Genomic DNA, 57,671 nt, shown 5'->3' on the forward strand with positions numbered 1-57,671 from the left:
ATTGAGTCATATACCGACCCTGATGGCAACCCTAAAACAGTCTCTTTGGGTAGCGGAGGAAAGGTAGTAAAAACCATAGATGCACCTGCTGGAAATCGTCAGTGGAATGCATTTAGCATCACCCCTGCGGAAATTTATAACCTTTACAAAGATGCGACGGTTAAGTATGACAAAGTAAATGCGGTAAAAGTATTTGATAACCCTGCTCGTCCTCGCCCTGCGGGAGCACGTTTGCAAGGTGCTAAAACTGGTGCTGCTGCCGATGCTTTTGTGGTAACTTGGGAATTGACTACTTCTACTGGTTTGGTATTCAAAACATGGAACGAAGACAGTATCTGCCTTGATCCGACTCCAGTATCACAAGCTAACGCAAACTGCCGCTTAAACTTTATAGTGAGATAAATCTTTTTACTTTACTCAAAATAGCAGACTCTTCGGGGTCTGCTATTTTTGTTTTTGGGCGGGTTTTGTTTTATTTTTGGAAAGTCATTGAACGCAACTAAAGATGGAATTCAAAGAAGAAGTAAGACGGATGAGCCGAAAAGTGGCTACTTTGGAAGATATCCTCTCTGATTTTATTATTATCACAGAGCGAGATAATCGGCAATTGCGTGAAGATTTAAGAGCTATTGGTGATCGCATGGAAGCAGACACAGCTAAATTGAAGGCCGAGATGTCTGAGTTCAAAAATGAAATGTCGGAGTTCAAGAACGAGATGTCGGAGTTCAAAAATGAGATGCGAACCAGTACCAAAGACCTCCATAAGAAAATGGGCGACTTGAGTCGCAAGTTGGGTACGTTTGTGGAAGATTTTGCCGCCCCAAACCTGCCTCGTGTTGCCGCAGAATATTTTAATGAGCCTAGTCTAGTCAACCATTTCGTGCGTTGGACACGCTATAATCCAAGCAACCGTGCTGATTCGTTTGAAGCCGATGCTGTCACTGAAACTGAAAATATGGTGTTCTTTTTAGAGGCTAAGTTTTCGCCACGCAACGACGATATTAAAGAGCTCCCCGCTCGTATTGAGGAGTTCAAACAACGATTCCCAGAATTTAAGGACAAAAACTTAGTAACCGTCTTTGCTTCTTGGTCTATCAGTGAAAACCATTTGAGAATGCTCACAAAAATGGGTGTTTATGCCTTGGTCATGGGGGAAGAAACAATGGAATTGGCCAATTTTGATGCCCTCAACTAATGCGACTGGGGTTAACGCTCTCTTTACTGTTTTTTATTACTAACTCGTGGGCTCAAACGAAAACAACCTTTTACGAGCAGATTGAACCCATCATCGCCAAAAACTGCACGGGTTGCCACCGCCCTGGCGGCATCGGGCCTTTTAGTCTCCAAACCTACCAAGAAGTTGCCAAACGTTCCGAATTTGTGGCCAAAGTCACCCAAATCCGTTACATGCCTCCTTTTCCTGCCGACCGCTCTTTTCAGCATTATGCCAACGAACGCGGACTCACCGAGGACGAAATTGCGTTGATTCAACAATGGGTAGCACAAGGAAGTGTGGAAGGGAGGTCCTTAAACGCTAAGTCAACAGTCAATAGACGACGGTCAACAGATGTGACAACCAGCCATTCGACCATCGACCGTGGACTATCGACCGAAAAGCGCCAACCCGATTTGGTTCTAAAAATGCAAAATCCGTTTACGGTTCCCAATACGGGCGTTGAAGAGTTTAGGTATTTTCACATTCCCACTGGGCTAACCGAAGATGTGATGGTGGAAGCCATTGAGTTTTTACCTGGCAACCGCAAAGTGGTACACCACAGCCGTGTGATGGTAGATACCAGCGGACGCATGGCGGGGCTGGAAGGAATGCAGGGCACTGACCCCAAGTTGGCGGAGTTCCAGAAAATACCCATGGCCGACGAATTTCTTTACGGCTGGGTGCCTGGCAATGACCGCATTCAGTTTCCCGATGGCGTTGCGAAGAAAATCAAGGCACATTCAAACCTGATTTTGTACATGCACTACTCACCCTCGGCCACCTTCCAAACCGATCAATCAGAAATCCGTCTTTACTACACCCGTAAGCCCGTCGAGCGCGAAGTTCAGTCACTTATTCTTCACGAGCAGCACATCACGAATCCACCGTTTCTGATTCGGGCCAACCAAAAGGCGTCATTTTTTATGAGCCTAGGGCCGCTCAAAGAAGATATTTCCGCGATTTCGATTTTGCCCCACATGCACTATTTGGGCAAAACCTTCAAGTCGTTTGGAATCACACCCGACGGCGACTTGGCACCGTTTATTAAAATTGACAATTGGGATTTTAATTGGCAAATGACCTACCAATTTGAAAAGCTCGTGAAAGTACCTCGCGGCACCGTTATATTGGCCGAAGCGGCCTATGACAATACGGAAGAAAACCTCCTCAATCCCTTCAAACCTGCCCGCGACGTAGGCTTTGGCTGGAATACCACCTCTGAAATGATGGAAATGGTGATTTATTACGTTCCCTACCGAACGGGCGACGAAAATCGACTGCAGGTTACTTCTAACAAATAGAATCAGTAAGGCGGGTTGTGAGCAACCCTGTTCACGGATGAGCAACCCGCTTTACCGTGAGTCGGGTTGCTCACAACCGATTCAAAGTAACCCGACAAAATCAATACAAGATAGCTCTATCGACTTTGGCGGGAAGCGGCCCTACGGTGCTGATTTTCAGCGCGGCAATATTGGCTCCCGCTTGGGCACATTCGGCTGGGGTTTTGCCGTCCAGCCACGCCGTCAAAAACCCTGACCAGTACGAATCGCCCGCCCCCGTAGCGTCTTTTACTTCAATCGGACGGCCTTCTATTTCTACGTAATCTTTGCCATAATTAGACGAAACAATGCTTCCTTTTCCTCCCAACGTAAGACACACCAACTGCGCTCCCATTTGGTGGAAAGCCTGAATAATCGCTGCATTTGGACAAACTTCGCCGAAAATTCGCTCGGCGTCGTCTTCACTTAGTTTTACAAAAGCACCGTTTTTACAATAATCCGCAATCACTTTTTGGGCTTGCACACGGTCGGGCCAAATAGGCGGCGCATAATTGGCGTCAAGGCTTACGATACAGCCCGCTGCTTGCGCCCTTGCTGCCGCATCTACAATGGCGCTTTGGGCAGGCTCTTGGCTCAAGGCAAAACAAGTAGTATGAAAAAATGAGGCATTTTTGAGTAACTCGTCCGAAATATGTTCCCGTTGAATCATTCGGTCGGCCGTGCGGTACGCAATAAAATCGGGCGTTCCTTTGGTACGTGACACCAACACAATACTCGTAGGAGCCAAGGCATCTTTGGCGATGTAAGTTGTATCAACGCCCGTTTCAGCCACTTTCTCAATGAGATAATTGCCCACATTGTCGATACCAACGCACGACACCAGCGCGGTCTGGTTGCCCAAGCGCGCCATATTAGCGGCTAAGTTAGCGGGGCTTCCTCCCTGAAAACGTTGGAAGGTGGTAGTGTCAGTTAAGTTTTGGGTAAACTCCGTTCCGATAAGGTCGGCCAGCAGTTCTCCGACCGATACTAAAGCGTATTTTCTGTTCATCATAGGTATATTAGTAATGGTCTGCAAGTTAGAAATGCTTTCGTGATTTGCAAACTAGAAGGTCTTGATAGACAAGGAATTTACTTTAACGCTGCTACCTTCTGAAGCAATGGAGATTTCACCCGCATTTTTGGTGGGAAATACCCAATTAGTCATTACTTTTTCTCCCCCCTGCGCAAACACCTCCACGATTGACTTATCTACCAATACCCTCACATACAGCTTACCTTTTCGGAGCGGTACTTTTACCCGATCAATACCCGAAAAACGGCGGTGAAATTCGGTCAAGCCAGATTTGGTGCGGTCGAGCGAAAGTTCTTGGGTAGCCACATCATAGCGTAACACGGTCGCTTCCTCTCCACTTTGAAGCAAACGAAGCGTAAACCCTTCTGCTTTTTGAGGTTGGATTGCCAGCAGTAAATCGTACGAACTCCCCTGAAAAGGCACTTTCCATACACCACTGATGGCCGTATTTTTAGCCACTAACGCTTTTTTACTCATCACTTTTTGAAACATAGGTACAGGCCGTTGAAAAAGCCGATAACCGTTAGGTGTCATCCGCAACGACATCTCACGTGGCACCGAAAATGCCCCTCGCCAAGTATCGCCCGTAGGAATATCGTTGGCATATTCCCAATCGTTGATCCATCCTATCATGATTGGTTTTTTGTGTTTTGGGGGCAAATTACTAAACGGAATTCCCGCGTAGAAATCTTTTCCTTCGTCCACGTACAAAATTTCATCTTGTTTTTGAGGTGTAAATTGCTTCCCGTCAAAGTCCCCAACAAAGTATTGCATCGCCAAATAACCCTTTTGCCGATGCCCGCTTGAAATCATCAATACCCACTTCGACTGGCTTTTACCTTTCCCTTCTACGGGTATTTTAATCAGCGAAGGACATTCCCAAATCTTGGTCATGTCGCCTTGTTTGCCAAATTCACTCAGCAACGCCCACGTTTTCAAGTCTTTGGACTCATAAAACTGCACGGTGTATTCTAGCGGTTTTACCACGGTCATAATCCAAGCGTTGTGTTCAGGATACCAGATTACGTTGGGGTCACGAAAGTCTTTCATTCCCAAATCCAGCACAGGGTTTTTCTCATACAGTTGCCAAGTACGGCCTTTATCGCTGCTATACGCAATGCTTTGGTGCTGTGCTTTTCCTTCAATGTGCGACGTGTAAATAGCAACCAGTCCTTTATGAAATCCTTCCTCAAAAAAACCTGACGTATTGAGGCTATCGACTACCGCACAACCCGAAAACACCATGGTCGTTGTTCCGTCAGCATTGGGGTATTCAGGTAGCGCAACGGATAACGTTTCCCACGTCACTAAGTCTTTGCTCACGGCATGTCCCCAGCTCATGTGCCCCCATTTGTTCCCAAAAGGATTGTACTGATAAAACAAATGATACTCTCCATCAAGATAGACCAAGCCGTTGGGGTCGTTTACCCAGTTTTTGGGAGGAGTATAATGAAACGTTGGTCGAAAATCCTGCGCCAATCCCGAAAAAAAAGTCATCAAAAGGCAAAAGCTAGCCAATAGCTGTTTCATAAATTCTGTGTTAGTTTAAAAAACGACAGGGAGAAAAATCGAGGGAGCAAGCTACTAAAAAAAGATAACCAAATGGACAATGGTAGTAGTGATTAACTACTACCATTTGCTTTCATTCGTTCCTTAACCTATCAGTATTTTTAGTATAAATATCAATTTCGGAAGAAAGTGGGCAAGTTTAAAAAACTTGTTTCAGATAACTGTGCGGTACTGTACCGCTCAAAGCGAAATTTACAAAAATCTTTCCAAACTATACGTCATTTTTTTTACAAGTGACTACTCAGCCCGTCAGAATAAATAGGCAACAAAAAAGCCAGATTCTACTTTTTTTACAAAAAACGTTTCTCCTATCTTACTGTTTCAAAGGCGGTTGTACAAAGTAAAAGTAAAGAAGCATTCGTTTCATCTTATTTCGTGAAATTTTTATGCCTAACTCGACGTTAAACAAGCATAGTAGAAACCAGTAGTCACCATAACGTACAGTGCCATGAAAGATCGTATTTTAAACATCCTTGAAGAATTTGGCGTACAACGAAGCGCCGTCACAGAAAATGTTCATTTTGTAAAAGATTTAGGGTTTGACAGCCTCGACACTGTTGACTTAATGATGAAGCTTGAGCAAGAGTTTGGCTTGCGCATCCCTGACGAAGATTATCACAAACTCACTACATTGAGTAAACTTATCCAGTACCTTGAAGAAGAACAAAGCGTTGCGATGGCCGCCTAAGGTAAGCAACCTACTCAAACACTTTTAAGAGGATATGGCTTTGAAGGTCATATCCTTTTTTATTTTTGTGACTTACTGTACACAACTATGTACCCTTTATTTTCGGACGAATACTACATGCAACTAGCCCTTTACGAAGCCGAAGCCGCCGCCGAAGCGGGCGAAATCCCCGTGGGAGCGGTGATCGTATGCCAACGTAAAATTATTGCCAAAACCCGCAATCAAACCGAACAATTGACGGATGTCACTGCCCATGCCGAAATTTTGGCCATCACGGCAGCGGCTTCGTATTTGGGCGGAAAATATCTCCGCGATTGTACACTCTACGTAACGCTTGAGCCTTGCGTGATGTGTGCGGGTGCGCTGTATTGGTCGCAGATTGGCAAAGTCGTCTATGGTGCTTCCGACGAAAAACGCGGTTTTTCGCTCGTCAAACAGCCCCTGCTCCACCCCAAAACGTTGGTTCGCCGAGGTGTACTTGAAGAAGAAAATACGCAATTGTTGAAGAATTTTTTCCTCAAGCTGCGAACATAAAACGCGGGCATGATGTTTTGCTCTCGAACATACAATCTTACTTTTAAAATAAACAACCAATCACATGGCTTTTACATTAGATCCGCTTCCATACGCATCTGACGCGTTGGAACCCCATTTCGACCAAACGACAATGGAAATCCACCACGGTCGTCACCATAATACTTACGTTACGAACCTCAACAATGCCGTAGCTGGTACGCCAAACGAAGGCAAAGGCATCGAAGAATTGGTAGCCAATGCGGGCGCTATCTCACCAGCCGTTCGTAACAACGGCGGTGGCCACTGGAACCACACGTTTTTCTGGAATATCCTTTCACCCAACGGTGGAGGTGCTCCAGTAGGTGAATTAGCGGCGGCTATCGACGCTAAATTTGGTTCATTTGATGCGTTCAAGGACGAGTTCAAAAAAGCAGCGTTGGGCCGTTTTGGTTCGGGCTGGGCGTGGCTTATCAAAACTGCCGAAGGCGTAGCCATCACTTCAACTCCCAACCAAGACAACCCGTTGATGGACATTGCCGAAGTAAAAGGCACACCTATCCTCGGCCTTGACGTGTGGGAGCACGCTTACTACTTGAAATACCAAAACAAACGCCCCGATTACGTAGATGCGTTTTGGAACGTCGTAGATTGGAACAAAGCCGAAGCTACTTTCCAAGGAGCGTAAGCGCCAACGAAAACAGCCCAAAAGTTTGATAACCTTTGGGCTGTTTTATACTAAAAGAATAGCATACACTTTATAACGTTTTAGCATATACTTTTGTAATAAAAATACGATTAATAATCTCGAATATACCTTATTTAACATTCTCTTGTCTCCAATTACTCAATTCATGCTGTAATTTTTCGATTTGTGCCAGCTGTTTAGCAATAATTACGTTTTTGGCCTCTATTACTTCTTCTTTGCTCCGTAAAACAAGCCTCATCGCCTCATTTTCGTCCATTTTTTTGGTTAATATAGTACTACTATTCCATTTATTTTCGTTGTTGTCTGGGAAGAGTTCATTTATATTTACCCCAAAAATTACGGCTAACTCAGGTAAATACCTAGCTGAGGGGTATGTATGGCCTGCTTCCCAAGAACCGTAGATGTTGGTTTTGATACCAAGTTGGTCGGCTACAGCCTGTTGGGTCAATTTTGAGGCTGCGCGGTATTGACACAGCTTCGCTGCAATACTACTCATGTGAGACTGTTGTAGGTGAGAGAAAATTTGTACAAAGTAAAAATTATAAAGATAGCTTGTTCAAACAAATAAAAAAGTCGTTTTTTTGATATTTTTTATCAAATTTCCGTAGCAGCTCTAACTAAAATTAATTCTATGTTTGTTGCATCCGAAAGCAGCCACTCGCAATAGTGCGAGCCTAAAACCCTTCGGTAAATGACAATTATGGAAAAATTAACAGAAAGTAAGTTTGGAAAGTTTGAGGGAAAAAAGATTGAAGAACTATCACTAATTAAAGGAGGGGATAAAGTAGTAGCTACTGGTGGAGGTTCAGAAATTTCAAATAGATCTTTCATTGTATAGAACTCAGATTCTACCTATATATTTAGCAATGGGAATCCATCTGTAACTTCAAAAGTTGGTGTTTCGAGCTATCCACTTGTAGACACTGGAGGCAGTAATGGTGGCGGCACAGGAGCTATAGCTTAAGTATTATTACAAGATAGTTTATGATTTAGTAATTAACATAAACTATCTTCTAAAACCAATTAGGATGAAAAAGCAGTTTTGGACACAAATATTATTTGTATGCATCAGAGTTTATAGCTGTTTTGGGCAGAATAGTCTTGAATACTATTCTAAAATTAACGAAGCTGAATTAGCCATTTTAGATTCTAACTACTCTAAAAGTTGTTCTTATTATAGAGATGCTTTTAAAATTAATAATTCAAGTTTTGCAAAAGATTACTATAATGCTGCAATTGTGGCTGCATATGTTAAAGATACGAATTTAATTATTCATTGTTTTTCGCAGCTTGCCCGCAAGGGTGTTTGTTTATCGTATTTAAAAAAACAACACTCATGGTCTTTATTTAAAGAAAATTACGATTTATCTTATTTTGAAAAAATACAATTTCAAAAATTTAGAGAAGATTATTTAAAAAGTACAAATTTTTATTTGAAAAGAAAATTAGACAATATTTACGAGACGAATCAAGATATTTTGTTAAAAAATTACCCTGATAGCCATCAGCGGCATATAAATAATATAAATGAACTTGATAGTCTAATAAGAGTTTTTGGATTCCCAAGTGAAGAGTTGATAGGAGTAGGAGATTCTTTAGAAGTCTCTCCCATGTATTTATATTCCATTTACAATCTTGATACTCAAGGATATAAAAATAATATTTTTTTTGATCTTCTTAAAAAAGCAACCATTCATGGAAAAATCCATCCTGGTGTTTCGTCATTTTATTTAAGCCTACTTAACCCTCTTTTTGAATTAGAAAAAACTGCAGTATATAAAATAGTAACCTCCGACACTTTGATAATGAGTCAAGATGATTATAAAAGTAAAATAAATAAATGGGTATATCCAATCTACCCTGAAAATTATTTACAAAAAATCAATAAGAATAGGCAGGAAATTGGCTGGGAAGATTTTTTAACTTACCAAAGAAAAGTAATATATAACTTAAAAAACAATAATTTTATCTTTTCATTGAACGGAGGACTATCTACATATCAATGTGACACTGAATATGTGGCACAAAAATACCTTAATAATGTCCAGATAATAGAAAACACAAAATGATTGTTATCATTTCACCACTTACTGAAAAAACTATTAATGATGTTATAAATTGGATTTTATTATTTAATATTTCCTTTTTTTCAAAATTACAGAAAACAAAGACCTACTAACATCATGTGCTAATGAAAAAACTAAAAAAATATGGTATAGAAAAGGATTAAATACCTATAAAAAATATAAACAATCATTTCAGATTACTTCGATTTTGAGTTGACAATTTTATCCGACTTTTGCATCAAACAACTGGAACAAAAACCTCACATAGGCAATTATTTTCAGCGAGTCCCCAACAAACTCTGGCATTTAGAAATGGCGCGGCAGGCGGGGTTAGATATACCCGACATGCTCATTACTACTCACAAAGCAGAGGCACAAGACTTTGTCAAAAAGCATCCATCAGTTATCAACAAATCCATCAAAGACTCATTCACTGGCACTTTTGAGGGCGTGTATTACTACAATCATACCGAGCGCGTATCAACGTGGTGGTGGAGTTAGACGAAGAATTTTTTCCTACATTATTTCAAGAAGAAATTCCTAAAGCCTATGAATTGAGGGTGATATTTGTCCATGAAAAAATGTGGGCAGGAGCCATTATGTCGCAAAGCGACCCTAAAACTTCCTTGGATTGGCGTAACTACAACCACGAAAAACCCAACCGAATCGTGCCTTACAAACTACCAAGTGAGGTAGAAGAAAAAATAAGAAAGTTTGCTCAACTGGCCGACCTCAACGCGGGAGCTATTGACATGATAGTGAGTAAAGATAAACGCTATGTTTTCTTGGAGTGTAACCCCAACAGACAAATAAGCATGGTGTCTGAAAAATGTAATTATCCCATCGAAAAATACATCGCTGATTTTTTGGCAAACGCATGAAAGAAAAAGAAATGGGTGAGATTCCCGAACTGAAAGGAGTAAAGGGACTGCCCGTCACTTTCAAACTCTTGACCAAAGTAGCCGTAAACGAAACGCCCAAGAAGAATCTATTTTTTTACGTAACGGCTTATCAGGGCATGGCATTGGCCGAGGCTTTTGAAAAGCCCTATTCAAAAATTATCAACTGACAAGAATAGAATGGCAGAGTCATTTTTTAGATTGTACGCTTGCTGTTTATTGGTTAAAGGAACTAAACGAAGCATGATTTGTGACGTACAACGAGGAAGTTTTCACCTGATACCCAATGGGCTACACGAAATCCTAACAGTGCACAGACAAAACTCTGTCGATGCAATTAAAGCCTTTTATCATTTTCAGTACGATGAAACCATTGAAGAATATTTCGATTTTTTGATCGCCAACGAATTTGGCTTTTACTCCGACCAAGCTGACTTAGCGTTATTCCCTGATATTTCAATGGATTGGGAGGTTCCTTTTGAGGTTACAAACGCCATTATTGATGTAGATGCGCAAAGTCAGCATGATTATGTGCGTATTTTAGACCAATTTGAACAGGTAGGATGTCGTCATTTTCAAATAAGGGTCTATGTTGAAAAGCCGTTGAGTTACTTTGTATCGTTGTTAGATAGTTTAGAAAACAGGCGTATCATTTCGGTAGAATTGCTCATTAAATACGGCGAAGAAACAACCCTTGAAAACTTAAAAACACTGACAGACAACTACCCAAGGATTCACAATTTGATAGTACACGGTGCTTCTTTCAACCGCATCATCCCCGACCCGTCGGGGATGGGTAATGTGGTGTTTGTTGAGCAAGAAATTAGTAATGAAACGCACTGTGGGCTAATCTCGACGGCGTATTTTTCGATTAACCTTGCTACGTTTTTAGAATCCCAAAAACACAACACCTGTCTCAATCGCAAGATTTCAGTAGATGCTTTCATGCAGAAATGTACGCGGGGCAGCACAATTTTGGAAAAGTAAAGCAAGGTCAGGAGGTAATCGTTAAGTTGCCTAGCTATTCTTTTCAAGAATTTGGAACCGTGCGCGGGCAAGTACGTAGTATTTCGGAATTGCCCCAAGATAGTACCTACTTACTCAAAATCAGTTTTCCTGAAGGGTTATTAGTTACCTCTTCAAAACGAACAATCCCATTTCGCAACGGCATGACGGCCACAGGTGAAATCATCACCGAAGACCTACGCCTCATTGAACGACTCTTCTACGATTTTCGCCGAATGTTGAAAAGGTAAGTTTACCTCTAAACTTATTCGCGAATGTGGTTGTTATCATCTACCTTTGCATATTAAAATCATACTTCGCCTATTTTGACACCTTCCATGGCTGCAATTAATTGCTCATTTTGCGGCAGACGCAAGAACGAGGTTCAGCTCCTGCTTTCGGGCATCGATGCCCATATTTGTAACTTCTGTATCGAACAAGGATACGGGGTAGTGCAAGAAGAGTTGTACCCAAAAAAGAAAAAAGAAAAGCCTTCTACGCCGAAGTTTAACCTTGTTAAGCCTCTGGAAATGAAGCGCTACCTCGACCAATATATCATCGGCCAGGACGAGGCTAAACGAACGCTTTCGGTGGCCGTTTATAACCACTACAAGCGCCTCATGCAGCCAAAATCGAACGATGAGGTACAGATTGAGAAATCGAACATCATCATGGTGGGTGAAACAGGAACGGGAAAAACGTATTTGGCGCGTACCATCGCCAAAATGCTCCAAGTTCCTTTCTGCATTGCTGACGCGACCGTCGTGACCGAAGCGGGTTATGTGGGCGAAGACGTCGAAACCATCTTGACGCGTCTCCTCCAAGCGGCCGATTACAACGCCGAAGCTGCCGAGCGTGGGATCGTCTTTATTGATGAAATTGATAAAATTGCGCGCAAGAGCGATAACCCTTCTATCACCCGCGACGTGAGTGGCGAAGGGGTACAGCAAGCGCTTCTTAAATTGTTGGAAGGCTCGGTGGTGAACGTACCGCCGCAAGGAGGGCGTAAGCATCCTGACCAAAAGCTGATTCCGCTCAATACTGAAAACATTTTGTTTATCTGCGGAGGAGCTTTTGATGGTATCGACCGCCACATTGCCAAACGGATTAACTCGCGTCCGATTGGGTTTACGACCGACCGCCGTTTGGGTGAAATTTTCGACAAAGGCAACTTGCTTCGCTACGTAGCCGCCCAAGACTTGAAGTCGTTTGGTCTGATTCCTGAGCTTATCGGGCGTCTTCCTGCGTTGACATACCTCAATCCACTCGACCGCGACGCGCTTCGTCAGATTTTAACGGAGCCCAAAAACGCGTTGACAAAACAGTACAAAAAGCTGTTTGCCATGGAAGGTATTGCCCTCACTTTCGACGATGAAGTGCTCGAATACATCGTTGACCAAGCGTTGGCGTACAAACTCGGTGCCCGTGGTCTTCGCTCCATCTGTGAAGCCATTATGACCGATGCGATGTTTGATTTGCCATCCAACAAAGACGTTAAAGAGTTTACCCTTACGCTCGATTACGCCCGCGAGAAGTTTGAGCGTTCGTCTATACACATCCTTAAATCAGTCGCCTAATGACACCGCTCGTACTTGTTCACGGCCACGGCATTGATAGTTCTATTTGGGAAGGCATCAAAAAATGCCTTCCTGAGTACCCTATTTTTACCCCCGACCTCGCCTCCGAAACTCGCTTTGTGAGCATCGAAGACTACGCCGCAGGGCTTCGGGAGTGGTTGTTGGAGCAAGGCATTGAGCGCTGTGTGTTGGTAGGGCATTCCATGGGAGGCTACATTGCGCTGGCTTTTGCCGAAAAATACCCTGAGTTGTTGGCTGGCTTTGGGCTGTTTCATTCCACGGCTTATGCCGACGACGAGGCCAAGCGCGAGCAGCGGGTCAAAACCCTCCGCTTCATGGAAACCCACGGGGCAGCAGCGTTTATCAAACAAGCTTCTCCCAACATGTATGCTGAAAGCTACCTCGAAAAGAACCCAGAAGCACTTTCAAATCATATTCAAACGTACTCCCAACTTCCTACCGACGCGGTGATAGCAGGCTTCAAAGCCATCATGAATCGCCCCGACCGTACGGCGGTTTTGGCGGCGACGTCTCTTCCTGTTTTATTCATTTTTGGGAAAGACGATAAATTTATTCCTTTTGAAAAAAATATTGGCCTCAACGAACTTCCCCAAAATGCGCAGACGCTCGTACTCGCCGAAGTAGGCCACATGGGCATGTTTGAAGCGCCCGAAGCCTGTGCAAATGCGCTGGCGGAGTTTCTGAAAAATATCGAATAAGGAACTGCTATTCTTGTCTTTCTGAAAGAATCTATGGAACTTTGACCAACAGTTCTCGCTTCTACCCCTAGAACAGAGCCTGCGAAAGCCTCCGTGCGGATGTTTTCAAGCTATTTTACCCACTAAACAAATATGCTCTCGAACGAAACTCTATTTTTTGGAGCGTTTACGATTTTTGTCATTTTCGTAATGCTCATCGACCTTGGTGTGTTTTCCAAGAAAAAAAGCCACATTGTTAGTTTTAAGGAAGCAGGTATCTGGAGTGCCATTTGGGTGGCGTTGTCGGTTGCCTTCTATTTCTTTATCAAGCAATATGGCTACCTCATCCACGATGTGTCAGATATGGCTCATTTACAAGACATTGTAGATAAATACGCCAAACACCTTGTCCTTGTGCCTAATGACTTTGAGGCCAGTCTTCAAATCTTTGAAAACAACATGGCTTTGGAGTACATCACGGGCTATTTGGTAGAATATTCGCTGTCCGCCGATAATATTTTTGTTTTTATTCTAATTTTCAATTCGTTTGGCGTTCACGAAAAATTCTACAAAAAAGTCTTGATTTGGGGAATTTCAGGGGCTGTTTTACTTCGTTTTGTCTTCATTTTTGTAGGCTCGGCCTTGCTCCAGCAATTTGAATGGATTATCTACATCTTTGGTGGCTTCTTGATTTATACTGGCGTGAAAATTTTGTTCGAGAAGGAAGAAGACGAACAAATGAACCCCAACGATCACATTGCGGTGAAGTTTGCTTCAAAGTACTTCAATGTGTATAAACGCAACGTCATCGACCACTTTTTTGTCTATCACAAGCGGTTCAAAAAATGGTACATCACACCTATTTTTGTGGTAGTAATTGTGATTGCCTTCACCGATTTAATTTTCGCAGTGGATTCTATTCCCGCGATTTTCTCCATCACCAAAGACCCGTACATCGTCTTCTTTTCCAACGTATTTGCCATCATGGGGCTACGTTCGATGTTCTTTTTCTTGTCGAGCATTATGGACAAATTCCATTACCTCAAGCCTGGTTTGGGCGTCTTGCTTTCGTTTATCGGAACTAAGATGGTTGCCCACAGCTACTTAGAAAAATGGGGTTTCAAAACAATATACTCTTTGTACATTATTGTGGGGATTTTGGCCGTGGCAGTCATTGCTTCGCTTTTGTTTCCTCCCAAAGAAAAAACGCCAGCTAACGCATGATTTACCACATCGTCCCCTCTACTTATTGGGCAACTTTCGAAGATAAGCCTGCGTATTTTAGCGAAACTTTTGAAGCCGAAACGTTCATCCATTGTAGCCTCCAGGAGCAGGTTGCGGGTGTGTTGGAGCGGTATTACGTAGGCGTCACGGGTTTGGTTTTGCTACACATCGACGAGTCAAAGCTTACCTCAACGCTGCTTTACGAACCTGCCCCGCACAACGGCGAATTATTCCCGCACATTTACGGCGGTATCAATCGCGAAGCGGTGGTGGAAGTAACTCCTCTTTCGTAGATACCTTCCCGAAGGTTTTCAACTTCCCGAAAGTTCAAAACTTTCGGGAAGTTTGGTTTCTACACCTCAAAAACCGTGAATTGGTCAGGAATCTCGATATGTCTAAACCCTTCAGCTTCGAGGCGGTGTTTAAAGGCAATTTGGTTATCGTACTCGCCGTGTACCAAAAACAGTGTCTTCACTTGTGCTGGGTCTTGGCATTTTAAAAACTGAATCAATTCATTGTAATCCGCATGGGCCGAAAACGAATCCATCACTTCTACTCTCGCCTTCACTTGGTACGTTTCTCCAAAGATTCGCACCTCAGAATCACCGCGTTTTAGCGCTCCGCCCAGACTATCAGGAGAACAATAGCCAACCAACATGATTGTGTTATCAGGGTTGAGAATATTGTTTCTGATATGGTGTTTAATGCGTCCCGCTTCGGCCATCCCCGATGCCGAAATAATCACACAAGGCTCTTTGAGGTCGTTGATGGCCTTCGACTCCTGTACATCCGACACGTAGTGCAAGTTGGGGAAGTTAAACGCATCGCCGTCTTTCTCTATATATTCCAAAATATCAGGATTAAAGTATTCATCGTGTTTACGCATGATAGAGGTTGCCTTGATGGCCAACGGACTATCAATAAATACTTTTAGACGGGGCAAAAGTCCCTCGTTGGCCAATTGGTCGAGGGCATAAATAAGTTCTTGCGTACGGTCAATGGCAAAGGCAGGGATAATCAGTTTGCCTCCTCGCGTTACGCAGGTATCGCGCACCACCCGCAGCAAGTGCGCCTTCATATCAGGCTCTGGTTCGTGCTGACGATTTCCGTAAGTGGATTCACAAATGATTACTTGGGCTTGGGGGAATGGCTCGGGGCTGCGCAAGATTTTATCGTCGGGGCGGCCTACATCCCCTGAAAACGTAATTTGCTTGTCAATGCCTTGGTCTTTGATGGTCAAATGCACCGCCGCACTTCCCAAAATATGTCCTGTATCGGTAAATCGTACTTTTATCTCGTCGGTATTGAGCCAAAAATCTTGGTGGTAGTCCACAGTAACGAGCATGTCAAGGGTTTTGCGCACGTCATTTTCATCGTACAACAACTCCAACTCTTCGTCGCCCCGTTTCCGACGGCGTTCGTTGATGCGTTCCAAGTCTTTTTGCTGAATAAAAGCGCTATCAAGCAGCATAATATTACACAAATCGGCCGTTGGAGGTGTACAATAAATGGGGCCATTGAAACCTTTACGAACCAAGCGAGGCAGCAGCCCCGTGTGGTCGATGTGGGCGTGGGAGAGCACCACAAAATCAATTTCATTGGCTTTGAAGCCAAAATTTTGGTTAAGATCTTGGGTGTTAATCCCTTGAAACATCCCACAATCAAGCAAAACTTTTGTTCCTTTTTCGGTCGTAATCAGGTGCTTAGAGCCCGTTACGCGGCGCGCCGCGCCAAAGAATTGTATTTTCATCTGATTTTTTGTTTAAACGTAAAGCCCCGAGTCTCGAATTAAACGTATTTATTCGACATTCTGCACTCTAAACTCGACATTCTGCATTTGACATTCGTCACTACTTTATGGTTTTGTCACTACTTCGTCCAAATTAAGCATGGCATTTGCCGTGACAGTCAGAGCCGCCAGTTCGGGCGTGGCGTTGCCATCGTTGGCCAAAAGCTTCTTCGTTGCACCAGTATCTTTTCGATAGTTTGCCAATGACTTGTTATACAAATTAAGCAAAACTTGTAAACGTTTGGGAGAGATGGATTGGTACGTCAAACGGCGGTAGGCTTCGCGAATTTGCTCCTGCGGACTCGCATACTTCGCCGCAATAGCTTCCGAAAAACAGTGCGCTGCCTCCAAATACACGGGGTCGTTGAGCGTTACCAATGCCTGCAATGGCGTGTTGGTTCGGATGCGCCTTACTTGACAAAACTCCCGACTGGGGGCATCAAACATCACCATCGACGGATAAGGAGCCGTCCGTTTCCAATAAGTATATAACGCTCGACGGTAGCGGTCTTCGCCTGCGCTCAGTTGCCATTTTGCCCCATCGTAGGGCGAAAGCCAAATATTATCGGGCTGCAAGGGCATCACGCTACGTCCGTACATTTTATGCGACAACAAACCACTGGTAGCCAGCAATTGGTCACGAATTTGCTCGGCCGAAAGACGCGCCCGTGGCCCCCGCGACAACCATTTGTTGAAGGGGTCTTGGGCTAATTTTTCGGGAGTGACGGCAGTACTTTGTCGGTAAGTGGCCGAAAGCGTGATTTGTTTGAGCAGTTTTTTGAGGCTCCATTGGTGCGTTTCCATCAACTCCACCGACAGCCAGTCCAGTAATTCTTGGTGGGTGGGGGTAATTCCTTGTGAGCCAAAATCCTCCACCGTTTCCACAATACCTGTCCCAAACAATTGTTCCCAAATCCGATTTACCGCCACGCGTGCTGTAAGCGGATGCTCGCGCGAAGTCATCCATTGGGCCAAATCCAAGCGGTTTTTCATAGAAGCGGTTTTTTCCCCAGATTCTCTAAAGAGATTTGGCACGTCAGGGTTTACTTTCTTGCCCTTGACCGTCCAGTTGCCTCGCTCAAAGACGTGTGTCGTACGCGCCAAATCGCCGTGTCCATCGTACATAATGGGCGTACTTTCCACCCCACCCGTTAGAATTTCGGCGTACAATTTTTCAACATCAGTAAAGCCTGCTTCGTCTTTCCCTGGCAAAGCTTCTTGAAACGCCGCCCACTTTATTTTTACCCATTCTTTGGGGGTTTTGGGGCTATGCAGCGTCCAAAATAGCGAATGTTTCCCTCCATCAGACGCTACAGGCAGCACCATCACGGTATCTCCCACTTTAGATAATTCGAGCGAAAGAATCACTTTTCCTTTGATACTATCTTGGTGAAGTTGCAAAAGCGCATTTTCAGCATTGGTACCGATGTTCAGCAATAACCTATTTTTACCAGTCAGCGTCACATTCGGCCAGCGCGCCGTTCCTTGGTCTTGGATACCGAAGTATTTTGCATCTAGCAACGACGCATTGACGTGTTGGTCAAAATCGTGCGAATTGACCTTCGGCTCCATAATCCGCGCAAAACGCTGAAAATCGGGCAATTTCACCCCTTTTTGCCCTTGATGCGCTTTTATCCACTGCTCAATTTTTACAATCCGCACCGAGTCTTCTTTTCCATAAAAACGCAGCGTCGGCGTATCACTCGTCACGTCTTCGTCGCGGGTATTATTAAAAAACGCCAAGTATTTGTAGTATTCCTCGTGGGTAAACGGGTCATACGGGTGACTGTGACATTGCACACATCCAAACGTCGTTCCCTGAAAAACGTCCCAAGTCGTATTTACTCGGTCGATAACCGCCGCCACCCGAAACTCTTCGTCTTGCGTTCCCCCTTCGTCGTTGTTCATGGTATTGCGGTGAAAACCAGTCGCAATCAACTGAGCATCGGTGGGGTTAGGCAACAAATCACCCGCGAGTTGCTCCACCACAAACTTGTCGTACGGTTTGTCTTCGTTAAACGCCTTGATGAGCCAATCGCGGTAACGCCAAATGCTCCGCCCAGGGTCGCGTTCGTAGCCTTTGGTATCGGCATAACGGGCCAAATCGAGCCACATTCCCGCCCAGCGCTCCCCGTAGCCCGACGAAGCCAAGAGCGAATCCACTAAATTTTCGTAGGCTTTGGGAGAAGTATCTTTCAAAAATCGCTGTACTTGGGCATCCGTCGGTGGCAAGCCCGTCAAGTCCAAGCTCACTCGACGAATGAGCGTGGCGCGGTCGGCTTCGGGAGCAGGTTTGAGCTGCTGTTCGCGCAGTTTTTCCAGCACAAAGTGGTCAATTTCGTTTTTAGCCCAACGCGTTTCATCATCGTCGGTCAAGCCCAATCGCGCCCAAAAACTGCCAACAGAAGGCACACTTGGCCGTTCGACTCGGTTGTACGCCCAATGGTTGCCCCACTTAGCGCCTTGGTCAATCCATTTGGTAAGAATCTCGACTTCTTCGGTTGAAAGTGGAGGACCGTCTTTAGGCATTTTATCTTCGTGGCCTTCGGGAAGCAAAATTCGACGCATCATTTCACTCTCCTCGGCGTCACCTGCCACCACAGGAGGTTTTCCCGATTTGGCAGGGTCGTACATGTCTTTTTCAAACAAAAAACTCACGCCTCCTGCTTTTTTGACCCCACCGTGGCACGCCATGCAGTGCTTGTTCAAAATGGGTTTTACCTCCTCATTAAAATTGATTTGGTGACTAAAAATCCCTAAAAACGAAAAGGAACTCAACAGCACAACCGCCGCAGCCCCCGTCAGTATCCATTTTGATTTCATTTTTTTGTTTTCTTCAAAAATCAAATCTAGCCTTTCCATTTATAAAAGGCGTGGAGTCTCTTTTTCTCACTCAATCAATTGCTTCAGTTACTTTGTAAACACATAGTTCAGATAGAATTTCCACATAGAGAACAGAGCTATGTTTTCTATGTGAAAATTCTAATGTGCTCTATGTGTTTTAGAATGGATATAGACGCAAATTCTGTATCTTCCCCCAAAAACTCCTTAACCATGTCTGAAATTACTACTACCCTCACGGCCAGCGAAGGCACCTCGCTTTTTGCCCGCGCTTGGCTCGCACCTTCCCCCAAAGCAGTCATCGTACTCATTCACGGATTTGGCGAACACAGTGGTCGCTACGCCCATTTTGCTGATTTTTTTAACCAAAACGGCTATTCCGTCGTTTCAATGGACAACCGAGGCCACGGTAAATCGGGAGGGAAACGTGGGCACGCTCCTACTTATGATGTTTATCTCAATGACATTGAAACCCTTCTCAACTATGCCAAACAACAAGTACCTCAGCTTCCTATCTATCTCTACGGGCACTCAATGGGGGGAAATTTGGTGCTTAATTACTCCCTTCGTCGCAAACCTGCCCTCAAAGGCGTGATTGCCACTGGCCCGTGGATTCGACTGGCGTTTGAACCGAAGCCTATTTTAGTGACCATCGGTAAACTTTTTCGCAAGGTGCTCCCAGGATTTTCGCAAGGAAGTGGCTTGATACAAGACCATATTTCCAAAGACCCCGCCGTGGTAGAAGCCTATAAAAATGATCCGTTGGTTCACGGTACCATCACTGCCTCCGCGAGCATTGGACTACTTGAAGCCGCTGCTTTTCTCAATTCGTACGAAAAACCTATGCCCATCCCGACCCTCATCATGCACGGCGACGAGGACTTGCTTACTTCTCAACCCGCCAGCGAAGAGTTTGCACAGCGGGTTGGTGGCTCAGTCACTTACAAAAAATGGCAGAGTATGTACCACGAAATTCACAATGAACCTCAAAAATTGGAAGTTTTTAATTTTACCTTGGGGTGGTTGGAGCATGATATAAAAGACTGATTTATCGACAAAATCGTCGGGTTAGTACATAAAATAGACCATACGCCATCGGTTTTCATTTGGTATTGAGGAATTTTGCCCAATAATCATTCAAACTAACAACCCAAAAATGGAAAAATTACGATTTACGGCTAGTTGGATGCTCGCAGGAGCACTTTCTGTCGCATTCATCAAATCAGACGACCCCAAACCCAACAAAGGTCTTGACCTCTCGGGCATGGATTTGAGCGTTAGCCCACGCGAGGACTTCTTTTTGTATGCCAACGGTAGCTGGTTGAAAAAAACTGAGATTCCTGCCTCCGAAACGGCTTGGGGTTCGTTCAATATTCTTCGTGATAGCAATTCCAAAAACCTCAAAGCTATTTTGGAAGAAGCCGCCGCGAGCAAATCTCCCAGGGGAAGTGTAAAACAGCGCGTTGGTGATTTTTTTGCGTCGGGCATGGACACCCTTGCCATCGAAAAGCTTGGCTACGAACCCATTAAGCCTATTTTGGCCGAAATCGACAAAATCAAAAACTACGAAGATTTACTCCGTTATTCGGCCACTCACCCCCAAGACGGAGGAAGTACGTTTATTGGTGCAGGTATTGGTCAAGATGCCAAAAACCCCGATACATACATCGTAAGTATGCGCCAAACGGGCACAGGACTTCCTGAAAAAGACTATTACACCAAAGCCGACGAGCCTACTATCAAGGTTCGGAATGCTTACAAAAAATACATCGCGACGCTGTTTACTCTCACGGGCACCGATGCCGCCAAAGCCCAACAGTTGGCCGACGATATTTTGGCCTTAGAAACCCAAATCGCTACTTCGCACATGGGTCGCATCGAAATGAGAAATCCCGTAGCGATGTACAACAAATTTGCCACCAAAGATTTTGCCGCCAAAGTACCTAATCTCAACTTGGTGAATGGACTAACGACGATGCGCATGAAAACCGACAGCATCATTGTAGCCCAACCCAAATACTACGAAGCCCTCAACGAGTGGTTGCCCAAAGCCAACATCGAAACGTTAAAAGCCAAAATGAAGTTTTCGGTGATTAGTGGCGCGGCCAACTACCTCAGCAAACCTTTTGTAGAAGCTAGTTTTGAATACAGTGGCAAAACCCTCAACGGACAAAAAATGCAACAAGACCGCTGGAAACGCATTTCGAGCCTTACCGACAACCTCGCGGGCGATTTGTTGGGGCAGCTTTACGTGGAAAAACACTTCAAACCAGAAGCGAAAAAACGCATGGATGAGTTGGTAGCAAACCTGCAAAAAGTGTTTGAAAAACGCATCAACGAACTCGACTGGATGACCGCTGAAACCAAAGTAGAAGCCCTCCGAAAACTCAAGGCATTTACGCCCAAAATTGGCTACCCGTCTAAATGGAAAACGTACGAAGGCGTTAACGTAAAACGCAACGATTTCTATGGCAACGTGCGAGCCTTTGGCAAATGGCGTTACGAAGAAATGTTGGGTCGTTTGGGCAAATCCGTTGATAAAACTGAATGGGGTATGACGCCGCCAACGGTGAACGCCTACTACAGCCCATTGCGCAACGAAATCGCGTTTCCAGCGGGGATTTTGCAATGGCCTTTCTTTGACCCAGAAGCCGACGATGCCTTCAACTACGGTGCCATCGGTGCCGTGATTGGCCACGAAATGACGCACGGATTCGACGACCAAGGACGACAATACAACTACATGGGAATGCTCAAAAATTGGTGGAAAAAAGACGACAACGACCAGTTTAAACAACGCGCCCAAGTGGTGATTGACCAGTACGACAGTTTTACGGTTTTGGATAATTTGCACGTAAAAGGTCAGTTGACATTAGGCGAAAACATTGCCGATATTGGTGGTCTTTCGGTCGCTTACGAAGCCTTCAAAACGTTTACGAAGCAAGGCAAAGGCAACGAAAAAATCGACGGTTTTACGCCTGAACAACGTTTCTTTTTGGCGTTTGGGCAAATTTGGCGGGCCAAACTCCGCGACGAAGCCCTTCGCTTGAGAGTCAACACCGACCCACACTCTCCAGGGCAGTTCCGCGCCAATGGCCCGTTGTCCAATTTTGAGCCATTTTACAAAGCATTTGGTGTACAACCTGGCGACAAAATGTACCGTCCAGAAGCCAATCGAGTAAAAATTTGGTAATTTATTCTCATTTTTTACCCTAAAAACCGCCTTTGTCTTCATCGACAAGGCGATTTTTTGTTATAAAAGCCGTAATTTTGCGACTTCATTTTTTACAACTAAGTCATCCCTAGTTATTTTACCACTACATACCGCACTAATTGCCTAATAATCAAAGTATTTTAAACCAAAAAACACGATTTAGAAGCAACCATTTGAAGTGCGCAAACTCCCAATCCAATGAAAAAAATCCAATCGGCCTTACTTTCGGTTTATTACAAAGACGGTCTTGAACCAATCGTAAGACTCCTCCACCAACACGGCGTAAAGCTGTACTCAACGGGTGGAACACAGACGTTCATCGAAAACATGGGAATTCCTGTGACTGCGGTGGAAGACCTTACAGGCTACCCTTCTATTTTCGGAGGCCGCGTAAAAACGCTTCACCCTGCTGTTTTTGGAGGTATTTTGTACCGTCGTGACGACGCTGGCGACTTGGCCCAAGCGGCTCAGTTCAACATTCCATCAATTGACTTGGTGGTTGTCGATTTGTATCCTTTTGAGGAAACTGTTGCGTCGGGGGCAAGTGCCGAAGACATCATCGAAAAAATCGACATTGGAGGTATTTCATTGATTCGGGCAGGGGCTAAAAACTTCCAAGATTCACTCATCGTTTCATCGCGGAATCAATACGCTGACGTACTCAACATTCTTACTGAAAAAGGCGGTGCTACCGACCTCGCCGACCGTCGTCGTTATGCACAAGAAGCATTTGCCACTACCAGCCATTACGACACTGCGATTAATCAGTGGTTTATAGCCCCCCAGCCCCCAATGGGGGTGAAAGAAGGCTCCCCCATTGGGGGCTGGGGGGCTGGGGCTACCCTTCGCTATGGCGAAAACCCGCACCAAGCCGCGACATTTTACGGGGATTTGGATGCGATGTTCGACAAACTTCACGGAAAAGAGTTGTCGTACAACAACTTAGTCGATGTTGACGCTTGCGTTTCTCTCATCGACGAGTTTGGCGATGAACCAACTTTTGCAATTATCAAACATACCAATGCTTGCGGCGTAGCAACGGCTGCCACTGCTCATCAGGCTTACGTAAATGCCTTGGCCTGCGACCCAGTTTCGGCTTTCGGAGGGGTAATTATTACCAATACAACCGTGGACTTGGCCACAGCTGAAGAACTTAACAAGCTCTTCATGGAGATTTTGATTGCTCCTGCCTACGAAGCAGACGCGTTGGCGTTGTTGCAATCAAAGAAAAACCGCATTCTTCTCCAGCGTAAAAACATTGAGTTACCTACCAAAATGTTCAAAACCATCCTCAACGGGGTGCTCGAACAAGACAAAGATTTGGTAGTAGAAACGGCTTCTCAGTTTACAACCGTGACGAAAGTAGCTCCTACGGATGCGGAAGTAAAAGCATTAGAATTTGCGTTGAAAGTGTGTAAACATACCAAATCAAACACGATTGTATTGGCCAACGAAAACCAACTTCTTGCGAGTGGGACGGGTCAAACTTCGCGCGTGGATGCTCTTCGTCAGGCGATTGAAAAAGCAAAATCGTTTGGCTTTGAATTGAAAGGTTCAGTAATGGCTTCGGATGCGTTCTTCCCGTTTGCTGACTGCGTCGAAATCGCGCACAATGCAGGTGTTACCGCAGTGGTACAACCAGGTGGCTCTATCCGCGACAAAGATTCGATTGAATACTGCGACGCCAACGGCATGGCGATGGTGACAACGGGCGTTCGTCACTTTAAGCACTAAAGTGAGAGGGTTGCTCACAACCCTCTACTACAAATACGGTCGGGTTGTAAGCAACCCTCTACACGGCGAAAAGCGGCGGTCGGTTTGAAACTGGCCGCCGCTTTTTTTGTATTCTTCGGAGGTCTCTTGTGTAGATTACTCCCCATTTGACCTTTATCTAGTAAATCAATCGTTTTCCCCAATGAACCGCTTTTTGTTGTTCTTTTTGTGTTTGTCGCTTTCGGTAATTGGACAAACGCCCCCACCCTCCCCTTTGCGCGTTGAGCAGCTGCGGGTAGAGTACAAAACCAACCCCGTTGGTATTGATGCCTTTTTGCCTCGTTTTAGCTGGAAACTATTTTCCAAGGAGCGCAATACCCTTCAAAAATCGTATCAAATCCAAGTCTCAAAAGACGATAAATTTTCCAAAAAAGGGCTCATTTGGCAATCGGGCGAGGTTGTTTCTGACGCGTCTCATCTCATTGATTACCAAGGCCCTAACCTCCAAAGTCGCCAACGGTATTTTTGGAAAGTCAAAGTCACCGATAATTACGGAAACGTAGCCGAATCGGCCGTCAATTTCTTTGAAATGGGGCTTCTCGCCGCTTCTGACTGGCAAGCCAAGTGGATTGAACCCGAAAAAGAAGGAATTGATTTCAAGAAACAACAGCCCGCTTCGCTTATCCGTAAAGAGTTTGTCACCAAACCCAAAGGCAAGATAGCCTCTGCCCGTTTGTACGTCACCAGCCGTGGACTCAACGAAATGTACATCAACGGCCAACGCATCGGCAAAGACGTCCTCAGCCCAGGCTGGACGGCCTACCAGTCTCGTATTCAGTATTTTACTTACAATGTCACAGCATTTATTCAAGCAGGAAACAATGCGATAGGCGCCATGCTGGGTGATGGCTGGTACCGTGGCTATTTGGTGTGGGAAAACAACCGCAACGTCTGGGGTGAACGCGTCGCCCTGCTGAGTCAATTGGTGATTAAATACGAAGACGGAACCGAACAAATCATTGGTACCGACGAAACGTGGAAAGCCAACAACAACGGCCCCATCCGCGAAAACGACCTCTACAACGGCGAAACCTACGACGCACGTTTGGAGAAAAAAGGCTGGGCAGCCGTAGGGTTCGACGAAAGTGCGTGGTGGAACGTTCGGCTTGGTAATTACCCCAAAGACAACCTCATTGCCCCCGCTGGTCCGCCCGTACGCCGTACCCAAGAGTTGAAACCCCTCAAGGTGTTTACGACACCAGCGGGAGAAACCGTTTATGATTTTGGCCAAAATATGGTAGGATGGGTTCGGTTGCGCGTGCAAGGCCCTGCTGGCACCAAAATTCGTATTGCCCACGCCGAAGTCCTCGACCAAAAAGGCAATTTTTACACCGCCAACCTCCGCTCGGCCAAATGTGAACTCAATTACACCCTGAAAGGCGACAGCATCGAAGTCTATGAACCTCGTTTTACGTTCATGGGTTTTCGCTACGCCCGCATCGAAGGGCTTCCCAATCCGCCCACCCTCGATAACCTCACAGGTGTAGTCATTCACTCCGATTTCCCCAATTCAGGGACGTTTGAAACGTCAAAACCACTGGTCAATCAACTCCAAAAAAACATTGTTTGGGGACAAATTGGCAATTTTGTGGACGTACCCACCGATTGTCCGCAGCGTGATGAGCGCCTAGGCTGGACAGGCGACGCCCAAGCATTTGTTCGTACCGCTACGTTCAACAAAGAAGTGGCAGGCTTTTTTACCAAATGGCTACGCGACGTGGCCATTGACCAAAAGCCCAACGGCGGTGTACCGCACGTTGTGCCCGATGTGATTCAAAACAAAAACCCCGACGACATCAAGTCATCGGCAGGCTGGGCCGATGTCGCCACGATTGCCCCTTGGACGCTTTATCAAGTGTATTCTGACCGTCGTTTGTTGGAAACTCAATACGAATCCATGAAAAAATGGGTAGAGTATGTTCGCAAAAATGCAGGCACTAAGCTCCTCTGGACCAACGGCGAACACTTCGGCGATTGGCTCTCGTACCGAGGCGCTGCACAATTTGGAGAACCTGTAACCGACAATGATTTTATCGCCACGGCCTTTTTTGCTCATTCGGCCAACCTAACGTCCAAAGCCGCACTTACCTTAGGCAAAGCCACGGATGCGGTATTGTATGGGGAATTGTTCCAAAACATCAAAAAAGCCTTTTTGCAAGAATACGTTTCGCCCAATGGTCGGTTGGTTTGCAATACCCAAACAGCCTACGTGTTGGCACTTCATTTCGATTTATTACCCGAAAATCTTCGTCCACAGGCCGTTGAGCGCCTCGTACAAGACATCAAGCGACACGGCAACCACCTCACTACGGGCTTCTTGGGTACGCCTTATTTGTGCCACGTCCTGACTCGTTTTGGCAAAAACGACGTTGCTTACGACCTACTCAATCAAGAAACGTATCCTTCGTGGCTCTACCCCGTCAAAAAAGGTGCAACTACGATTTGGGAGCGCTGGGACGGTATCAAACCCGACGGAAGTTTTCAGGATGTTAGCATGAACTCCTACAACCATTATGCCTACGGTGCCATTGGCGATTGGATGTATCAGAACATGGCAGGAATTGATTTGGTAGAGCCTGGTTTCAAAAAATTTGTGATTGCACCCAAACCTGGCGGCGGATTCACTTCGACCAAAGCTACCTATGAATCTCCGTACGGAACGATAGCTTCGTCGTGGGAGCAACAAAACGGAAAAATGACCTTAAAAATAAGCGTACCTGCCAATTCAAAAGCCCTTGTCAAACTTCCTGCCATTGGGGCGGAGAAGTTAAATCAACTTGCTCAAGCCCAACGTCTCAAGCTTACAGAAGGGGCATTGGAAGTAGGGAGTGGAGAGTATTTGTTTGAGTGGTAAATCAGTCGGGTTTTGAGAAACCCGACTCACCGTGCTGAGGGTTTCTCAAAACTCGAAAACAAGTGCAAAAGATTGCTCACAACCCGATTAGCTAACTACTTTCTCTAGCAGTATTCGTTCCGCAATCTTGTTCTTCACTTCAGGAATATCCGTTTCAGGATAGTAGTGAATTTCAACATTTTTGCGGACGTATTCTATGCCTACGCTGGGTTGATGCCCGTGGAAGAGCAATGCAGGAAAATTAGCAATCGGGAAAAACGGCAAGCCCGAAACCCGATAAATCGTGATGGTTTTACAAAAAATACACGTTAAATGTTCAGGGAAAGAATCGAGGGTTAAGGCGTAAGTTGCCTCGTTGGCGACGTACGCCAACTCATGAATGGACAATAACCGAGACGCATTGATAAGTCGCTCAGATTCCCCTGTTGTCTGTGTTATTTCATCAATAATTTTTGAAGACAAATCCGTTTGACCACAAAAAACCACCGAGAAGGGAGATTCTTGCAACAACCGTTTCACAATATCCGCCCAAAACGAGAGGCTCATTTGTCGATGCGGTTCCCCAGTTTCAGGAAATAGCATCACATACGGCTCTGTCAACGGCGTGGGGAATTTTACCCCAATTGTCTCCCACGAAATAGTAGGTAAAATGGGGAAATACGGTTTTACTTCTTCCAATATTGCCTCAATACCCATTTCTTTCAGCAAGGCTGCGTAGGTATCGAAATGGTGAAAACACGTATTTTCGGGCAGAGTCAATTCCACATCGAGCAATCCACCTTGCCCTCTGCGATTAAACCCAATCGCTTTTTTTACTTGGGTAAAAGGTAGAATAAAATGAGAAACCGCATTTGAAGTACGGACGTCGATGTAATAATCGTACTCTTCACCTTTCAATACTGCAATTGCTTTCTTGAATGTTGCATAAAACTGCTTCATCTTTTGCCAATCACTCACCTTTGCTCGATTGCTTAGAAAGTGGTCGATGCAAATGATTTGACGAACGAAAGGATTGCATTCACTTACTACCTTACACCAAGTAGGGGTCAGTACATCAATAATGGCATCAGGGTATTTTTGACGAATTAGCGGAAACATATATGAAACCGTCAAGGCATCCCCCATGTGCCCCAACGAAGCCACCAATACCTTTGGGGCACTCGAAATAGAAGCACGTTTTCTTTTTTTATAGAACCATTTGGCATAGGCATCTATAAAAAAATCGGTCAAACGCATCGGAATTGTTTCGCGAGGGGTTCCGCTGTAATATCGCTTCATTAATGAGGTATCGTTCGTTATTTAAAAAGTATAACCCAGTTGGTGAAATTTTTCTTTCCAAAACTCCAGTTCATGGATATCCCACGCATGACAGCCAAAAGGGAGCTGTTGGTCGTTGAGATTAAACGATTTTGTCGGCATATCTTCCACGGCAAACCGCAAAGCTTCGCGCCAATGAGGTACCCGTACCCGCTGGAAGTATCGGTTCATTTCAAGGCAAAAAAAGACGTCTTCATTATAAAAAGAGCCTTTTCCCGCTAAATAACGCTCAATTGTAGGACGCTGAGCACGTACAATGTCAAGCATTTTTTGAACCTTACGAAGCGAAAACCCGCCGTTACCTACGGTCATTTTGAGAACAATATCCAACGGTTGGTTGTTTCGGTTTTTATCACGCAAATCCAGCCAAATCGCCAATTGCTTTTTGAGACGAAAAATGAGCTTATCCGTAACCGACGAAAAATCTCGCTCAATCCGCCAAGGCGCCCCGATGTAATCATACCCTTTTTTACACCACTCTAGCAGTTCGTCCCGAAATACAAACGCATCCAGCTGATAAATAAGCAAATACTCGTAACTCAAAAAGCGTTCGTAGAACTCCGTCGAAAGCATCAATCGGTTGTACGTCTGAACACTTTTAAAATAATCGTCCGTAAAAGGTTCAAACTGTAATTGAGGATGAAGTTTCTGTAAATAGTCAAGGTTCAGCGACTGCGGCTTTACGATTTTAATGGGATGTTCGGCTAAAACTTTTAAGCATTGGGTAAAAGCAATCTGCTCGTGAACAGTAAAGTTGGATTTATAAATGGGAATAACAACGACGACTGGGTTCATACCACCTTTGGATTGGTGTCGAATTTTTTGGGGTAACAAAAGACGTTCAAAGGTACAAGAAAAAGTGCATCCAAAATAAAATTTTCCCGATACCCTCTCAAATTAGCCTCTGTAGGTGGTTTAATCCTTCAATAGTTATGCTCCGTAATTTTAACCTCAAAAATAGGCTGTTTGGTCTCACAGGAGCATCTACCCAATATTTAGCAAAAAATTGTACATTTTTTATACACTCTCGTATTATCAAAGAAAATTTATCGTTAATTTTGCGGCAAATTTATGAATCACTATAAACTTTATATCATAATATGGTAGCTGTAAGACCGGATGAGGTTTCGGCGATACTTCGGGAACAATTGGCAGGAGCCAAAACCGACGCCCAACTCGAAGAAGTAGGTACGGTGCTCCAAATAGGTGACGGTGTAGCCCGTATCTATGGCCTTACCAAAGTACAAGCAGGAGAGCTTCTCGTGTTTGCAAATGGCCTCAAAGCCCTTGCCCTCAACCTCGAAGAAGATAACGTCGGAGCGGTATTGCTCGGCGAATCGTCCGAAATCAAAGAAGGTGATACCGTAAAACGTACTGGCGAAATCGCCTCTGTAAAAGTAGGTGAAGGAATCATCGGACGTGTAGTAAACACGCTTGCGGAACCTATCGACGGTATGGGACCTATCCAAGGTGAAACGTACGAAATGCCACTTGAGCGTAAAGCACCAGGGGTTATCTATCGTCAGCCTGTAACTGAGCCTCTTCAAACAGGTATCAAATCAATCGACGCCATGATTCCTATCGGACGTGGCCAACGCGAATTGGTGATTGGTGACCGTCAAACGGGTAAAACAGCCGTTTGTATCGATACCATCATCAACCAGAAAGAATTCTACGACAAAGGTGAGCCAGTATATTGTATCTACGTAGCTTGCGGTCAGAAAGCCTCTACCGTGAAGCAAGTAGAAGCTACCCTCCGTCGTTATGGAGCAATGGACTACACTGTTATCGTTTCGGCGTCAGCAGCAGATCCATCACCAATGCAGTTCTTTGCACCGTTTACGGGTGCTGCCATCGGGGAATATTTCCGCGATACTGGCCGTCCTGCTTTGGTAGTTTACGATGACTTGTCAAAACAAGCCGTTGCTTACCGCGAGGTATCTCTTTTGCTCCGTCGCCCACCAGGCCGCGAAGCTTATCCAGGAGACGTATTCTATCTTCACAGCCGTTTGCTAGAACGTGCCGCGAAAATCAACACGTCGGACGAAATTGCGAAAAACATGAACGACTTGCCACCTTCGTTGAAAGACAAAGTAAAAGGCGGTGGTTCATTGACCGCCCTTCCAATCATTGAAACACAAGCGGGTGACGTATCGGCGTATATTCCAACCAACGTAATCTCAATTACGGACGGTCAAATTTTCTTGGAGTCTAACCTCTTCAACGCAGGTATCCGTCCAGCCATCAACGTAGGTATCTCGGTATCACGCGTGGGTGGTAACGCACAGATCAAGTCAATGAAGAAAGTAGCAGGTACGCTTAAACTTGACCAAGCGCAGTTCCGTGAATTGGAAGCGTTTGCCAAGTTTGGTTCAGACCTTGATGCTTCTACTAAATTGACCATCGACCGTGGTCGCCGCAACCAAGAAATCTTGAAACAAGGTCAATTCTCACCAGTAAGTGTAGGCGACCAAGTAGCGATTATCTATGCTTCTATCAACGGCGTATTGGATAAAGTAAACGTTTCAAAAGTAAAAGAATTTGAAACCGAATTTATCCACCAATTGAAAGCTTCGCATCCAGAAGTGTTGAAAGCATTGGCTGCTGGCAAATTGGACGATTCAGTAACAGATACTATCAAGAAACTAGGTCGCGAACTCGCTCCTAAATACGCTTAATTTACTGCATTAGCAGGTTCATATCGAATGTCTCGCATCAAAGAAATCGTAAAGGCTACGCCCCTCATTGGGGACGTAGCCCGATTTATCGGAAAATATCGCACACGGGTACCCGCAGGGCATTTCTATAGCCCAATTGTATCGGTGGACGAAATACGTAAACGTGAAGAACAGATTTACCCCACACCTCCGCCACGGACGTTGCCAGGTATTGATCTTCGCGAAGAAGCGCAAGTCGCCTTGATGCAGACGTTTGCCTCGTCTTACTTTGGGAGTGTTCCGTTTACGGACAACCCCCAAGAAGGCTTTCGGTATTATTTTGTTAACAAATATTTTATTCACGCCGACGCCACCACGCTGCATTGCATGATGCGGCACTTTAAGCCCAAGCACATCATTGAAGCAGGGTCTGGGTTTTCGTCGGCTGTGATGTTGGATACCAACGAACGGTTTTTGAACCAAAGCGTAAAGTTCACGTTTATTGAGCCTTATCCCGACCGTTTGTATTCGTTGTTGACACCCGCCGACCGCCAACAGACAACCATTTTTGAAAAAACATTGCAAGATATTCCTGTGACGTATTTTGAGCAATTAGGCGAAAACGACATCCTGTTTATTGATTCGACCCACGTCTCAAAAACAGGAAGCGACGTCAACTATTTCTTGTTTGAGATATTCCCTCGCCTCCAACCTGGGGTCATCGTTCACGTTCACGACGTATTTTATCCTTTTGAGTATCCCAAAGCGTGGGTAATCGACGGAAACGGGCGTTTTGGCTGGAACGAAGCTTACATGATGCGGGCGTTTTTGATGTACCAAAACCAGTTTGAGGTATTGTTTTACAACGATTTTCTTCAAACGTTTCATTCAGAATGGTTGTCTCAGCACATGCCAACCTACGCCACGCGCGGACGAGGGTCGAGTATTTGGCTGAGAAAAACCAAGTAAAAAGCAGTAAGTTTAAATAGTTTTATCCTGTACGGAAACTATTAACAAATAACAGTTAACGGTAACACACAATGGCTTCACTGAAGGAAGTTCGCAGTAGAATCACGTCGGTTAACTCGACGCAACAAATTACGAAGGCCATGAAAATGGTGGCCGCCGCTAAACTTCGCCGTGCGCAAGATGCCATCATTCAGATGCGCCCTTACGCTAAGAAGTTGAGCGAAATGCTTGCAACGGTATCAGCAGGAGCTGAAACCGCCGCAGAAAGCCCATTTAAGCAGGTCCGTTCGGTAGAAAAAGTGTTGATTGTCACTGTTACTTCTGACCGTGGCCTTTGTGGGGCGTTCAATTCCAATATCGCTAAAGCCGCCAACCTGCTCATCAACGAAAAATACGCTACGCAAGCTGCCAAAGGCAACGTAGAAATTTTGGCGTTGGGAAAAAAAGGGGGTGAGGCATTTCAACGCAGGGGCTTCAACGTAAATACAACCTACATGGATGTATATACTCGTTTGAGCTTTGGCGTCGTAAAAGAAGCCGCTGAAAGCATCATGGCTGACTTTGAAGCTGGAAAATACGACGCGGTAGAAGTGGTTTTCAACGAATTTAAAAACGTTGCAACCCAAATCATCCGTACCGAGCAGTTTTTGCCAATCGTCGCTGACGAAACAGCATCACAAAATGTATCCGCTTCGGGTGCTAACTACGTATTTGAGCCATCAGAAGAGCAAATCGTGCAAGATTTGATTCCTAAAACGCTCAAAATTCAATTGTACCGTGCCGTACTCGAATCGAATGCGTCGGAACACGGTGCGCGTATGACGGCGATGGACAAAGCCACCGACAACGCCCAAGAGCTTTTGAAAGCGTTGCGTTTGGAATACAACCGCTCACGCCAAGCGGCCATTACCAAAGAAATCCTCGAAATCGTGGGTGGTGCCGAAGCATTATCGCAAGGCTAATCCCCAACGATTTTATATTTGAAAGCCTGTCTTTGAGGAGACAGGCTTTTTTATTACCTAACAATTAAAATAAAAAGTATTATTAGTTTATATCAAGAAAAACCTGTAGCTTATCTCCGAATTCAAATACTGTATTAAAACCATTATACTCTACATGCTCAAGTATTTAAAAAATTCGTTTCGGCGAAAAATTGCTCGACGTTTTACCAAAGAGTACCCGTCACATATTCATCAATATCATTTGGAAAAAGAAGGTAAAGTTGACTTTGCTGAATGGACAAATCCTTTTGTGACACCACTTGGGCTGAAACAAGAAACGGTAGATTTTTTCCGTCAGTTTATCAAAGAAGGGGATTTGGCCATTGATATTGGTGCCAACATCGGAGATACTACCGTTCCGATGGGCTTAGCTGCTGGTCAGAAAGGTCTTGTTTTAGGGTTTGACCCAAATCCGTACGTCTTTAAAATTCTACAGGAAAATACCCTACTAAATCAGGATAAGGCAACGATTCACCCTTTACCGTTTGCTATTTCGGTGCAAGAAGAGGAGTTTTATTTTATTTCGTCCGAAGCCTCGTTTGTCAACGGAGGGATTTCACCCACCAAAGAGAGTCGTCATGGCAAATTTATTCATCCCGAAAAAATCAAAGGGGTGCCAATGAAGCAATTTTTAGAAAAAAATTATGCCGAATGGTTGCCTAAGTTGTCGTTTATTAAGGTAGATACCGAAGGCTATGACAAAGAAATTCTCAAGTCGATTGCTGATTTGATTGCCCAGTATAAACCCGTGATTGTTGCTGAGAGCTTTGGAAAAAACTCCGATGCTGACAAAATGGAGCTTTTTACTACGATTGCCCAACACGGGTACGAAATTTATTACGTTGAAGAGTTTGAAACAACGGCCGAGGTTATTCCAATCAACACCAAGGAAGAAATTACAAAATGGAAAAAAACCATTAATATTTACGCCACGCCTAAGTAAGCAAATGGACACAGCCTGTCTTCGAGAAGATAGGCTGTGTTTGTGATTCACGTTATAAGTGCTTTCCCCACTTATTTTATATATTTGTACAAAAGAAAAATGACTTTTACATGAAAAAGAAAGAAAAATACAGTAGCTTTCATGAAATGAAAATCAACTCTACTTCAATAAACCCAACTAATGCTACTGAAGTAATGGAACGCCATACTATGTTTGATACCTTTATGGGGTTTGTTAGGGAGGAGCATGCAAAAAAAATAGCTTCAAAAAGCCGTAAGCCTACCTCTAAATGATAGTATGAGTGATAGCTCTATTTCCTCCATCTTCACATCTTTAAATAAGCACCATGTACAATTCTTAGTTGTTGGAGGCATGGCAGTCGCTTTCTATGGCCACAGCAGACTTTCTACTAATATCGCTGGTGAAATTACTGAAAAACCTGATATTGATATTTGGTACAACCCGAATTATGAAAATTACTATTCTCTTCTTAACGCTGTAAAAGACCTCGGAAAGGATATAACTTTCTATCTTAATGAGGTTAATCCAGATCCGAAAAAATCGTTTTTCAAGTTTGAATTTGATAATTACACGCTCGATTGCTTACCTCGAATAAATGCTCCTTTAAAATTCAGCGAATCGTATATCAGGAGAGAAATCTTTACTGGAAATGAGCTTGAGATTCCATTCATAAGTCGCGAGGACTTAATAGCAGACAAGAAAATAACAGGCAGACCAAAAGACCTGTCCGATATTGCACATTTACTTTGAGAAGTGAGATACACAAAATCCGAAGGGTTAGCCCTTTCCCCTTTTCTATTTTTCTTCAATAACCATTGGCCTTATTTTAAAAAAAATGAGTAATGTATAGTCACTGTTGCCTTACTGACATAAGCACCTAATTGACTATCTGCTATGACCTCACAGACTTCTCGGAGAAAATTTCTCAAAGGTTCGCTGGCTACCTTAGCCACATTTTCTATTGTGCCTCGGCACGTGCTGGGCAAAGGCTATCTCGCTCCTAGCGACCAACTTACCAAAGGAATCGTCGGCGTAGGCGGCATGGGCCGTGGCCACATTCCGTACGCAGGAACGCGGGTAGTGGCCGTGTGCGATGTGGACAAACGACACATCAAACTGGCCCTCGACGAGCTAGGCTCCAATGCCTCTGGCGTCAAAACCTTTGGGGATTACCGAGAACTGATTCAACTACCCGAAGTGGATATTGTTCACGTGGCGACTCCCCCCCACTGGCACGGTATCATTGCCGCCGACGCCGCCCGCGCTGGCAAGGACGTATGGTGCGAAAAACCCATGACCCGAACCATCGGCGAAGGAAAACGCCTGGTGGAAGCCGTGCAGCAACACGGTCGGATTTTCCGCCTCAATACTTGGTTTCGGTTTGAATCCAACTTTTATGGCATGAACTCTACCGTTCGGCCCATCAAAAAACTGGTAGAAAGTGGGCTATTGGGTTGGCCGCTCAAGGTCACCGTAAGCCGCCACACGGGCTTCGATTGGAAGTTTTACTGGGTAGGTAAAACCGACCTAACGCCCGAACCCGTTCCCGCCGACCTCGACTACGACATGTGGCTCGGCCCTGCGCAATACAAACCCTACAACGCCCACCGCGTCCATAATACCTTCCGTGGTTACTGGGACTACGACGGCGGTGGTTTAGGCGACATGGGGCAGCATTATTTAGACCCTATCCAGTATTTCCTAGGCAAAGACGATACCAGCCCCATTAGCGTAGAAATAGATGCGCCACAGCAACATACGGACGCCGTAGGCACTTGGCGACGCATCGAATACACCTACGCCGACGGCTGTAAAATCATCCTCGACGGCGAAGGAAAAGACGAAAACGTTCCATATATCGAAGGTCCTAAAGGTAAACTTTACCCCAATTTCAGGTCAGATATTCCTGATTTGGAGAAAAAATTAGCCGCTTTCCCCGACCCTGAACCTCAAGTAACTGACTTTGCCGAGGCGGTAAGAAAACGTCAAAAATTTGCGCTCAACGAAGAAAACGGCCACCGTTCTTGCACGATTGTCAACATGGGATTAACGGCATTGCGTTTGGGTCGCTCGCTCAAGTTTGACCCTATTAAGCAACTTTTTGTGGACGACGAAGGAGCCAATCGCCTCATCGACCAACCCATGCGCGGCCCTTGGACTATGTAAAAATCGTTAATCGTTAATCGTTAATCGTTAATCGTTAATCGTTAATCGTTAATCGTTAATCGTTTACCCAAAATAAAGTTTTTCACAACTTACAGTTAACAAATACACAGATAACGGTTAACAAATACACAGATAACAGACACAACTTCGACTTTCTATGAAATATACCATACATTTACTTTTAGGACTCTGGCTAAGTACCACCGCCGTCATGGCGCAGGTGGATACCCGAATTACCAATATTTTACGGCAATTTCCCTCCCAAAACGCCAAACAGCAGCAAAAAAACATGGATGACATGACGGCACTTGGCAAAACTGGAATCACGGCGTTGGCTTCCCAACTCTCATCACCCGATAAGGCGGAACACGCAAAAGTACAATATGCAGTGGGTGGCTTTACGTATTACGTTACCCAAGCTGGCAAGGAAGAATGGCGGAAAATGGCGGCCGAAGCCTACTCCGAAGCCCTGCCCCGCGTGAGCGATAAAAACAACCAAGCTTTTCTGATTTTTCAACTTCAACAAGTGGGAAAAGACGAGGTCGTAGGCACGTTGGCCAACTACTTGACAGACGCACAATTGAGTGGCCCTGCCGCACGCGCTCTTGGTAAAATTGGAACCGCTCAAGCAACAAAAGCCTTGAACCAAGCGCTTTCCACCGCAACGGGTGAGGCACAAATCTCCCTCATCGAAGCCCTTGGCGACGCCAAAGTAAGCGATGCCGCCCCTGCCATTGAGCGAATCGCGGCGGGTACCACGGGCAATTTACAAAAGGTAACACTTTACGCTTTGGCCCAAATTGGGGGTAACTCCTCTGCATATACGTTATCGAATGCCGCAGCAAAAGCCAACTATACCTACGACGTCACCAATGCTACTTCATCTTATTTAGTGTATTTGGAGCGGTTAGTTGAAAATGGGCAAAAAGCTCTGGCTGTTAAAAGTGCCACTGCGCTCTTAAAGAGTGCCATCTCCGCCAAACAAACTCCTACTCGCACAGCTGCCTTGAAAATTTTGGCCGATGCGCAGGGAGCATTGAGCGTCCCAACTCTCCAAAAAGCAGTAGCTAGTCCTGCCATTGAGGAGCGAATTGCCGCTTTGAAACTGGCTCAAAAGTTCCTTACCCCTGCCAATACGCAACAATGGATCGCGGCTTTGCCACGTTTCAAACCCGAAGCCCAAGCCGAGGTGATTACGATGTTGGGGCAAGCAGAGGCCAAAACGGCCCTCCCTGCTCTCCTCAAACAACTTTCTAGCAAAGTAAGCGTAGTTAAAATTGCGGCGATTGGTGCTTCCGCAAAGATTGGCCAAGAAAGCGTCTTAAAGAACTTATTGGACGTCTTGAAAAAAAGCTCAGACGACGAAGTGAAGGCCGTAAAAACGGCGCTTTTGTCGCTCAAAGGAGACAATGTGGTCAATCAAGTAGCAACAGCACTCCCAACCCTTCCAGCCAACGCCCAAGTGGCTTTGCTTGAGTTTTTGGCTGCCCGCGCGGCTGATTCAAAAATTGATGTGGTGATGGGACAATTAAAAAATAACGACCCCAGCGTTAAAAATGCGGCTTTTTCCGCCCTCAAGCGCGTTTCGATGCCGAAGGATTTACCAACCTTGTACGAACTATTAGGCACGGTTTCGGCACCTACTGAGCTGCTTGCCACCCAAGAAGCCATCACAGCTGCCCTCAAAGGTACAGGAAACACTAATCAACAAACCCAACTTTTATTGGGTCAAATCAACAACGTCAGTGCGGAGAAAAAGCCCACTTACTTGCGCGTTTTGGCCAACATTGGCACCCGTAAAGCGTTGCAATTCGTAAGTTCTTCTTTTACCAATGGCTCAAGTTCAGCCCAACAAGCAGCACTGGCAGCATTGGCCAACTGGTCGGATGTAAGTGCCATTCCTGAGTTGCATAACATTGGAAAAAGCACAACAGACGCCTCTTTCACCGAGCAAGCCGTGGCAGGAATTATCCGCGCGGTAACGGCGTCAAAACAAAATCCTACCCAACGTGTCCTTTCACTGCGCGAAGCTTTGTCTATTGCCAAAACATCAGCACAAAAAGAAAGTGTATTGAAAGAATTGGTACGCAACCGTACGTTCAATGCGCTCTTGCTGGCAGGACCTTACTTAGATGATGCTTCACTCCAGCAAACGGCCGCGCAAGTGGTCATCAATGCTGCGCTATCCAACAAAGACTTCAACGGTACGACCGTCCGTTCTTACCTTAACAAAGCCCTCAATTTTGCCTCTAGCGATGCGCAGAAAGAGGCTGTTCGTAAACACTTGGCCGAGCTTCCTGCGGGAGATGGCTTTGTTTCGTTGTTTAACGGGAAAGACCTAACAGGTTGGAAAGGATTGGTAGCCAACCCAATTGCCCGCGCCAAAATGCACCCCGATACACTCGCCGCCAAGCAACTCAAAGCCGACGAAAACATGCGCAAAGGCTGGATTGTCAAAGATGGAGATTTGGTGTTTACGGGTCACGGCGATAACCTATGCACGGTGAAAAAATACCGCGATTTTGAGATGTTTGTGGACTGGAAAATAGAACCTAAAGGCGATGCTGGTATTTATTTACGCGGCTCCCCGCAAGTACAAGTTTGGGATACCTCACGCGTAGAGGTGGGTGCGCAAGTTGGCTCGGGAGGATTGTACAACAACCAAAAGAACCCAAGCAAGCCACTCAAAGTAGCCGATAACGCGATTGGTGATTGGAACACCTTCCGTATTATCATGAAAGGCGACCGCGTAACGGTGTATTTGAACGGCGAATTAGTGGTGGACAACGTGATTTTGGAAAATTATTGGGACAGAAAACTTCCCATTTTTGCCAGCGAACAGCTTGAGCTTCAAGCCCATGGTACGTTGGTTGCCTACCGCGACATTTATGTCAAAGAATTGCCTAGTCCTGAGCCATTTGTATTGAGTGAACAAGAGAAAAAAGATGGTTTTAAGGTGTTGTTTGATGGCACCAACATGTTTGAATGGCAAGGAAACACCACAGACTATATCATCGAAAACGGCGATATGGTGATTTATCCTAATCGTGGTGGCAAAGGCAATCTTTATACCAAAGACGAATACAGCGATTTTGAGTTCCGTTTTGAGTTCCAACTAACACCTGGCGCCAATAACGGCCTAGGAATACGCGCTCCACTTCAAGGTGATGCGGCTTATGTGGGCATGACTGAATTACAGATTTTGGACAATGACGCGGAGATTTATAAGTCGTTGCAGCCTTACCAGTACCACGGCTCGGCTTACGGAATTATTCCTGCCAAACGAGGATTCCACAAACCGCTTGGACAATGGAACTACCAAGAAGTAGTAGTAAAAGGATCAAAAATAAAAGTAACCCTCAACGGAACGGTCATTTTGGATGGCGACCTAGCCGAAGCTTCTAAAAATGGAACTGCCGACCACCGCGACCACCCAGGTTTGAACCGTACTTCGGGATACATCGGCTTTTTGGGCCACGGCGATGTGGTTCGTTTCCGCAACATTCGCGTGAAAGATTTGACGGTGGTTCCGCCCGTTGAACAACCTGCCCCAGAACCTGCTCCGACTGATAAGAAAAAACGGAAGAAAAAATAGAAGGGAAATACTGAGAGTTAGTTGGAGGTGATGATACCTCCAACTAACTCATTTAAAGACTAAAGTGTAGCAATCAACTTCTGATTAAGTACTACGTAATCGTCATTTTTAGCTTCTTTGGCCAATTCAATAGACTTCATAGCAGTTGATTTTGCGCCTGCTTTGTCACCTGCTTTTGCTTGAACTTTCGCTTTCAAGTGCAACACCCAAAACGCCGTAGGCTGCGCTTCTACCGCTTTATTTGCCCACTCCAACGCTTTGTTGATGTCTTTTCCGTTGTCGAAATAATAACTAGCCGCTTGGAAATAGGGACGGCTATCTACAGTCATGGCTGAGTTGATTTGCGCCATAATTTTGCTGTCGATATCGGCTACAACAGGGAATTCAACCGCTGTCGTCTCCCACAAAATTTGTACACTTGCCGATGAAGCCGTCAAATTGCCCAACATAATTGTGAACGATTCGATGTTCATTGGCAACTGCATTGGCTTCACTTTAAAACGAGCTACATCGTCTTCCGTTTTGTAACCTGTCAAACCTGAATTGTTTGCACCTTTGTTGATGATGATTTCCCATTCGTTGGCATTAGGCACTGAATAGATAGCATACGAACCTGCTTTTACGGGCATTCCACCTACTTTTACATCTTCGCCAAACGTAATTTTTGTAGCGCCATTGGCACCTGTTCTCCAGATTTTTCCGAAAGGCACTAAGTCACCAAATACTTTACGGCCTTTCGCAGCAGGGCGTGAGTAGTTGATTTCGATAGAAGAAAGAGCAAAATCTTGCTTGAGGGTTTGGGTTGGACTAGGAGCAGGCGTCTTGATTCCTTGCGCCATTGACCCCAACGAAATGAGGGACAAAAGAAGTACAGCGACTTTTTTCATTTGAGTTTTTAGGATTTTGTTTTGGGAAATAAACTAACACATTCGATAGACTATTAGCTATTCTACAAACTCATTCGGAGGCTAAAAAATTCACCTGCCTACGTTTTTAATCCTACTTTTCCTGATCTACGTCATCTTTTCCCCCGCAGAATATCGCGACTTTTGAAGAGGTATGCTTGCGTATCTATGTTTTTGATTTTACTAACAACTGCTTTCACATGGCCAAACAACACACCTTTCATATTCCTGTCATGGGGCTGGGGTTTACAATGGAAACGCCCATTAAAGTCGCTCGTTACGGGATTTCATCCGTGATTTCAATCATCGAAGACGAACTCATGGAACGCCTCCGCGAATTATACAGTCCGTGGGTAAACGATTCTTTTTCACCCATCGCTCCCCACGAAGAAGATTACCGCGCGCGTCGGATTGCGTCGTACCTCAACTTGGTCAATCGTATCGTCAAACAACAAATCGAAACGTTACGAAATCTTCCTTTTTCCCTTGGAAACGACCTCGTGAAGTACTTTGAGCTACTTCCTGACGACTCACCCGTCAAGCTTATTTACCAAAAGATGACAACGCTCGAAGACGGCCCTGCCAAAATAGAGCTTCAAGAACAGCTTCGGAGTGAAGTAAAAGCGGGAGCTATTGATGTCAATATTATGTCCAAAGTCGATCGTAATACCTACACCAAAGACGGCGAAATGCTTCCAAAAGAGTTTTCGGATGCGTTGTCGAGCTTACGCGGATTTGCGACTAGCGAGTTGGAATCGTCAGTGGTATTTTCGGCGGGTTATAACCCGCGTTTGTACGCCTACATCGACACCTTCCCCGACTTTTTACCCGACGAAACGGGGCAGTTGAAGAAAAAAATTATCCTAAAAGTAAGCGACTACCGTTCGGCACTTACGCAAGGAAAAATATTGGCAAAAAAAGGTCTGTGGGTTTCCGAATTTCGGATTGAATCGGGCCTCAACTGCGGCGGACACGCGTTCGCTACCGACGGCTTGTTGTTAGGCCCCATCATGGAGGAGTTCAAAAACAACCGCGAAGCCCTTGCCGAAGAACTTTGGGCACTTTGCAACCAAGCCCTAACTGCCAAGGGAGTACCCACCTTTGCGGCCGTTCCTCACCTTAGGATTACGGTACAAGGAGGCATTGGCACGGCCAACGAAAACCAGTTTTTGCTCGACTACTACCAAGCCGACGCCACTGGCTGGGGGAGTCCGTTTTTGTTGGTTCCAGAAGCAACCAGCGTCGATGAGGTCACGCTTCATCAACTCGCCACGGCCAAGCCCGACGATTATTACTTGAGCCACGCGTCGCCGCTTGGGATTCCGTTTAACAATTTCCGCAAAAGCTCCGCGCACTTGCAAATTGAAAAACGCATTGCCAAAAACCGCCCTGGAAGCCCCTGCTACAAAAAATTTTTGGTGTCCAACACCGAGTTTACCGAAATCCCTATTTGTGCCGCATCTCGCCAGTACCAGCACCTCAAAATCAAGCAATTGCAAGAACAAGGGCTACCTACCACCGACTACGAAACACAACTTGCGACGGTAATCGAAAAAGATTGTCTTTGTGAAGGGTTAGGTGCTTCGGCCTTGTTGAAAGACGGCCTTGCTCCCGCTCACAACTTAAAAGCAGTGTCGGTATGCCCAGGGCCTAATTTGGCGTACTTTTCAGGGATATTTACCTTTAAACAAATGGTGGATCACATTTATGGGCGTACTAATTTGCTCAATTCGGTGAAGCGTTCCAATTTGTTTGTGAACGAACTTCGGATGTATATCGACTATTTTGAGAAAGATTTAAAGAAAAATACCGAACAACTTACGACCAAAAAACTTCGGTCGCTGCAGTTGTTCAAGGCCAATCTTTTGGAGGGAATTTCGTACTACCAGCGACTGATTCCACAACTTAAAAACGAGGCGGAAAGCTACTTAAACGAAATGCGGGCGGAGTTGGCGCAGTTTGAAGAAGCTGTGCAGCAAATTGTTTTGCCCGTGTAATATACAACTTCCCGAAAGTTCAACCCTCCCGAAAGTTTAAAACTTTCGGGAGGGTCCGTTTTTTATTCAATCACCTTAGGCACACGGAAGTACGTTCCGTCTTGCGAAGGCGCATTTACCAACGCTTGCTCTCTTGGCAAGTGATTTCCGACCACATCTTCACGCATCACGTTGATTTCGGCCGATATGTGAGTCAAAGGGGCTACACCTGTCGTGTCTAATTCATCCAACTGCTCCATCCACGACAACACGCTCTCTAGGCTTTTCAACAACGGAGCTTCTTCTTCGGGTTTCACTTCCAAACGCGCCAAATGCGCAATCTTGTGAAGCGTATCTTTATCTATTTGCATTCTCTCAATTTTTCCACAAAATTATGACTTTATCCACAATTTGAAGGGATTGAATATTTTTTTGGTGGAAAACTGCAACCTTTTCTATTCCCTTGCATTATGGATTCAAATGATTATTGAGTTTGAAAACCGTCGCTGACCCCATAAACGTCTCCCAACCCCTCGATGAACAGGCATTTGGGCAACTCTACGATGCGTATTATTCCAAAATTTTTGGATACGCTTTTCGTCGGGTGGGAGATTATGACATTGCCCGCGATGTGGCCGCCGAAACGTTCTTGAAGGCATTTTTAAACCTAAAAAAGTACCGTTTTGAAGGCCATCACATTTCGGCTTGGTTGTACAAAATTGCCACCAACGAAATCAAGCTCTTTTTTCGTAACCAAAAATACCGCCCCGATTTGTTTGGACAGTTGTCGGACGATATGCTTTCTGACCGCGAACTGCTCACAGTTTTTGAACGCGAAAAGAACGAAGCCGAACGCCAAATGGCCGACTATGAAGCATTTGCCGACGTACAGCGTCACCTCAAAACCCTTGACATCAAGTACCAAGAGGTGATTGCACTCAAATATTTTGAAGAAAAAAGCATTGCTGAAATCAGTCTTATTTTAGACAAGCCCGAAGGAACAGTCAAGTCGCTGTTGTCGCGGGGCATCGACTATTTACGGCAAAAATGCGGCTAATTACCCAACCACTTTAACTCAAGTTGGCCATGGAACCAATGGACGAATTCGAAAAAAAATTACAAAACCTAAAAAAACCTCAGGTGATGACCGAACATCAAGCGTATTTAAAATTACCCATCCTCAACACCCGCAAATCGGCCGCGATAGGCTGGTGGTTGGTGGCTTTGCCTTGTTTTTTATTGGCTTGCGTACTGGTGCAACTCGTCTCGGGCGGCAACATTCGCGTATTGGATATGTTATTTAGTACCCTTGAGGTTTTCGACCGCTCGCATGGCGGCTGGTTTTCGCCCTTGGTCTTTGTGATTTTTCCGATGGTAGCAGCGGGAATGAACCTCCTTTCGCTCCTCAACGTGCTGTACGATGCCGAACGCCGTGAACTTACAATTACGCTCAAAGTACGTTTCTGGAATCTGTTCTTGATTTTTGTGGGGTTTGGAGCTGCCCTCTTTATCGGATTTCACGCCCTTCTCCAGCATTTCCATTAATGTTTACAGGCTCATTTTTTCATCCATATACTATACAATCACCACTTTTATGCACTGGTTTGTTCGAAAAGGTATTTTTTTTAAGCCCATTTCCCCCGTTGGCTGGGCATTGTTTATCCTTGTAGCCATGTACGCTGTCCACGCGTTGATTGAGGTCAATGAGCATTCACATTCGACCATGGAGACAATCATAAACTGGTTTTTCAGGGTGATTTTAGTAGGCGTTGCCTATACCATCGTAGCATATTTTATGTCAGAAAAAGAGTAGTTTGTCCACAAGCAAGCGTGCTGATATGGGAGTTTATTGTATTTTTGTCAAGACCAAGTATTCGCTTTTCTTTTCAAAATATTGTCTTAAAAAAACTTGAAAAGGTTACAAAACTGGGCATCAACAAACGTCTTTCCCATGAGCATCAAGTACGATAAACACATAGGCACCAAACAAAAAGCCCTTCGCATCAACTTAGACCGCCGCATTTATGGCTCTTTTGCCGAAATTGGGGCGGGCCAAGATACTGCCGCTCACTTTTTTAAGGCAGGAGGTGCTTCAGGAACCATCGCCAAAACCATGTCGGCCTACGACATGAAGTTTAGCGACGAAATCTACGGTCCCGAACCCAGCGGTCGCTACGTGGTAGAATCGCGCTTGATGAAAATGATTCAGCACGAGTATGACCTCGTCGAACAACGCTTGGCCGAAAAACGCGGCGCCGATAGTTTGTTTTTTGCCTTTGCCAATACCGTCGTTGCCCTCAATTACCAAAAAAGTAACGAAGGCCACGGCTGGCTCGGACTGCGTTTTCAACTCACGCCCCGCGCTCCGTACAACGACGTAGTGATTCACATCAAAATGCTCGACAACGACAGCATTTTGCAACAACAAGCCTTGGGAGTGATTGGGGTGAATTTGATTTATGCTTGTTTTAATTACTACAAATCGCCCGAAACTCTATTGATGTCGTTGATGGATGACCTCGGCCCCGACCGCGTCCATATCGACATGATTCGGATTCAAGGACCTGATTTTAACCACGTTGACAACCGACTTTTGAGTTTATATTTGGTCAAACACGGCTTTACCGAAGTAGCCATGTTTGGCCCCGACGGGCAAGTATTGCAGCCGTCAGAAGCCCTCTACAAAAAACATATTTTGTTATTACGCGGGCGACTTCGCCCCATCACCAACGTCCACATCGATATGCTTCGCAATGGCCTTAAACAGTTTAAGGCCGAACCCGACGTGGACGAGAAAAAAGTGATGATGGTAGCTGAGCTGACACTCCAAAACCTCCGTGGCCTCGAAAAAGACATCAACGAGAAGGATTTCCTCGACCGCGTGGACGTGCTGAGCTCGATTGGTCAAACGGTAATGATTTCCAACTACCACGAGTATCACCGTTTGGTGGCATTTTTGGCCAAAACCACCCGCCTCAAAATTGGGTTGGTTTTGGGGGTTCCTAATTTGGAGTACATTTTTGAAGAAAGTTATTACCAAAACCTTCCAGGTGGCATTTTGGAGTCGTTTTCGACCTTGTTTAGTCGCAACGTGAAGCTGTTTGTGTATCCTACATTTAAAAACGGGAAGCTTTACAACTGCCAAAACTTCGAATTGTCCACCAATTTGCAGCCGCTTTTCCACTATTTGGTCTGCAACGATAAAATCGAGGACATCCGCGACTACAACGAAGACAACCTACGGATTTCAACCGACCGCGTTCTCGAACTCATCAAGCGAGGCGAACCTGGCTGGGAAGAAAGCGTACCGACCGAAGTTGCCGAAATGATTAAAAACAAGTGTCTGTTTGGGTTTCCGTGCGTAGTGTATGAGCCCAAAATGGCCGCCCACATTCACCAAGCGGTAGGGAATTTGTAAGATATGCTGGTAAACTGCCTATTGGTATGGCAAATGAACTTCAACGCCATATAACCCAAAGCCGTGATGAATGGAACAACCGCACTATTTAATTGACACAAATGCTGTCATTGATTATCTCGGCAACAAACTTCCTGCTTCGGGGATGGGCTTTATGAATATGATTGTTGATGCAGTTTCTAATGTTCGGTCATTTCCAAAATTGAAGTGCTTGGCTTTAATACTCCAGAAGAGCACTTCTGATTTTACTGATGATACGATTGTATTGGGGTACGAATAAATGCAGGATATAGTAACATTCTTTTTAAAACACATAGGAAACATTAGAATAAACACATAGTGAACATAGAAAGTCTTTTGTGTGCTATGTGAAAATTCTGTGTGAACTATGTGTTTACATTTTCCTAGTCAACTGCAAAACTTCGTACACTTGAGTGTGGTAGAGGCAAGTATCGAAATCCGAAAAAGACATAAGACCAAGTTACCAGATGCTATCATTGCCGCTACGGCTCTTGTTTATGGCTTAGTGTTAATCTCTCGTAATGTCTCCGATTTTAAAAGTATTGATGGTTTACAAGTTATTGACCCACATCTATTGTAAAAGCAAAATGAGAAGCTAAATACCCAACATTTGATAAAGAACGCCCTAACACCTAATTTTGTGCATAAATTGTTCACTATGCACAGAATCATTGTTAGTTGTCTTTTAGCCATTTGCGCAGGGATAGGGTTGAGTTCGTACGCACAGCAAACGGCTCCCAGCCCTGTGGGCCTTCAACGAGACACTACCTACCGCGCCGACACCGCCGCTGTAGTCATCACCGCCGCCGTCCGTATCTATGACTTATCGCACGTTTCGGTCTGCCCAGGCAGCACCATTTTCGTTCCGTTTGATTTTGAGGGCAAATTTGAAGAAAAAAATCGCTTTTTGGTTCAGATTTCGGACGTATCAGGACGCTTTAGTACCATTTCTGACTCCCTTCAACACGGCCCTGCCCGCATTGTCCTTCCCCAAAACCGCGCGGGTTTGGTAGCTGTTCGCGTGATTTCAACTCACCCTAGCGTAGTAAGTGCACCTACGCGCCTGATGGTCTTGCCTTTGCCCCAAGCTAAAATAGAAACCAACGACGGCGGAAGTATCGCTAAAATTGGCCCAGGCCAAGCCGCCACTTACCGCGTATCGCTCACGGGAGCCGCTCCTTGGTCGTTCACTATTTCGGATGGAACCGTTGTCACCAATACCTTAGTCAACCCCTACGTGACCCAAGTAAGCCCCAAAGAAACCACTTCGTACAAAGTTACGTCCATCCTCAATGCTTGCGGAAGCGGTACTGGCTCGGGTGAATTGGTGGTACAAGTAAGCCAAGATACCTTGCCCGCCATTGCCCTCAAAGCCGTACCCAAAGCAGGGTTTCGCATTTGTACAGGAACGCCCTTTCAAATCAATTTTAACGCGACGGGGAAATACAACATCGGCAACGGTTTCGTCGTCCAACTTAGCGATACCACGGGGCAAAATTTTACTAACATCTCAGAACTCGCTACCGAAAGCCCTATCATTGCCAAAACACCTTTTTCGTTGAAGGCGGGCAATTACAAGCTTCGGGTCGTTTCTACTTTTCCAACGATTTCCAGTGATACCGTCGATGTCAACGTTTCAGCTCCTGCCACAGCTACCCTTCGCCGCGACTCGCTCGAAATCCCCGAAGGAGGTGCTACCAACCTTACCGTTGACTTCGGTGGCGGTGGTCCTTGGTTTGTCTTGCTATCGGACGGCACGTACCAAAACGACATTCGGGTGACACCTTACACGTTAAAAGTAAGTCCTAACGACCCAACGACTTATAAAATTACGTCGGCGGGAGGCTACTGCGGCGTAGGAACGTTTTCGGGAACGGCCGTGGTCAAAGTAAAAATTCCACCTGCGACCATCTCCACGGGCAACCTTTCGGATAAAATCATTTGCTCAGGTACTGAAATCACCGTTCCTTTTACGACGACGGGGCGTTTTGAGAATGCCAATAAATTCATTGTACAAATTGCCGATACGAGCGGAAAATGGGTAAATCTTCCTACGGTGGGAGGATTAAGTGCGCTTCGTGCTAAGATTTCGCCGCCGTTTCTCAAAGATACCCTCACTACGCACCAATTGCGCGTCATAGGCACATTTCCATTTACCGAAGGAGTTCCTACCAATATCAACGTAATGATGCAAAACGCGGCTTCGGCGGCTGTTACGGGCGGGGGAGTGATTCGGCCTGGGGGAGCGTCTCGGATTCGAGTAGCTTTCAAAAATGGCTTACCACCGTGGTCGTTTGTATTGTCTGACGGAACTACGGTCAACGGAACGTTTATCAATCCGTACCAAATTACGGTCAACCCTCGTACTACCACCGAATACAAAGTGGTTTCGCTCAACAACACCTGCGGAACGGGGATAACGAACGGTCCTTCGGCAACCGTAACCGTCGATACGAATTAAGTGGATTGTGCGTCTGGCAGGAAAATCGGGTTTTGGAATGTGCGTCTGGTTGCTCACAACCAGACGTTCGGGTTTTGTCACCTTCCCGAAAGTTCAAAACTTTCGGGAAGGTCTAAACTTTCGGGAAGGTAACAAAGATCGGGTTGTGAGCAACCCTCAGCACGTTAGTTTTTCTTACGATAATCGCCGCGAGAGAACGTTTTTTCGATAAAACAGTACATCAAAATAAAGAAGTAACGACTTCCCATTTCTTTGATTTTGAGTTTCGACTCGCCGTACTTACGATTAGTCCAGCTGTTAGGAACCACGGCGTAGCTGTATCCTCGCACAATTGCTTTGAGCGGCAATTCTACCGTTAGGTTAAAATGGGGAGAAAGAAAAGGCTTGAGCCCTTCCATGGTTTCGCGTTTGTAGAGTTTGAAGGCATTGGTGGTATCGTTGTACTTAATGCCCATCACCATCCGAATGATAAAATTGGCCAAACGGTTGATGACTTTTTTTATCGTCGGATAGTCATAGACATTACCCCCTTTTCCCCAACGCGACCCAAACACTGCGTCGTAGTTTCCTTCGACCATTTTTTTGTAAAACTTCACCAAATCTTCTGGGTCATCAGACAAATCGGCCATAAAAACCGCCACGCAGTCGCCCGAAAAACGCTCAAGGCCATAGCGAACGGCGTATCCAAAACCATTCGGACCTGGGTTGGTTTCATAAACTAAGGTCGGAATTTCTTTTGACAGCTCTTGTAAAACCTGTAAAGTTTTATCTTTTGAGTTGTCGTTGGTCACCCAAATCTCGTGCGGGATGTCGTACTTCGACAACGTTTGGTATAACGTGCCTAATGTTTGTGGCAAAGAATCTTGTTCGTTATAGGCGGGTATGACAACGCTTAATTTCATCTATGTGGCAGGCCCTCTTTCGCTACGACAATTGTCTGGGCGCGGGCGTTTTATGAATGATTTTGAGAGAATGACCCTAAGAGGATTATACAGCAAAATTGGGTCATTTTGACCTAATTTCCAATTTTTTCCAGTAAACGGTCGTAATACTGCAAGGTTTTCTGAACAGTATCGTCGTAAATAAAATCAAGCCATTCGTTTACATCAGCAAACATTTGGCGTCGGTTTCGGAGAAAGTAAGGGTTGGTCGTTGCGTGAACATGGCTGAGTCCTCCACGGTGTTTTCGATATTTTCCCATCGTTTCGGACAAATACCCAATTTTCCCGCGCGCAGCCAATTGAATCACCAACGCCCAATCGCCCGCCGCCGCGCGATGATGCCATTCCGCAAAATCTTCGTTACGGAAAAAATTTCGGTACAGTAAACTGGCCGTTCCAATAAACCAACGGTCTTCCAACACATCTTTTACCGTAGAAACTGCCTTTTGGTCAGGTTCATTAAAAGGGTGGCTCGGCGAATTATCTTCGTAAATCACCTCCAAATTATGGTGACAAATGGCAAAATCGGGGTGAGCTTCCATAAAATCGACTTGCTTTTGCAGCTTCAGCGGGTCGGTCCAATAATCATCGCCTTCACAAAGCGCCACATAGTCGCCTTGGCAAGCTTTAAGCAAAAAAAGCACGTTGTTTCGTCCCCCAAACTCCCGAGGCTCTTTCGGCCCTAAGTTTTCGGGATGCAGATACGCCCTAATTTTGTCAGGAAACCGCTCAGCGTATTCCCGAATGATGCGCGGGGCGGCGTCAGTAGAAGCATCGTCACCCACCACAATTTCAAACGGAAAGGTCGTTTGCTGCATCAACGCACCTTCGAGCATTTGTGCAATGTACTTTTCGTGGTTGAAGGTGGGAACACAAACGCTAACTTTCATCGGGAAGATTCTTTCAAACGGTGAGGTAATAGCGCAAAGAAGCTATAAACGTTCATCATCCACTTTGGAAGCACGTAATCTCGGATAATTTCTTTGGAAATTTCGCGAGGAGGTTGTCCCAATTGAAGGTATTTCAACGCCAACCTTGCGCGGCGGAAGTAGCTTTTTTGATACTGTCGGGCATCGAGAAGCATTCGGTAGTAACGCGCGATGTTGAGCCGCAACAGCGAGTGGTGGCGATACTCTAATTCTTTATCAATGCCTTCGTACATCGCAATTCGGTTGTACAAAAAGCGCGCATCGCGGTAGTGGTCTTTAAAACTTGCCCCTCCTCTATTTTTTCGATACACAGACATTACGCCTGGTACGTACCCAATTGGGCCGTGTTTGGCCAAAATCACGTAACGCGGAATATCTCCACTCGACGATTTCAAAAACCACTCGGGGTAGTGCATAATGCCATTTTTAAACATCACCGCCGACGTGGCCATGAACCAAATTTCGTCTTCCCCGACCAAATCGGCCGCCGTAATGACCTCTTTCTGGTCGGGTGCATTGAGTTCGTGTGAGGGCGTACCGTCTTCGTAGGTAATGAGGGCATTATGAAAACAAGCCGAAAAATCAGGATGCGCCTCCATGAAATCGACTTGGCGTTGCAGTTTCTGGTCGTCGGTCCAGTAATCGTCCCCGTCCATCGGGGCAATGTACGTTCCTTTGGCCAATTTGAGGGTTTCGATGGTATTGAAAAGGCCATTTTGCCCCAAATTTTTGGAATGCAAAACAGCCTTTACTTTATCAGGATATTTTTCTTGGTAAGCGAGTATGGTTTCTTGCGCACCATCCGTCGAGCAATCGTCTCCTACCAATATTTCAATATCGAAATTTGTTTTCTGGGACAACGCACTTTCAATGGCTTTGCCAATAAATTCTTTCTGGTTGTACGTAAGAATCGCAACGCTTACTTTAATCATACGGCAGGTGTTGGTGAAGCAAAAACAGCTTCAAGTTGTTCTACAGTTGGAAAATTTGGTGTCACCAATTCAGCCTCTGGTTTGTATATATACGCCATTGGATAACCTCTTTCAATAAAAGTAGCTTCGGCCAAGTTGTTATAACGAAGCTGCACCGACCAGCGAATGTTATTAGTGATATTATTGCCCGATTGGTGTACCAAGAATGCTGAGAAAATCAACAAATCTCCTACTTGGAATTCGGTTTGGACAAAATCCTCGTCGTTCAGTTGAGCGGTAATTCCTCCTTGATATCCCGACGTACTCGACTCCAACAGTCCCCAAGTGTGACTACGCGGAATTACTTGTAACGCGCCTAAATCGGCACCTGCGTCCACCATCGGAAACCAAATCACCGTACTATCGAGCGAGCCTTGACCCGTACGCCAATCTTGGTGGGCATCGAGTTTCCAGTGCTTACTACCGTCTTTTGATAGAAAACGGCTATTGAATTGCATGGCAGGACGAGCGCCAATAACGGGCTGCTCGATGCCAACTTCTTTTAAGAGATTGACAATTTTTTCACTTACCGCAAACTGGTGAAGCGACAAGCTATGCTGAACCGTAACGCCTGTATTTCTAAAGGCCGTAAAATCTTTTTCAAAAAACTCAAACATCGCGTTTTCGAAAGCATCACGGTCATTAATATCAACGGTACGCCCCGTAACGTGCTTTATCTGAACGGCAAATATTTCACGTGCTTCGCGGTAGATGTTTTCCACCACGCTTTTATCTAAGAAGTTGCGAATGAGTAAAAACCCATCTTGACGAAATTGCTCTGCTAATGTTGACATGGTACTAATCTGTTTGGTTTAACAACCTTCAATGTTACGAATCATGGCCTTTTGAAAGTATGACCTTGGTCAAAAATCAAAAGTAAAGTTACAACAAACCTTCCAACTTTTAATCTTCCCAAACGGCATAGCCAAAACCAGCCGCACCAAAACCGTTGCCATTGTACAGTAAATACTTTTTACCCTTGTGTTCGTAGCAATAAGCATAGTCAATCATGTTGTAATCAAAGTCACCTGGTGTCTCTGATTTATGAATCCCTACCAAATGGTCTTTTCGCTCCCAATGCTCTCCATCCACCGATTCGGCATAGCCAAGGCGATAGCTCTGGTTGCGGTCGGTACGGTAGTCGCGCGTGTGGCGGAATGAATAGTACATTTTGTAAATACCGTCTTCTTTAAACACACTCGGACGACCAACAGCATGCAAGAAATCGTCAAAATCGAGCGTTGGTACATCACTGATATTCCAGTAAATACCATCGGTAGAAGTGGCCGACTGACAACGATAGTAGGGCTCAGGGTAGCCGTGGATGTACTCACATTTATGCCCTGAAATGTACCACATCCGCCACGTTCCGTCTTCTTCACGCATCACCGAAGGCTGCGCCGCCCAAATGGGGTTTTGAATGCTACGGTCCATGATAGGCCCCGTAAACATCTTTTTGAAAGTCAACCCACCGTCGTGACTTACCGAAAGTCCCATCGAAAGGCGGTATGAGTTGTGGGTACGATTCCAACCCGTGTAGTACAACCAAATATCGCCGTTGGGCATATCAACAAACCACGCTGGCATGGCGCCCGTTTCGTCGTATTCACCTGGGCCACCAAGCTCCAATACGGGCTTGTCGTGGATGTATAAAATCTTTTTAGGGTCATCATAATCCACGTCGATAAAAGTAGGACGAGATTGCCCTTTGTCATCGCGTGACGAGAAATAAATACGTAAAAAATCAGGGTGCTTGTACGCATACGGCACTTGCGCGTGCGAACGACTGTGCGCCAACGACCCATCTGGTTTATAAATTACTCCTTTTTTTTGCCAAGCCATTTTTGTTTGCAGTTTACTGTTTTCAGGTTTTCTGCTTTGTGTTTTTGATAATGTATCGTCTAATCGGTTGAGAGCAGCCCTCTGATACCATCTGTTTTGCGTCAGACGACAGTCAGACGCGCTAAAGTCGGGTTGTGAGCAACCCTCAACACTAACACTAGGCTTTTTCTGCTCTCAAACGCCAGTTATCCACAAAATCTTTGCCTGGGATTGGCAAATCAATGTCAATTTCAGGAGCTTTGGCAGCGACGGTATATTCCATCACATAAAAGCAGTTGCCAAAAATATAGTGCAATTTGAAGTTTTCAACGTTGGCAGGCAAATCGGCGATGGGCACCTCGGCACGGAACAACGGGTTGGCTTTCCAAAGTGTCTGGTACGTAGGTTCGTTGCGAAGCCACGGCGCCATACTTTCGTCTCCAATCACTACTTTTCCTCCTACTTTCACCACCCGAGTAAGTTCCGTAAAGGCTTTTTTACGTTCCGAAAATGTATTGATTCCCCCAAAGTGAAATACAGAATCAAACGTACCGTCCGCAAAAGGCAAGTACGAACCATTTCCCAAAAAGAAATGAATATTTACGTCCTCGGCCTTCAATTTCTGCGTAGCAAGTCGCAACATATTGGGTGAAAGATCCGACAATACTGCCGTTCCGCCTGGGCTAATTTGCTCAATAATCAAGGCCGAATCTTTTCCAGTTCCTGCTCCTACTTCAAGCACAGTTTGGCCAGGTTGCAAGTTCATCAATCCAATCATAAATTGGCGAGTAGCCGCTTCATCAGAGTGATTCAATGTTTCAAACACCCACGAAACGCCGCGGTCATAGCGTTGATACGCTTGGTCGTAGAGATGCTGCTCGCGGGCATCATCCTCAAACAACTCACGCGGATGCACCATGTCGATGATGTTTGAATCCAACACAGGATAAACTGTGCCATCGGGAGCGGTAAGCGATTGGCCATCTTCGGCAACTTGTAGCGGCTGTCCCGTTTTAGGGCAAACCAATGAAGCAAGGAATTGAGTATGTGTCATTCTATTAGGATTCTAAACTAATCATCAAGAGGGTCAAAATTAACGCATCTTTTATACTTTGGCAAAGATGGTTTCTTGGCCAAAGGAGGGATTTATTATTCGGTTCGTACAAAAACGCGGGTATTTTCTACTTCTCCCACGAGTCGATAGTGCGCTTCAATCAAGGCTTTAAGTTCGGGAAAAGCTTCGTGCGCTTGCGTTGCGCGGTCGTAGAGCCACAAACTATTCGGGCCTACGGCATCTACAAAGACTTTAGGAGTATTTTGTTTTAAATCAGCCAGATAGCGTTTGTAATAAATCTCTCGCATCGGATGCAGATAAATACATCGTTCCGAATGGTTCTCGGCCGTTCCTTGGGGCATTTGTGTTTCTACGTGATACCGACACATCCAACCCCAAATCACCAAACGGTCGCTGGGGGTGGCATATTTTTGTATCAATTTCGACACTTGGCTTACAGGCACGCGGTGGTCAGCCGTCGAAAAATAAGCATTGAGTGGCTCACGTTTCAGTACTTTGTATCCAAACCAACCTACCCACACGCTTACTGTCAATATCGCCAGCATTGCAAATGCTTTAGGTTTAAAGACCAAGGTATTGATACCCAACGCCGCCATCAATCCAAATGGATAGATGCACAGATTGAGGTAATGTACAAAATCATTTCCCGACTTGGTGGCGGCATACAACGCAGTCAATAGCCAAAGCACGGCAAAATAGAACATTGTTGTTTTATTTTTTCCTCCTCTAAAAGCCAACAATACCAACGGCAGGGTAGTCAGCAAAAACGCCATAAAACTGGGGCTTTTGGCAAAAAAATGCGGCAAACGAAGAATCGAATCAGTCAACGAGCTACCGCCCGCGTAGATGAGGTTTCCAAGAACGTAAAAATTCCAAAAATCGTCGAGCACATCGTACGTCCACGCCCACACCAAGGTCAATATCGGGAACGTCACCGCTCCAAGCACCAATGCGCTGAGTTTGGTTATCTTTTTCTCCGTATTCCACCCCTGTATAATTGCAAATAGCCCAATCACCGCAGCTTGAGGCACTACTTGAATTTTAGCAAATGGACTCATACCTAAGACCAGCCCAAGCAAAAACCAAGGAGCTATTTTTAGCGACGGATTCCAATTTTTGGACAATAACCAAAGCCCTATATTTAATATCAAAACGGGAAGTTGTTCGCTCGAATAATGCACATAATCAGCTTCCTGTGTAAAAGTAAGTAAAAATAACGGCGGCAAGAGCGCAACGCGAGCGGCGTCTTCTCCCCACCAATTTTTCAGACTGCGGTAAAAAAACCACAGACTTCCCAACACACAAAGCAAGCCCACCAAACGCCCCGAAGTATAATCTATCGCTCTTCCAAAAAACGATGGCAGCAAAAGAGCATAATTATCGAGCGGGCCAATGGTAGTCCCATCCACCGACTGCCAATAAATAGGATACTGTTTGAGGGTAATGGCGTGGGCCAACATTTGACTTTCGTCGGGGTTGATTTCTTGGTTAAAAATCACCACGGGCAAGCGCATAAACAACAACAAAGCTGCTGCTACTCCCAGAAAAAGAATTTCTTGAAAGCGCTTATTTTTCCATAATGCCAGTACTACTATCACTCCTGCAAGGAGATAGCCAAGGGCAAAATACACTATGGGAAAATCGTCGAAACTCAACACAACTACTTATTGATTATTTGCTGATGAACACTGTTTTTAACTTATGTCTTCTACTTTCTCAATAAAATCGCGGTACTGAAGCACGGGAATAAATTGCTGTTGGGTACGGTATTGAAGCACCATAAAAACAAGAAAAAGCGAAATCAAAAACGATTGAAGTACCACAATCAACAAGGCCGAACTGAGCGTAGATGCCCACCCTGGCGAGGCGTCGTTCATCCATTTCAAAAACAATACGACACAAATGACCAACAACGCCGCCAATGACATCCCAATCGAGAAGATTAAAATGCGAACTGCCGTTACGTCAATCAGCACCGAAATCGTACTCAGTCCGTGCAATACCAGCGACACAAAATTCATCTTGCTTTCACCCGCCAAACGTTTTCCCCGCTCGGTAGGAATGGCTACATACGGAATCCGTGATCTAATAATACCCCCAGGAAAATTGTTCCATATTTCAGAGACGCGCACAAGGTTTTGCAAACGTCGCTGCGGAATCAATGAGAAGTTTCCAAACGTAATCACTTTCCCCGTCAACTGACGAAAGATAAATTTATAAATACCGTAGAAAAAACGAAAAGTAAAGCTCTCTTGGCGTTTGGTACGTTGCGCAAACACAATACGGTCAGGTGCTTTTTCTGAAGCCGCGACTAGGGCGTTAATGTCTTTAGGAGCATCTTCGCCATCGGCATCCATCACAATCACTTTTTCGCACGATACCTCTTTGGCGATGTAAGACAACCCAATCGCAATAGCTCGTTGATGTCCCAAATTGCGATATAGACGCACAATTTGCACCTGTTGCCCCCGAAACGCCACCAAATGTTCTAAATCTTGACTAGAACAATCATCTACAATAACCAAAGACGTAGTGGCCAACAATTCGGCCACTACGTCTTGATTAATGCGTTCGATAAGCAGGTTTAACGCCTCCCAATCGTTGTATTGCGGTATGAGTATGACGTATTTTGAAGTCATTGAGTGTGTTATCAGTTTAACAGATAACAGTTCTACACCGTCATCGCCAAACGAGCGGCGATACCGTCGTGGATTTGAACAAGTGTTTGTTCAAGGTTATAAGTCCAGTTCCAATCTGGGTAGTGGCTCTTAAATTTCGTCAAGTCACTTACGTACCAAATGTGGTCACCGATACGGTTGGTTTCTGAGTAATGATATGTCAATTTTTTACCCGCAATTTTCTCACAAATCGCGATAGCTTCCAACATTGAGCAGTTGGCATAGCGGCCACCGCCTGCGTTGTAGGCTTCTCCTGGACGTGGGTTTTGGTAAAAATGCCAGAACATATTCACCAAGTCGTAGCTGTGGATATTGTCACGGACTTGCTTTCCTTTGTAACCAAAAATAGTGTAAGGGTTACCCGTAATCGTACACTTCATCAAATACGCCAAAAATCCGTGCAACTGCGCACCTGAGTGGTTAGGACCAGTCAAACATCCACCACGGAATACCCCTACTTTCATGCCAAAATAACGGCCGTACTCTTGGCACATAATATCTGCCGCTACTTTCGACGCTCCAAAAATAGAGTGTTTGGTATGGTCAAGGCTATGGTGTTCGTCAATACCATTTTTGAAATATGCGTGGTCTTCCGAAATCTCCCAACGGCTCTCTAGTTCTACCAATGGCAAGTAATTAGGGTTATCGCCATATACTTTGTTGGTCGAAGTAAAAATAAATACCGCCTCTGGGCAGTTTTGGCGGGTCATTTCAAGCATGTTGAGCGTTCCGACCGCGTTTACTCCGAAGTCAGTAAAAGGCTCACGTGCCGCCCAGTCGTGGCTTGGTTGAGCCGCGGCATGAACGATTAGCTTAATG

General features: G+C 45.3%; 55 protein-coding genes (2 of these 55 cut by a window edge). 37 read left to right on the forward strand and 18 right to left on the reverse strand.

All coding sequences use genetic code 11. From position 1 onward, the window contains the following. From DTQ70_RS20395 to DTQ70_RS20405, 3 genes are all read left to right on the forward strand, one after another. Positions 1 to 402: the 3' portion of a hypothetical protein gene (locus DTQ70_RS20395; RefSeq protein ID WP_122934495.1), read on the forward strand. 276 nt of this gene lie to the left of the window's left edge; the window shows 402 of its 678 coding nt (coding positions 277-678); its start codon lies off the left edge, out of view; it ends in the stop codon at positions 400 to 402. Between the two features lie 103 nt (positions 403 to 505). After that, positions 506 to 1,195 carry a hypothetical protein gene (locus DTQ70_RS20400; protein WP_122932523.1) on the forward strand — a complete coding sequence of 230 codons (690 nt, stop codon included), beginning with the start codon at positions 506 to 508 and terminating at the stop codon, positions 1,193 to 1,195. Then, positions 1,195 to 2,517 (forward strand): cytochrome c, encoded by a 1,323-nt coding sequence (locus DTQ70_RS20405; protein ID WP_122932524.1) that lies wholly within the window; start codon positions 1,195 to 1,197, stop codon positions 2,515 to 2,517. The genes DTQ70_RS20400 and DTQ70_RS20405 overlap by 1 nt, the downstream gene beginning before the upstream one ends. Before the next feature lie 100 nt (positions 2,518 to 2,617). Here DTQ70_RS20405 and DTQ70_RS20410 read toward each other — a convergent pair whose 3' ends face one another. Together DTQ70_RS20410 and DTQ70_RS20415 are read right to left on the reverse strand one after the other, a co-directional pair. Continuing rightward, positions 2,618 to 3,547 carry a carbohydrate kinase family protein gene (locus DTQ70_RS20410; protein WP_122932525.1) on the reverse strand — a complete coding sequence of 310 codons (930 nt, stop codon included), beginning with the start codon at positions 3,545 to 3,547 and terminating at the stop codon, positions 2,618 to 2,620. Between the two features lie 51 nt (positions 3,548 to 3,598). Next, positions 3,599 to 5,098, reverse strand: a complete 1,500-nt coding sequence (locus DTQ70_RS20415; protein WP_122932526.1) for a glycoside hydrolase family 32 protein — start codon at positions 5,096 to 5,098, stop codon at positions 3,599 to 3,601. 487 nt (positions 5,099 to 5,585) lie between these two features. Between DTQ70_RS20415 and acpP the strand changes: the two genes are divergently transcribed. From acpP to DTQ70_RS20430, 3 genes are all read left to right on the forward strand, one after another. After that, positions 5,586 to 5,825 (forward strand): acyl carrier protein, encoded by a 240-nt coding sequence (acpP, locus tag DTQ70_RS20420; protein WP_122932527.1) that lies wholly within the window; start codon positions 5,586 to 5,588, stop codon positions 5,823 to 5,825. 87 nt (positions 5,826 to 5,912) lie between these two features. After that, positions 5,913 to 6,359, forward strand: a complete 447-nt coding sequence (locus DTQ70_RS20425) for a nucleoside deaminase (protein WP_122932528.1) — start codon at positions 5,913 to 5,915, stop codon at positions 6,357 to 6,359. A 64-nt stretch (positions 6,360 to 6,423) separates the two neighbouring features. Continuing rightward, positions 6,424 to 7,026, forward strand: a complete 603-nt coding sequence (locus tag DTQ70_RS20430) for a superoxide dismutase (protein WP_122932529.1) — start codon at positions 6,424 to 6,426, stop codon at positions 7,024 to 7,026. 130 nt (positions 7,027 to 7,156) lie between these two features. On the opposite strand, the gene DTQ70_RS20435 is transcribed toward DTQ70_RS20430, so the two are convergent. Continuing rightward, positions 7,157 to 7,543: a helix-turn-helix domain-containing protein gene (locus tag DTQ70_RS20435; RefSeq protein ID WP_122932530.1), complete on the reverse strand. Its 387-nt coding sequence runs from the start codon at positions 7,541 to 7,543 to the stop codon at positions 7,157 to 7,159. Positions 7,544 to 7,738: 195 nt separating this feature from the next. Between DTQ70_RS20435 and DTQ70_RS30810 the strand changes: the two genes are divergently transcribed. From DTQ70_RS30810 to DTQ70_RS20485, 11 genes are all read left to right on the forward strand, one after another. After that, positions 7,739 to 7,885 (forward strand): hypothetical protein, encoded by a 147-nt coding sequence (locus DTQ70_RS30810; RefSeq protein WP_164490131.1) that lies wholly within the window; start codon positions 7,739 to 7,741, stop codon positions 7,883 to 7,885. A gap of 190 nt (positions 7,886 to 8,075) precedes the next feature. Then, positions 8,076 to 9,116, forward strand: coding sequence for a hypothetical protein (locus tag DTQ70_RS20440; RefSeq protein ID WP_122932531.1), 1,041 nt, complete (start codon positions 8,076 to 8,078; stop codon positions 9,114 to 9,116). 210 nt (positions 9,117 to 9,326) lie between these two features. Next, a complete protein-coding gene (locus tag DTQ70_RS20445) occupies positions 9,327 to 9,614 on the forward strand; it encodes a hypothetical protein (RefSeq protein ID WP_122932532.1) in 288 nt (95 codons plus the stop codon). Beyond that, positions 9,599 to 9,994: a hypothetical protein gene (locus tag DTQ70_RS20450; protein WP_164490132.1), complete on the forward strand. Its 396-nt coding sequence runs from the start codon at positions 9,599 to 9,601 to the stop codon at positions 9,992 to 9,994. The genes DTQ70_RS20445 and DTQ70_RS20450 overlap by 16 nt, the downstream gene beginning before the upstream one ends. Then, positions 9,991 to 10,182: a hypothetical protein gene (locus DTQ70_RS20455; RefSeq protein WP_122932534.1), complete on the forward strand. Its 192-nt coding sequence runs from the start codon at positions 9,991 to 9,993 to the stop codon at positions 10,180 to 10,182. Before DTQ70_RS20450 ends, DTQ70_RS20455 begins: the two co-directional genes overlap by 4 nt. Before the next feature lie 73 nt (positions 10,183 to 10,255). After that, positions 10,256 to 10,999, forward strand: a complete 744-nt coding sequence (locus tag DTQ70_RS20460; RefSeq protein WP_229599977.1) for a hypothetical protein — start codon at positions 10,256 to 10,258, stop codon at positions 10,997 to 10,999. A gap of 59 nt (positions 11,000 to 11,058) precedes the next feature. Beyond that, positions 11,059 to 11,268, forward strand: a complete 210-nt coding sequence (locus DTQ70_RS20465) for a hypothetical protein (RefSeq protein ID WP_409050418.1) — start codon at positions 11,059 to 11,061, stop codon at positions 11,266 to 11,268. 87 nt (positions 11,269 to 11,355) lie between these two features. Next, a complete protein-coding gene (clpX, locus tag DTQ70_RS20470) occupies positions 11,356 to 12,594 on the forward strand; it encodes an ATP-dependent Clp protease ATP-binding subunit ClpX (protein WP_122932537.1) in 1,239 nt (412 codons plus the stop codon). Further along, a complete protein-coding gene (locus tag DTQ70_RS20475; protein WP_122932538.1) occupies positions 12,594 to 13,313 on the forward strand; it encodes an alpha/beta fold hydrolase in 720 nt (239 codons plus the stop codon). The genes clpX and DTQ70_RS20475 overlap by 1 nt, the downstream gene beginning before the upstream one ends. Positions 13,314 to 13,445: 132 nt before the next feature. Next, complete coding sequence (locus DTQ70_RS20480; RefSeq protein WP_122932539.1) at positions 13,446 to 14,516, forward strand: TerC/Alx family metal homeostasis membrane protein; 1,071 nt, start codon at positions 13,446 to 13,448, stop codon at positions 14,514 to 14,516. Further along, entirely contained in the window at positions 14,513 to 14,809 is a 297-nt protein-coding gene (locus tag DTQ70_RS20485) for a DUF952 domain-containing protein (RefSeq protein ID WP_122932540.1), read from the forward strand. The genes DTQ70_RS20480 and DTQ70_RS20485 overlap by 4 nt, the downstream gene beginning before the upstream one ends. A 59-nt stretch (positions 14,810 to 14,868) precedes the next feature. Here DTQ70_RS20485 and DTQ70_RS20490 read toward each other — a convergent pair whose 3' ends face one another. Both DTQ70_RS20490 and DTQ70_RS20495 read right to left on the reverse strand, forming a co-directional pair. Beyond that, complete coding sequence (locus DTQ70_RS20490; protein WP_122932541.1) at positions 14,869 to 16,266, reverse strand: MBL fold metallo-hydrolase RNA specificity domain-containing protein; 1,398 nt, start codon at positions 16,264 to 16,266, stop codon at positions 14,869 to 14,871. A 105-nt stretch (positions 16,267 to 16,371) separates the two neighbouring features. Beyond that, a complete protein-coding gene (locus DTQ70_RS20495) occupies positions 16,372 to 19,128 on the reverse strand; it encodes a DUF1553 domain-containing protein (RefSeq protein ID WP_122934496.1) in 2,757 nt (918 codons plus the stop codon). A gap of 231 nt (positions 19,129 to 19,359) precedes the next feature. On the opposite strand from DTQ70_RS20495, the gene DTQ70_RS20500 reads away from it, so the two are divergent. The 4 genes from DTQ70_RS20500 to DTQ70_RS20515 all read left to right on the forward strand — a co-directional run bounded on the left by DTQ70_RS20500 (position 19,360) and on the right by DTQ70_RS20515 (position 26,987). Then, positions 19,360 to 20,193 carry an alpha/beta hydrolase gene (locus DTQ70_RS20500; RefSeq protein ID WP_122932542.1) on the forward strand — a complete coding sequence of 278 codons (834 nt, stop codon included), beginning with the start codon at positions 19,360 to 19,362 and terminating at the stop codon, positions 20,191 to 20,193. A 109-nt stretch (positions 20,194 to 20,302) separates the two neighbouring features. Next, positions 20,303 to 22,339: a M13 family metallopeptidase gene (locus tag DTQ70_RS20505; protein ID WP_122932543.1), complete on the forward strand. Its 2,037-nt coding sequence runs from the start codon at positions 20,303 to 20,305 to the stop codon at positions 22,337 to 22,339. A gap of 219 nt (positions 22,340 to 22,558) precedes the next feature. Continuing rightward, complete coding sequence (gene purH, locus DTQ70_RS20510; RefSeq protein ID WP_122932544.1) at positions 22,559 to 24,094, forward strand: bifunctional phosphoribosylaminoimidazolecarboxamide formyltransferase/IMP cyclohydrolase; 1,536 nt, start codon at positions 22,559 to 22,561, stop codon at positions 24,092 to 24,094. Positions 24,095 to 24,275: 181 nt separating this feature from the next. Next, on the forward strand, positions 24,276 to 26,987 hold the full coding sequence (locus tag DTQ70_RS20515; protein WP_122932545.1) for a glycoside hydrolase family 78 protein: 2,712 nt from the start codon (positions 24,276 to 24,278) through the stop codon (positions 26,985 to 26,987). Positions 26,988 to 27,074: 87 nt separating this feature from the next. Here the strand turns inward: DTQ70_RS20515 and DTQ70_RS20520 are convergent, their stop codons facing one another. After that, complete coding sequence (locus DTQ70_RS20520; protein WP_122932546.1) at positions 27,075 to 28,265, reverse strand: glycosyltransferase family 9 protein; 1,191 nt, start codon at positions 28,263 to 28,265, stop codon at positions 27,075 to 27,077. 21 nt (positions 28,266 to 28,286) lie between these two features. Further along, positions 28,287 to 29,099, reverse strand: a complete 813-nt coding sequence (locus DTQ70_RS20525) for a DUF5672 family protein (RefSeq protein WP_122934497.1) — start codon at positions 29,097 to 29,099, stop codon at positions 28,287 to 28,289. Between the two features lie 305 nt (positions 29,100 to 29,404). On the opposite strand from DTQ70_RS20525, the gene atpA reads away from it, so the two are divergent. From atpA to DTQ70_RS20565, 8 genes are all read left to right on the forward strand, one after another. Next, on the forward strand, positions 29,405 to 30,982 hold the full coding sequence (gene atpA, locus DTQ70_RS20530; RefSeq protein ID WP_122932547.1) for a F0F1 ATP synthase subunit alpha: 1,578 nt from the start codon (positions 29,405 to 29,407) through the stop codon (positions 30,980 to 30,982). 27 nt (positions 30,983 to 31,009) lie between these two features. Continuing rightward, on the forward strand, positions 31,010 to 31,930 hold the full coding sequence (locus DTQ70_RS20535) for a class I SAM-dependent methyltransferase (protein WP_122932548.1): 921 nt from the start codon (positions 31,010 to 31,012) through the stop codon (positions 31,928 to 31,930). 71 nt (positions 31,931 to 32,001) lie between these two features. Continuing rightward, positions 32,002 to 32,892, forward strand: coding sequence for an ATP synthase F1 subunit gamma (gene atpG / locus DTQ70_RS20540; protein ID WP_028523885.1), 891 nt, complete (start codon positions 32,002 to 32,004; stop codon positions 32,890 to 32,892). 154 nt (positions 32,893 to 33,046) lie between these two features. Beyond that, positions 33,047 to 33,874 carry an FkbM family methyltransferase gene (locus DTQ70_RS20545; protein ID WP_122932549.1) on the forward strand — a complete coding sequence of 276 codons (828 nt, stop codon included), beginning with the start codon at positions 33,047 to 33,049 and terminating at the stop codon, positions 33,872 to 33,874. 110 nt (positions 33,875 to 33,984) lie between these two features. After that, positions 33,985 to 34,167 (forward strand): hypothetical protein, encoded by a 183-nt coding sequence (locus DTQ70_RS20550; RefSeq protein ID WP_122932550.1) that lies wholly within the window; start codon positions 33,985 to 33,987, stop codon positions 34,165 to 34,167. Between the two features lie 4 nt (positions 34,168 to 34,171). Continuing rightward, on the forward strand, positions 34,172 to 34,645 hold the full coding sequence (locus tag DTQ70_RS20555) for a nucleotidyl transferase AbiEii/AbiGii toxin family protein (RefSeq protein WP_122932551.1): 474 nt from the start codon (positions 34,172 to 34,174) through the stop codon (positions 34,643 to 34,645). A gap of 144 nt (positions 34,646 to 34,789) precedes the next feature. Next, positions 34,790 to 36,061, forward strand: a complete 1,272-nt coding sequence (locus DTQ70_RS20560) for a Gfo/Idh/MocA family oxidoreductase (RefSeq protein WP_122932552.1) — start codon at positions 34,790 to 34,792, stop codon at positions 36,059 to 36,061. A 157-nt stretch (positions 36,062 to 36,218) separates the two neighbouring features. Next, positions 36,219 to 39,656: a DUF1080 domain-containing protein gene (locus DTQ70_RS20565; RefSeq protein ID WP_122932553.1), complete on the forward strand. Its 3,438-nt coding sequence runs from the start codon at positions 36,219 to 36,221 to the stop codon at positions 39,654 to 39,656. Between the two features lie 59 nt (positions 39,657 to 39,715). Here DTQ70_RS20565 and DTQ70_RS20570 read toward each other — a convergent pair whose 3' ends face one another. Further along, positions 39,716 to 40,543, reverse strand: a complete 828-nt coding sequence (locus DTQ70_RS20570) for a DUF2911 domain-containing protein (RefSeq protein ID WP_122932554.1) — start codon at positions 40,541 to 40,543, stop codon at positions 39,716 to 39,718. Positions 40,544 to 40,761: 218 nt separating this feature from the next. On the opposite strand from DTQ70_RS20570, the gene DTQ70_RS20575 reads away from it, so the two are divergent. Then, positions 40,762 to 42,558, forward strand: a complete 1,797-nt coding sequence (locus DTQ70_RS20575) for a hypothetical protein (protein ID WP_122932555.1) — start codon at positions 40,762 to 40,764, stop codon at positions 42,556 to 42,558. A gap of 62 nt (positions 42,559 to 42,620) precedes the next feature. On the opposite strand, the gene gatC is transcribed toward DTQ70_RS20575, so the two are convergent. Further along, a complete protein-coding gene (gene gatC, locus DTQ70_RS20580; protein WP_122932556.1) occupies positions 42,621 to 42,908 on the reverse strand; it encodes an Asp-tRNA(Asn)/Glu-tRNA(Gln) amidotransferase subunit GatC in 288 nt (95 codons plus the stop codon). A gap of 122 nt (positions 42,909 to 43,030) precedes the next feature. Here gatC and DTQ70_RS20585 point away from each other — a divergent pair, with 122 nt between their 5' ends. The 7 genes from DTQ70_RS20585 (at position 43,031) to DTQ70_RS20615 (ending at position 48,437) form a co-directional block, all read left to right on the forward strand. Continuing rightward, entirely contained in the window at positions 43,031 to 43,594 is a 564-nt protein-coding gene (locus tag DTQ70_RS20585; RefSeq protein WP_164490133.1) for an RNA polymerase sigma factor, read from the forward strand. Positions 43,595 to 43,632: 38 nt separating this feature from the next. Then, positions 43,633 to 44,082: a hypothetical protein gene (locus DTQ70_RS20590; RefSeq protein ID WP_122932558.1), complete on the forward strand. Its 450-nt coding sequence runs from the start codon at positions 43,633 to 43,635 to the stop codon at positions 44,080 to 44,082. Between the two features lie 49 nt (positions 44,083 to 44,131). Further along, the gene (locus tag DTQ70_RS20595) at positions 44,132 to 44,350 is read left to right on the forward strand and encodes a hypothetical protein (RefSeq protein WP_122932559.1); all 219 of its coding nucleotides are present in this window, start codon (positions 44,132 to 44,134) and stop codon (positions 44,348 to 44,350) included. A gap of 138 nt (positions 44,351 to 44,488) precedes the next feature. Continuing rightward, complete coding sequence (locus DTQ70_RS20600) at positions 44,489 to 45,955, forward strand: TonB-dependent receptor (RefSeq protein ID WP_122932560.1); 1,467 nt, start codon at positions 44,489 to 44,491, stop codon at positions 45,953 to 45,955. A 70-nt stretch (positions 45,956 to 46,025) separates the two neighbouring features. Next, the gene (locus tag DTQ70_RS20605; RefSeq protein WP_122932561.1) at positions 46,026 to 46,235 is read left to right on the forward strand and encodes a hypothetical protein; all 210 of its coding nucleotides are present in this window, start codon (positions 46,026 to 46,028) and stop codon (positions 46,233 to 46,235) included. Between the two features lie 108 nt (positions 46,236 to 46,343). Beyond that, the gene (locus tag DTQ70_RS31340) at positions 46,344 to 46,556 is read left to right on the forward strand and encodes a PIN domain-containing protein (RefSeq protein ID WP_122932562.1); all 213 of its coding nucleotides are present in this window, start codon (positions 46,344 to 46,346) and stop codon (positions 46,554 to 46,556) included. Positions 46,557 to 46,634: 78 nt separating this feature from the next. Then, entirely contained in the window at positions 46,635 to 48,437 is a 1,803-nt protein-coding gene (locus DTQ70_RS20615; protein WP_122932563.1) for a hypothetical protein, read from the forward strand. A 164-nt stretch (positions 48,438 to 48,601) separates the two neighbouring features. On the opposite strand, the gene DTQ70_RS20620 is transcribed toward DTQ70_RS20615, so the two are convergent. The 9 genes from DTQ70_RS20620 to DTQ70_RS20660 form a co-directional block, all read right to left on the reverse strand. After that, positions 48,602 to 49,339, reverse strand: a complete 738-nt coding sequence (locus DTQ70_RS20620) for a glycosyltransferase family 2 protein (RefSeq protein ID WP_122932564.1) — start codon at positions 49,337 to 49,339, stop codon at positions 48,602 to 48,604. A 113-nt stretch (positions 49,340 to 49,452) separates the two neighbouring features. After that, entirely contained in the window at positions 49,453 to 50,268 is an 816-nt protein-coding gene (locus tag DTQ70_RS20625) for a glycosyltransferase (RefSeq protein ID WP_122932565.1), read from the reverse strand. Continuing rightward, the gene (locus DTQ70_RS20630) at positions 50,265 to 51,239 is read right to left on the reverse strand and encodes a glycosyltransferase family 2 protein (RefSeq protein ID WP_122932566.1); all 975 of its coding nucleotides are present in this window, start codon (positions 51,237 to 51,239) and stop codon (positions 50,265 to 50,267) included. Before DTQ70_RS20630 ends, DTQ70_RS20625 begins: the two co-directional genes overlap by 4 nt. Continuing rightward, positions 51,236 to 52,072, reverse strand: a complete 837-nt coding sequence (locus DTQ70_RS20635; protein ID WP_122932567.1) for a phytanoyl-CoA dioxygenase family protein — start codon at positions 52,070 to 52,072, stop codon at positions 51,236 to 51,238. The genes DTQ70_RS20630 and DTQ70_RS20635 overlap by 4 nt, the downstream gene beginning before the upstream one ends. Positions 52,073 to 52,181: 109 nt before the next feature. Then, entirely contained in the window at positions 52,182 to 53,120 is a 939-nt protein-coding gene (locus tag DTQ70_RS20640; protein ID WP_122932568.1) for a hypothetical protein, read from the reverse strand. A 157-nt stretch (positions 53,121 to 53,277) separates the two neighbouring features. Further along, the gene (locus tag DTQ70_RS20645; protein ID WP_122932569.1) at positions 53,278 to 54,153 is read right to left on the reverse strand and encodes a class I SAM-dependent methyltransferase; all 876 of its coding nucleotides are present in this window, start codon (positions 54,151 to 54,153) and stop codon (positions 53,278 to 53,280) included. A 95-nt stretch (positions 54,154 to 54,248) separates the two neighbouring features. Further along, positions 54,249 to 55,832 (reverse strand): hypothetical protein, encoded by a 1,584-nt coding sequence (locus DTQ70_RS20650; RefSeq protein WP_164490134.1) that lies wholly within the window; start codon positions 55,830 to 55,832, stop codon positions 54,249 to 54,251. Between the two features lie 36 nt (positions 55,833 to 55,868). Then, positions 55,869 to 56,813: a glycosyltransferase gene (locus DTQ70_RS20655; protein ID WP_122932571.1), complete on the reverse strand. Its 945-nt coding sequence runs from the start codon at positions 56,811 to 56,813 to the stop codon at positions 55,869 to 55,871. A gap of 32 nt (positions 56,814 to 56,845) precedes the next feature. Next, a protein-coding gene (locus DTQ70_RS20660; RefSeq protein ID WP_122932572.1) for an NAD-dependent epimerase/dehydratase family protein crosses the window boundary here: on the reverse strand, positions 56,846 to 57,671 show its 3' portion. 248 nt of this gene lie beyond the right edge of the window; 826 of the gene's 1,074 nt are visible here — the last part of the coding sequence; the start codon falls outside the window, past its right edge; its stop codon occupies positions 56,846 to 56,848.

Source organism: Runella sp. SP2 (assembly GCF_003711225.1).
Classification (GTDB): Bacteria; Bacteroidota; Bacteroidia; order Cytophagales; family Spirosomataceae; genus Runella.

Excerpts from the sequence above, each read along its gene's own strand:
- DTQ70_RS20570 (WP_122932554.1), bottom strand. The coding sequence starts at position 40,543 with ATGAAAAAAGTCGCTGTACTTCTTTTGTCCCTCATTTCGTTGGGGTCA.
- DTQ70_RS20440 (WP_122932531.1), top strand. The coding sequence starts at position 8,076 with ATGAAAAAGCAGTTTTGGACACAAATATTATTTGTATGCATCAGAGTT.
- DTQ70_RS20590 (WP_122932558.1), top strand. The coding sequence starts at position 43,633 with ATGGACGAATTCGAAAAAAAATTACAAAACCTAAAAAAACCTCAGGTG.
- DTQ70_RS20495 (WP_122934496.1), bottom strand. The coding sequence starts at position 19,128 with ATGAAATCAAAATGGATACTGACGGGGGCTGCGGCGGTTGTGCTGTTG.
- DTQ70_RS20410 (WP_122932525.1), bottom strand. The coding sequence starts at position 3,547 with ATGATGAACAGAAAATACGCTTTAGTATCGGTCGGAGAACTGCTGGCC.
- DTQ70_RS20635 (WP_122932567.1), bottom strand. The coding sequence starts at position 52,072 with ATGTCAACATTAGCAGAGCAATTTCGTCAAGATGGGTTTTTACTCATT.
- purH (WP_122932544.1), top strand. The coding sequence starts at position 22,559 with ATGAAAAAAATCCAATCGGCCTTACTTTCGGTTTATTACAAAGACGGT.
- DTQ70_RS20515 (WP_122932545.1), top strand. The coding sequence starts at position 24,276 with ATGAACCGCTTTTTGTTGTTCTTTTTGTGTTTGTCGCTTTCGGTAATT.
- DTQ70_RS20625 (WP_122932565.1), bottom strand. The coding sequence starts at position 50,268 with ATGAAAGTTAGCGTTTGTGTTCCCACCTTCAACCACGAAAAGTACATT.
- DTQ70_RS20455 (WP_122932534.1), top strand. The coding sequence starts at position 9,991 with ATGAAAGAAAAAGAAATGGGTGAGATTCCCGAACTGAAAGGAGTAAAG.
- DTQ70_RS20655 (WP_122932571.1), bottom strand. The coding sequence starts at position 56,813 with ATGACTTCAAAATACGTCATACTCATACCGCAATACAACGATTGGGAG.
- DTQ70_RS20505 (WP_122932543.1), top strand. The coding sequence starts at position 20,303 with ATGGAAAAATTACGATTTACGGCTAGTTGGATGCTCGCAGGAGCACTT.
- DTQ70_RS20525 (WP_122934497.1), bottom strand. The coding sequence starts at position 29,099 with ATGAACCCAGTCGTCGTTGTTATTCCCATTTATAAATCCAACTTTACT.
- DTQ70_RS20475 (WP_122932538.1), top strand. The coding sequence starts at position 12,594 with ATGACACCGCTCGTACTTGTTCACGGCCACGGCATTGATAGTTCTATT.
- DTQ70_RS20405 (WP_122932524.1), top strand. The coding sequence starts at position 1,195 with ATGCGACTGGGGTTAACGCTCTCTTTACTGTTTTTTATTACTAACTCG.
- DTQ70_RS20595 (WP_122932559.1), top strand. The coding sequence starts at position 44,132 with ATGCACTGGTTTGTTCGAAAAGGTATTTTTTTTAAGCCCATTTCCCCC.
- DTQ70_RS20430 (WP_122932529.1), top strand. The coding sequence starts at position 6,424 with ATGGCTTTTACATTAGATCCGCTTCCATACGCATCTGACGCGTTGGAA.
- DTQ70_RS20560 (WP_122932552.1), top strand. The coding sequence starts at position 34,790 with ATGACCTCACAGACTTCTCGGAGAAAATTTCTCAAAGGTTCGCTGGCT.
- gatC (WP_122932556.1), bottom strand. The coding sequence starts at position 42,908 with ATGCAAATAGATAAAGATACGCTTCACAAGATTGCGCATTTGGCGCGT.
- DTQ70_RS20630 (WP_122932566.1), bottom strand. The coding sequence starts at position 51,239 with ATGATTAAAGTAAGCGTTGCGATTCTTACGTACAACCAGAAAGAATTT.
- atpG (WP_028523885.1), top strand. The coding sequence starts at position 32,002 with ATGGCTTCACTGAAGGAAGTTCGCAGTAGAATCACGTCGGTTAACTCG.
- DTQ70_RS20555 (WP_122932551.1), top strand. The coding sequence starts at position 34,172 with ATGAGTGATAGCTCTATTTCCTCCATCTTCACATCTTTAAATAAGCAC.
- DTQ70_RS20615 (WP_122932563.1), top strand. The coding sequence starts at position 46,635 with ATGCACAGAATCATTGTTAGTTGTCTTTTAGCCATTTGCGCAGGGATA.
- DTQ70_RS20620 (WP_122932564.1), bottom strand. The coding sequence starts at position 49,339 with ATGAAATTAAGCGTTGTCATACCCGCCTATAACGAACAAGATTCTTTG.
- DTQ70_RS20400 (WP_122932523.1), top strand. The coding sequence starts at position 506 with ATGGAATTCAAAGAAGAAGTAAGACGGATGAGCCGAAAAGTGGCTACT.
- DTQ70_RS20520 (WP_122932546.1), bottom strand. The coding sequence starts at position 28,265 with ATGAAGCGATATTACAGCGGAACCCCTCGCGAAACAATTCCGATGCGT.
- DTQ70_RS20415 (WP_122932526.1), bottom strand. The coding sequence starts at position 5,098 with ATGAAACAGCTATTGGCTAGCTTTTGCCTTTTGATGACTTTTTTTTCG.
- DTQ70_RS20605 (WP_122932561.1), top strand. The coding sequence starts at position 46,026 with ATGGAACAACCGCACTATTTAATTGACACAAATGCTGTCATTGATTAT.
- DTQ70_RS31340 (WP_122932562.1), top strand. The coding sequence starts at position 46,344 with ATGTGTTTACATTTTCCTAGTCAACTGCAAAACTTCGTACACTTGAGT.
- DTQ70_RS20485 (WP_122932540.1), top strand. The coding sequence starts at position 14,513 with ATGATTTACCACATCGTCCCCTCTACTTATTGGGCAACTTTCGAAGAT.
- clpX (WP_122932537.1), top strand. The coding sequence starts at position 11,356 with ATGGCTGCAATTAATTGCTCATTTTGCGGCAGACGCAAGAACGAGGTT.
- DTQ70_RS20500 (WP_122932542.1), top strand. The coding sequence starts at position 19,360 with ATGTCTGAAATTACTACTACCCTCACGGCCAGCGAAGGCACCTCGCTT.
- DTQ70_RS20545 (WP_122932549.1), top strand. The coding sequence starts at position 33,047 with ATGCTCAAGTATTTAAAAAATTCGTTTCGGCGAAAAATTGCTCGACGT.
- DTQ70_RS30810 (WP_164490131.1), top strand. The coding sequence starts at position 7,739 with ATGACAATTATGGAAAAATTAACAGAAAGTAAGTTTGGAAAGTTTGAG.
- DTQ70_RS20425 (WP_122932528.1), top strand. The coding sequence starts at position 5,913 with ATGTACCCTTTATTTTCGGACGAATACTACATGCAACTAGCCCTTTAC.
- DTQ70_RS20640 (WP_122932568.1), bottom strand. The coding sequence starts at position 53,120 with ATGGCTTGGCAAAAAAAAGGAGTAATTTATAAACCAGATGGGTCGTTG.
- DTQ70_RS20480 (WP_122932539.1), top strand. The coding sequence starts at position 13,446 with ATGCTCTCGAACGAAACTCTATTTTTTGGAGCGTTTACGATTTTTGTC.
- DTQ70_RS20645 (WP_122932569.1), bottom strand. The coding sequence starts at position 54,153 with ATGACACATACTCAATTCCTTGCTTCATTGGTTTGCCCTAAAACGGGA.
- DTQ70_RS20565 (WP_122932553.1), top strand. The coding sequence starts at position 36,219 with ATGAAATATACCATACATTTACTTTTAGGACTCTGGCTAAGTACCACC.
- DTQ70_RS20490 (WP_122932541.1), bottom strand. The coding sequence starts at position 16,266 with ATGAAAATACAATTCTTTGGCGCGGCGCGCCGCGTAACGGGCTCTAAG.
- DTQ70_RS20600 (WP_122932560.1), top strand. The coding sequence starts at position 44,489 with ATGAGCATCAAGTACGATAAACACATAGGCACCAAACAAAAAGCCCTT.
- DTQ70_RS20435 (WP_122932530.1), bottom strand. The coding sequence starts at position 7,543 with ATGAGTAGTATTGCAGCGAAGCTGTGTCAATACCGCGCAGCCTCAAAA.
- acpP (WP_122932527.1), top strand. The coding sequence starts at position 5,586 with ATGAAAGATCGTATTTTAAACATCCTTGAAGAATTTGGCGTACAACGA.
- atpA (WP_122932547.1), top strand. The coding sequence starts at position 29,405 with ATGGTAGCTGTAAGACCGGATGAGGTTTCGGCGATACTTCGGGAACAA.
- DTQ70_RS20550 (WP_122932550.1), top strand. The coding sequence starts at position 33,985 with ATGAAAAAGAAAGAAAAATACAGTAGCTTTCATGAAATGAAAATCAAC.
- DTQ70_RS20575 (WP_122932555.1), top strand. The coding sequence starts at position 40,762 with ATGGCCAAACAACACACCTTTCATATTCCTGTCATGGGGCTGGGGTTT.
- DTQ70_RS20535 (WP_122932548.1), top strand. The coding sequence starts at position 31,010 with ATGTCTCGCATCAAAGAAATCGTAAAGGCTACGCCCCTCATTGGGGAC.
- DTQ70_RS20460 (WP_229599977.1), top strand. The coding sequence starts at position 10,256 with ATGATTTGTGACGTACAACGAGGAAGTTTTCACCTGATACCCAATGGG.